This is a genomic window from Actinomadura sp. HBU206391 (assembly GCF_014323665.1).
Lineage (GTDB): Bacteria > Actinomycetota > Actinomycetes > Streptosporangiales > Streptosporangiaceae > Actinomadura_C.
On record NZ_JABVEB010000008.1, the window covers coordinates 57,338 to 101,797 of the forward strand.

The 44,460-nt window shown below is 68.7% G+C and carries 48 protein-coding genes (1 of these 48 running past the window's edge); 32 read left to right on the forward strand and 16 right to left on the reverse strand.

Going from position 1 to position 44,460, the window contains the following annotated elements:
* A protein-coding gene (locus HKK72_RS05970; protein WP_187233218.1) for a quinone-dependent dihydroorotate dehydrogenase crosses the window boundary here: on the reverse strand, nucleotides 1–53 show its beginning. The gene continues 1,030 nt to the left of window position 1, outside the view; the window shows 53 of its 1,083 coding nt (coding positions 1–53); it begins with the start codon at nucleotides 51–53; its stop codon lies beyond the left edge, outside the window.
* Nucleotides 54–400: 347 nt separating this feature from the next.
* Here HKK72_RS05970 and HKK72_RS05975 point away from each other — a divergent pair, with 347 nt between their 5' ends.
* Complete coding sequence (locus HKK72_RS05975) at nucleotides 401–1,297, forward strand: hypothetical protein (RefSeq protein WP_187233219.1); 897 nt, start codon at nucleotides 401–403, stop codon at nucleotides 1,295–1,297.
* Nucleotides 1,298–1,424: 127 nt separating this feature from the next.
* On the opposite strand, the gene glpK (HKK72_RS05980) is transcribed toward HKK72_RS05975, so the two are convergent.
* The gene (gene glpK, locus HKK72_RS05980) at nucleotides 1,425–2,936 is read right to left on the reverse strand and encodes a glycerol kinase GlpK (protein WP_187233220.1); all 1,512 of its coding nucleotides are present in this window, start codon (nucleotides 2,934–2,936) and stop codon (nucleotides 1,425–1,427) included.
* A gap of 39 nt (nucleotides 2,937–2,975) precedes the next feature.
* Entirely contained in the window at nucleotides 2,976–3,743 is a 768-nt protein-coding gene (locus HKK72_RS05985) for an IclR family transcriptional regulator (protein ID WP_187233221.1), read from the reverse strand.
* A gap of 330 nt (nucleotides 3,744–4,073) precedes the next feature.
* Between HKK72_RS05985 and HKK72_RS05990 the strand changes: the two genes are divergently transcribed.
* The 7 genes from HKK72_RS05990 (at nucleotide 4,074) to HKK72_RS06020 (ending at nucleotide 11,042) form a co-directional block, all read left to right on the forward strand.
* A complete protein-coding gene (locus HKK72_RS05990) occupies nucleotides 4,074–4,904 on the forward strand; it encodes an MIP/aquaporin family protein (protein ID WP_187233222.1) in 831 nt (276 codons plus the stop codon).
* Between the two features lie 94 nt (nucleotides 4,905–4,998).
* Nucleotides 4,999–6,516, forward strand: a complete 1,518-nt coding sequence (gene glpK, locus HKK72_RS05995) for a glycerol kinase GlpK (protein ID WP_187233223.1) — start codon at nucleotides 4,999–5,001, stop codon at nucleotides 6,514–6,516.
* Nucleotides 6,517–6,661: 145 nt separating this feature from the next.
* A complete protein-coding gene (locus HKK72_RS06000) occupies nucleotides 6,662–8,290 on the forward strand; it encodes a glycerol-3-phosphate dehydrogenase/oxidase (protein WP_187233277.1) in 1,629 nt (542 codons plus the stop codon).
* A gap of 339 nt (nucleotides 8,291–8,629) precedes the next feature.
* Nucleotides 8,630–9,109 (forward strand): hypothetical protein, encoded by a 480-nt coding sequence (locus HKK72_RS06005; RefSeq protein ID WP_187233224.1) that lies wholly within the window; start codon nucleotides 8,630–8,632, stop codon nucleotides 9,107–9,109.
* A 63-nt stretch (nucleotides 9,110–9,172) separates the two neighbouring features.
* On the forward strand, nucleotides 9,173–9,598 hold the full coding sequence (locus HKK72_RS06010) for a hypothetical protein (protein ID WP_187233225.1): 426 nt from the start codon (nucleotides 9,173–9,175) through the stop codon (nucleotides 9,596–9,598).
* Nucleotides 9,599–9,693: 95 nt separating this feature from the next.
* Entirely contained in the window at nucleotides 9,694–10,461 is a 768-nt protein-coding gene (locus HKK72_RS06015; RefSeq protein WP_187233226.1) for a DUF4239 domain-containing protein, read from the forward strand.
* Between the two features lie 2 nt (nucleotides 10,462–10,463).
* The gene (locus HKK72_RS06020; RefSeq protein WP_187233227.1) at nucleotides 10,464–11,042 is read left to right on the forward strand and encodes a hypothetical protein; all 579 of its coding nucleotides are present in this window, start codon (nucleotides 10,464–10,466) and stop codon (nucleotides 11,040–11,042) included.
* Nucleotides 11,043–11,149: 107 nt separating this feature from the next.
* Here HKK72_RS06020 and HKK72_RS06025 read toward each other — a convergent pair whose 3' ends face one another.
* The 3 genes from HKK72_RS06025 to HKK72_RS06035 all read right to left on the reverse strand — a co-directional run bounded on the left by HKK72_RS06025 (nucleotide 11,150) and on the right by HKK72_RS06035 (nucleotide 14,174).
* Entirely contained in the window at nucleotides 11,150–12,424 is a 1,275-nt protein-coding gene (locus tag HKK72_RS06025) for a cytochrome P450 (protein WP_222720384.1), read from the reverse strand.
* A gap of 25 nt (nucleotides 12,425–12,449) precedes the next feature.
* Nucleotides 12,450–13,214, reverse strand: coding sequence for an alpha/beta fold hydrolase (locus HKK72_RS06030; RefSeq protein WP_187233229.1), 765 nt, complete (start codon nucleotides 13,212–13,214; stop codon nucleotides 12,450–12,452).
* 204 nt (nucleotides 13,215–13,418) lie between these two features.
* Nucleotides 13,419–14,174 (reverse strand): GbsR/MarR family transcriptional regulator, encoded by a 756-nt coding sequence (locus HKK72_RS06035; protein ID WP_187233230.1) that lies wholly within the window; start codon nucleotides 14,172–14,174, stop codon nucleotides 13,419–13,421.
* A gap of 238 nt (nucleotides 14,175–14,412) precedes the next feature.
* Between HKK72_RS06035 and HKK72_RS06040 the strand changes: the two genes are divergently transcribed.
* From HKK72_RS06040 to HKK72_RS06050, 3 genes are read left to right on the forward strand one after another with little or no spacing between them, the layout of a single operon-like run.
* Nucleotides 14,413–15,078, forward strand: coding sequence for a DUF4097 family beta strand repeat-containing protein (locus tag HKK72_RS06040; protein WP_187233231.1), 666 nt, complete (start codon nucleotides 14,413–14,415; stop codon nucleotides 15,076–15,078).
* Between the two features lie 25 nt (nucleotides 15,079–15,103).
* Nucleotides 15,104–16,045, forward strand: a complete 942-nt coding sequence (locus HKK72_RS06045; protein ID WP_187233232.1) for an ATP-binding cassette domain-containing protein — start codon at nucleotides 15,104–15,106, stop codon at nucleotides 16,043–16,045.
* Complete coding sequence (locus tag HKK72_RS06050) at nucleotides 16,042–16,815, forward strand: ABC transporter permease (RefSeq protein WP_187233233.1); 774 nt, start codon at nucleotides 16,042–16,044, stop codon at nucleotides 16,813–16,815. The genes HKK72_RS06045 and HKK72_RS06050 overlap by 4 nt, the downstream gene beginning before the upstream one ends.
* 112 nt (nucleotides 16,816–16,927) lie before the next feature.
* Here HKK72_RS06050 and HKK72_RS06055 read toward each other — a convergent pair whose 3' ends face one another.
* Complete coding sequence (locus HKK72_RS06055) at nucleotides 16,928–17,527, reverse strand: tetratricopeptide repeat protein (RefSeq protein ID WP_187233234.1); 600 nt, start codon at nucleotides 17,525–17,527, stop codon at nucleotides 16,928–16,930.
* A gap of 85 nt (nucleotides 17,528–17,612) precedes the next feature.
* Between HKK72_RS06055 and HKK72_RS06060 the strand changes: the two genes are divergently transcribed.
* The 3 genes from HKK72_RS06060 (at nucleotide 17,613) to HKK72_RS06070 (ending at nucleotide 18,950) form a co-directional block, all read left to right on the forward strand.
* Nucleotides 17,613–17,954, forward strand: coding sequence for an ArsR/SmtB family transcription factor (locus HKK72_RS06060; protein WP_187233235.1), 342 nt, complete (start codon nucleotides 17,613–17,615; stop codon nucleotides 17,952–17,954).
* A gap of 19 nt (nucleotides 17,955–17,973) precedes the next feature.
* Nucleotides 17,974–18,453: an SRPBCC family protein gene (locus HKK72_RS06065; protein ID WP_187233236.1), complete on the forward strand. Its 480-nt coding sequence runs from the start codon at nucleotides 17,974–17,976 to the stop codon at nucleotides 18,451–18,453.
* A gap of 89 nt (nucleotides 18,454–18,542) precedes the next feature.
* Nucleotides 18,543–18,950, forward strand: coding sequence for a VOC family protein (locus HKK72_RS06070; RefSeq protein ID WP_187233237.1), 408 nt, complete (start codon nucleotides 18,543–18,545; stop codon nucleotides 18,948–18,950).
* 263 nt (nucleotides 18,951–19,213) lie between these two features.
* On the opposite strand, the gene HKK72_RS06075 is transcribed toward HKK72_RS06070, so the two are convergent.
* On the reverse strand, nucleotides 19,214–19,663 hold the full coding sequence (locus tag HKK72_RS06075; RefSeq protein ID WP_187233238.1) for a group II truncated hemoglobin: 450 nt from the start codon (nucleotides 19,661–19,663) through the stop codon (nucleotides 19,214–19,216).
* Nucleotides 19,664–19,889: 226 nt separating this feature from the next.
* Between HKK72_RS06075 and HKK72_RS06080 the strand changes: the two genes are divergently transcribed.
* A complete protein-coding gene (locus HKK72_RS06080) occupies nucleotides 19,890–20,636 on the forward strand; it encodes an ABC transporter ATP-binding protein (protein ID WP_315987103.1) in 747 nt (248 codons plus the stop codon).
* On the forward strand, nucleotides 20,633–22,624 hold the full coding sequence (locus HKK72_RS06085) for an ABC transporter permease (RefSeq protein WP_187233240.1): 1,992 nt from the start codon (nucleotides 20,633–20,635) through the stop codon (nucleotides 22,622–22,624). Before HKK72_RS06080 ends, HKK72_RS06085 begins: the two co-directional genes overlap by 4 nt.
* Nucleotides 22,625–22,679: 55 nt before the next feature.
* Here the strand turns inward: HKK72_RS06085 and HKK72_RS06090 are convergent, their stop codons facing one another.
* Both HKK72_RS06090 and HKK72_RS06095 read right to left on the reverse strand, forming a co-directional pair.
* Nucleotides 22,680–23,330, reverse strand: coding sequence for a response regulator transcription factor (locus tag HKK72_RS06090; RefSeq protein ID WP_187233241.1), 651 nt, complete (start codon nucleotides 23,328–23,330; stop codon nucleotides 22,680–22,682).
* Between the two features lie 28 nt (nucleotides 23,331–23,358).
* A complete protein-coding gene (locus HKK72_RS06095; protein ID WP_187233242.1) occupies nucleotides 23,359–24,732 on the reverse strand; it encodes a sensor histidine kinase in 1,374 nt (457 codons plus the stop codon).
* A 223-nt stretch (nucleotides 24,733–24,955) separates the two neighbouring features.
* On the opposite strand from HKK72_RS06095, the gene HKK72_RS06100 reads away from it, so the two are divergent.
* The 7 genes from HKK72_RS06100 (at nucleotide 24,956) to HKK72_RS06130 (ending at nucleotide 31,179) form a co-directional block, all read left to right on the forward strand.
* A complete protein-coding gene (locus HKK72_RS06100; RefSeq protein ID WP_315987104.1) occupies nucleotides 24,956–25,480 on the forward strand; it encodes a SigE family RNA polymerase sigma factor in 525 nt (174 codons plus the stop codon).
* Between the two features lie 232 nt (nucleotides 25,481–25,712).
* Complete coding sequence (locus HKK72_RS06105; RefSeq protein WP_187233244.1) at nucleotides 25,713–26,285, forward strand: hypothetical protein; 573 nt, start codon at nucleotides 25,713–25,715, stop codon at nucleotides 26,283–26,285.
* Between the two features lie 50 nt (nucleotides 26,286–26,335).
* A complete protein-coding gene (locus tag HKK72_RS06110; protein ID WP_187233245.1) occupies nucleotides 26,336–26,647 on the forward strand; it encodes a hypothetical protein in 312 nt (103 codons plus the stop codon).
* A gap of 160 nt (nucleotides 26,648–26,807) precedes the next feature.
* Nucleotides 26,808–27,296: a MarR family winged helix-turn-helix transcriptional regulator gene (locus HKK72_RS06115; RefSeq protein WP_187233246.1), complete on the forward strand. Its 489-nt coding sequence runs from the start codon at nucleotides 26,808–26,810 to the stop codon at nucleotides 27,294–27,296.
* Nucleotides 27,297–27,368: 72 nt separating this feature from the next.
* The gene (locus HKK72_RS06120) at nucleotides 27,369–28,856 is read left to right on the forward strand and encodes an MFS transporter (protein WP_187233247.1); all 1,488 of its coding nucleotides are present in this window, start codon (nucleotides 27,369–27,371) and stop codon (nucleotides 28,854–28,856) included.
* Between the two features lie 173 nt (nucleotides 28,857–29,029).
* A complete protein-coding gene (locus tag HKK72_RS06125; RefSeq protein ID WP_187233248.1) occupies nucleotides 29,030–29,803 on the forward strand; it encodes an FkbM family methyltransferase in 774 nt (257 codons plus the stop codon).
* Between the two features lie 134 nt (nucleotides 29,804–29,937).
* Nucleotides 29,938–31,179: an alpha/beta hydrolase family protein gene (locus HKK72_RS06130; protein WP_187233249.1), complete on the forward strand. Its 1,242-nt coding sequence runs from the start codon at nucleotides 29,938–29,940 to the stop codon at nucleotides 31,177–31,179.
* Nucleotides 31,180–31,184: 5 nt separating this feature from the next.
* Here HKK72_RS06130 and HKK72_RS06135 read toward each other — a convergent pair whose 3' ends face one another.
* Nucleotides 31,185–32,846: an ABC-F family ATP-binding cassette domain-containing protein gene (locus HKK72_RS06135; RefSeq protein WP_187233250.1), complete on the reverse strand. Its 1,662-nt coding sequence runs from the start codon at nucleotides 32,844–32,846 to the stop codon at nucleotides 31,185–31,187.
* Between HKK72_RS06135 and HKK72_RS06140 the strand changes: the two genes are divergently transcribed.
* The gene (locus tag HKK72_RS06140; RefSeq protein WP_187233251.1) at nucleotides 32,833–33,147 is read left to right on the forward strand and encodes a DUF2625 family protein; all 315 of its coding nucleotides are present in this window, start codon (nucleotides 32,833–32,835) and stop codon (nucleotides 33,145–33,147) included. The genes HKK72_RS06135 and HKK72_RS06140 overlap by 14 nt on opposite strands.
* A 31-nt stretch (nucleotides 33,148–33,178) precedes the next feature.
* Here HKK72_RS06140 and HKK72_RS06145 read toward each other — a convergent pair whose 3' ends face one another.
* Nucleotides 33,179–33,355 carry a hypothetical protein gene (locus HKK72_RS06145; protein WP_187233252.1) on the reverse strand — a complete coding sequence of 59 codons (177 nt, stop codon included), beginning with the start codon at nucleotides 33,353–33,355 and terminating at the stop codon, nucleotides 33,179–33,181.
* 42 nt (nucleotides 33,356–33,397) lie between these two features.
* Between HKK72_RS06145 and HKK72_RS06150 the strand changes: the two genes are divergently transcribed.
* Nucleotides 33,398–33,937 (forward strand): TetR/AcrR family transcriptional regulator, encoded by a 540-nt coding sequence (locus HKK72_RS06150; protein ID WP_187233253.1) that lies wholly within the window; start codon nucleotides 33,398–33,400, stop codon nucleotides 33,935–33,937.
* A gap of 262 nt (nucleotides 33,938–34,199) precedes the next feature.
* Here the strand turns inward: HKK72_RS06150 and HKK72_RS06155 are convergent, their stop codons facing one another.
* A complete protein-coding gene (locus tag HKK72_RS06155; protein ID WP_187233254.1) occupies nucleotides 34,200–34,538 on the reverse strand; it encodes a winged helix-turn-helix domain-containing protein in 339 nt (112 codons plus the stop codon).
* Nucleotides 34,535–34,987, reverse strand: coding sequence for a hypothetical protein (locus HKK72_RS06160; RefSeq protein WP_187233255.1), 453 nt, complete (start codon nucleotides 34,985–34,987; stop codon nucleotides 34,535–34,537). The genes HKK72_RS06155 and HKK72_RS06160 overlap by 4 nt, the downstream gene beginning before the upstream one ends.
* 342 nt (nucleotides 34,988–35,329) lie before the next feature.
* Between HKK72_RS06160 and HKK72_RS06165 the strand changes: the two genes are divergently transcribed.
* From HKK72_RS06165 to HKK72_RS06180, 4 genes are all read left to right on the forward strand, one after another.
* Nucleotides 35,330–35,863 (forward strand): PadR family transcriptional regulator, encoded by a 534-nt coding sequence (locus HKK72_RS06165; protein WP_187233256.1) that lies wholly within the window; start codon nucleotides 35,330–35,332, stop codon nucleotides 35,861–35,863.
* On the forward strand, nucleotides 35,860–36,600 hold the full coding sequence (locus HKK72_RS06170) for an ABC transporter ATP-binding protein (RefSeq protein ID WP_187233257.1): 741 nt from the start codon (nucleotides 35,860–35,862) through the stop codon (nucleotides 36,598–36,600). The genes HKK72_RS06165 and HKK72_RS06170 overlap by 4 nt, the downstream gene beginning before the upstream one ends.
* A gap of 5 nt (nucleotides 36,601–36,605) precedes the next feature.
* Nucleotides 36,606–38,399, forward strand: a complete 1,794-nt coding sequence (locus HKK72_RS06175) for an FtsX-like permease family protein (protein WP_187233258.1) — start codon at nucleotides 36,606–36,608, stop codon at nucleotides 38,397–38,399.
* Between the two features lie 946 nt (nucleotides 38,400–39,345).
* Nucleotides 39,346–39,489, forward strand: a complete 144-nt coding sequence (locus tag HKK72_RS06180; protein WP_187233259.1) for a hypothetical protein — start codon at nucleotides 39,346–39,348, stop codon at nucleotides 39,487–39,489.
* Here the strand turns inward: HKK72_RS06180 and HKK72_RS06185 are convergent.
* Nucleotides 39,476–39,775 carry a hypothetical protein gene (locus HKK72_RS06185; RefSeq protein WP_187233260.1) on the reverse strand — a complete coding sequence of 100 codons (300 nt, stop codon included), beginning with the start codon at nucleotides 39,773–39,775 and terminating at the stop codon, nucleotides 39,476–39,478. The two genes, HKK72_RS06180 and HKK72_RS06185, sit on opposite strands and share 14 nt — an antisense overlap.
* A 759-nt stretch (nucleotides 39,776–40,534) precedes the next feature.
* Between HKK72_RS06185 and HKK72_RS06195 the strand changes: the two genes are divergently transcribed.
* From HKK72_RS06195 to HKK72_RS06205, 3 genes are all read left to right on the forward strand, one after another.
* Nucleotides 40,535–41,515 carry a threonine/serine dehydratase gene (locus tag HKK72_RS06195; protein WP_187233261.1) on the forward strand — a complete coding sequence of 327 codons (981 nt, stop codon included), beginning with the start codon at nucleotides 40,535–40,537 and terminating at the stop codon, nucleotides 41,513–41,515.
* A 213-nt stretch (nucleotides 41,516–41,728) separates the two neighbouring features.
* Nucleotides 41,729–42,546, forward strand: a protein-coding gene (locus HKK72_RS06200; RefSeq protein ID WP_187233262.1) for an IS5 family transposase whose coding sequence is annotated in 2 segments (ribosomal slippage) — nucleotides 41,729–42,071 and nucleotides 42,071–42,546 — 819 coding nt in all. Because the reading frame shifts where the segments join, the coding sequence is not laid out codon by codon here.
* A gap of 88 nt (nucleotides 42,547–42,634) precedes the next feature.
* Nucleotides 42,635–43,372 (forward strand): VOC family protein, encoded by a 738-nt coding sequence (locus HKK72_RS06205; RefSeq protein ID WP_187233263.1) that lies wholly within the window; start codon nucleotides 42,635–42,637, stop codon nucleotides 43,370–43,372.
* Between the two features lie 313 nt (nucleotides 43,373–43,685).
* Here the strand turns inward: HKK72_RS06205 and HKK72_RS40670 are convergent.
* A partial coding sequence (locus tag HKK72_RS40670) for a DUF6928 family protein (RefSeq protein WP_261986583.1) occupies nucleotides 43,686–44,460 on the reverse strand: 775 nt, incomplete at its 5' end.

Below are 44,460 nucleotides of genomic sequence, written 5' to 3' on the forward strand. Positions count from 1 at the left end.
ACCGTCTCGGCGGGAATCCGCACGATGAGCAGTGAGTACAGAAGTCGATACATTGCCAACGATTCTGTCAGATACATCTCGGGCGATGGCACGGGCCGTCACCGCAGGCTCGCTCAATTCCCCACTATGTCGTCTGGAGTGCCCTTTTCGGCGTGGTCGAGTGCTTGCTCCTTATACCGGTGCCGACCATCCTTGTACGTGATGTCATCGGCACGTCACAAACATAAAGGGACGGTAATTATCTCCGCTTGTGTTATCGCCGTCGCTATCAACACTAGGCCGAGGGGTATGCCAGCCGACATCCTTGCTATCTGGCCTGGACGGAGTTTCATGCACCGAAATGGCCGGTAATGGCAGAGGCACCGAGGGGACGATTCTCAATATGAAAAGAGAGCCACTCATGAGCAAGATCAAATACACGCGCAGCCTTGCTCTCGCCGCAGTTTCGGCTGCATTGGCCGGAGGTGTCGTTTCGCTGTCGGTGAGCGCGAACGCGGAGCTCGCTCCGCAGGGCGCCATGGCGACGCGCGTGGCCACCGACGGCCCCCCAGACCCCATACCGAACGTGCGCGCCAACAGCGCCAGTAGCCGGAAGGCCGGCGGCGACAGGGCCGACGGGCGGAGCGTTCCGCTCGGCGCCGACGACGCTGAGGATTCGCGGGTGATCGGCAACGATCCCCTCGGGCAGAGGGCGTTGAAGGCCTCAGCACAACCAGAACCCGCGCCCACGCCGAGGCCGGCGCCCGCCAGTCCGAGTGGTCAGCAGCCCGCCGCGCAGAACCCCGCCTCGGCGCCTGCCGCGAGCTCCCAGCCTGCGACCAGCGCTCAGCAAGCCCCGAGCGGCGAGGTCGCACCGAGCGCAGGCCAGGCCGCACCGAGCGCTCAGCAGGCGCCCAGCGGTGTTCCCAGCGGCCGGCGGATCGCGCGGGAGATGCCACGCGACCAGGGCGATGACGACGAGGCTGCCCAGAGCGCCCAGAAGGCGCCCGCCCAGAGCGCCCAGAAGGCGCCCGCCCAGAGCGCCCAGAAGGCGCCCGGGCTGAACGCTCAGAAGGCGGCCGCCCAGAACGGGAGCCGGCAGAGAGCCGCCCAGGCCCCCGGCGTCAGCCGTCGCCACGCGAATGCCCAGCGGGGCCACGCGCGCCGCGGTCAGCAGGCCCAGAGCCGCAAGCACGCGGCCCAGCGAGGTGCGGCGCGCCGGCCGGGTGCCGCCGCCGTTCCGCAGGCCGAGAAGCACTGGCGGGATCTGCTTTCCGAATCGCCGGCTAACAGCGCCTCGATGTGGAACGAGCCGTGATGAAGGCCTGGTATCCGGCGAAATAGTTCCATTCAAATAGTGCGGGTGAAGCGCCCCGGGCGATGTCGCTCGGGGCGCTTCACATACGCTGGGTGTAACGCGAGAAGCCGCCCATGAGCGGATGGCTTCAGCGGCTGCCCGGTTTGATCCAGTCGAAGGTGCGCTCGACCGCCCGCTGCCAATTGTCGTACTCGCTCGCGCGCCGTTCCGGGTCCATGCTGGGCACCCAGCGGGCGGCCCGGTGCCAGTTGCGCCGGAGCCCTTCCAGATCCGCCCAGTAACCGACGGCGAGTCCCGCGGCGTAGGCCGCACCGAGCGAGACGGTCTCGACGACCATGGGCCGTACGGCGGGCACGTTGAGCACGTCGGCGATGAACTGCATGAGCAGGTGGTCGGCCGTCATGCCGCCGTCCACCTTGAGCTCCTTGAGGCTGAGGCCGGAGTCGCGGTTCATCGCGTCGACGACCTCGCGGGTCTGCCAGCCGGTCGCCTCCAGGACCGCACGCGCCAGGTGGCCCTTGGTGATGTAGGAGGTGAGACCGACGATGATGCCGCGCGCCTCGCTGCGCCAGTGCGGTGCGAACAGGCCGGAGAAGGCCGGGACGATGTAACACCCGCCGTTGTCGTCGACCGTGCGCGCCAGGGTCTCGATCTCCGGAGCGCTGCTGATCAGCCCCAGCCCGTCGCGGAACCACTGCACCAGGGCGCCGGTGATGGCGATCGAGCCCTCGAGGGCATAGACGGCGGGTTCGCCAGCGATCTTGTAACCGACGGTGGTCAGCAGCCCGTTCGAGGAGCGCACCGGCTCGTTGCCGGTGTTCATCAGCAGAAAGCCGCCGGTGCCGTACGTGCACTTGGCCTCGCCGGGCGAGAAGCAGGTCTGCCCGAACAACGCCGCCTGCTGGTCACCGAGCGCGGCGCCGATGTGCACGTTCGGGATCACGCGGCGGGCCACGCCGTAGGTCTCCGTGGAGGAGCGGATCTCCGGCATCATGGCGCGCGGGATCCCGAAGAACGCGAGGAGCTCGTCGTCCCACGCCAGCGAGTTGAGATCCATCAGCAGGGTCCGGCTGGCGTTGGTCACGTCGGTCACATGGATGCCGCCGTCGAGCCCGCCGGTGAGGTTCCAGATGAGCCAGCTCTCCATGGTGCCGAAGAGCACTTCGCCCCGCTCGGCGCGCTCGCGCAACCCGGGGTCGTGATCGAGCATCCAGCGGATCCGCGGCGCCGAGAAGTAGGTCGCCAGCGGCAGGCCGCTGCGCTCGGCGACGATGCCGGCGTTCCGCTCCTGCGCCAGCTCCTCGATCAGTGCATCGGTGCGGGTGTCCTGCCACACGACGGCCCGGCCGATCGGGGTCCCGGTGCGGCGGTCCCACAGGACCGTGGTCTCGCGCTGGTTGGCGATGCCGATGGCGGCCACCTGGGCGGGGGTGGCGCCCGCCTGGGCGAGGGCCTCGGGCGCGATCCGCTCCAGATTGCGCCAGATCTCGACGGCGTCGTGCTCCACCCAGCCCGGCTTGGGGAAATGCTGCTTGTGCTCGCGCTGAGCGACGGAGACGAGACGTCCCCCGTGATCGAACAGGATGCAGCGCGTCGAGGTCGTCCCCTGATCGATCGACATCACATAGCGCTCGGTCATGGCGTGCCCACCCGCTCGCGGCGCCGGCCTGGCCCGTTCCTACCAGCGGGAGGCACCGAGGTCCCTGGACACGGCACGCGCGGCGTCACGTACGTAACCGACGAGTTCGAGGTTGGGCGCGCCCTTGGTGTCGCAGAACCGCTCGACGGCTCCCGACACGCCGATGGCGCCGACGACCAGCCCGCCGTAGCCCCGGATCGGTGCGGCGATCGCGGCTTCACCAATGGACATCTCCTCGATCTCGGTGGCCCAGCCGAGATCGCGCACGCGGGCGAGCGCTCGTCCGAGCTCCCTCGGGTTGGTGATGGTGCGGCGGGAGAAGGGTTCCAGCTCCGCGCCTTGAAGGTACGCCGCCGCGTTGGCGTCGTGGGCCAGCAGGGCCTTCCCCAGCGCGGTGGCGTGCGGCGGTAGCAGGGAGCCGATGTCCATGGCCTGAAGGGTGTCGTCAGGGCGGAAGACGTGGTGCACCACGAGCACCTTGCCGTCGAGCAGCGTCCCGATGCGCACGGCCTCGCCGCTGCGCGCGGCCAGCGCGTCGGCCCAGTTGATCGCACGCGACCGGAGCTCGTTGACGTCGAGATAGCTGGTGCCGAGATGGAGGAGGGCGGCGCCGAGCTGGTACTTGCCCGTCGGTTCGTCCTGTTCGACGAAGCCGACCCGCTCGAGGGTGCGGAGGATGCCGTGGGCCGTGCCGCGCGCTAGGCCCAGCGAGCTGGCGACCTCCCCCACGCCGAGCCGACCGGAGCTGCGGGCGAGCAGGCGCAGGATCGCCGCCGCTCGCTCGATCGATTGAACTGGTCCTGGCACGGCTCAGATCGTACCGTGACGGAATAGCGATTGACCGACATGGCGTCGGCAATGTCGGCAGATGTTGACATGCCCGCCGTAGCTGCGAAGGACCAGCCAGCTCTCGTGGTCTGGATCACATTCCGGAGGGTACTGCCCGAGCGGGCTCGGGCAAAGTGTTCGACAATGTCGACACATGTCCGTTGACCCCTGTTCAGGGCCGACTTACCCTCCTCCCAGCCGTGAGACACCTCACGGCTCGTGATCTGCCTCCAACCCCACCCGGCCGCGTTCTGACCGTGAGGTCGGCGACCGCGTCCCCACCCCCCATCGCTTTGGCGAGGAGAGCACATGGCGGAACCGAGAAAGATTCCAGGGCTGGCCGGTGAGATGGCCGCCGAATTCGCCGGAACGATGATCCTCATCCTGTTCGGTGTCGGCGTCGTCGCGCAGGTCGTGGCCGGCGGCATCGGCGACCACGACAGCATCTCCTGGGCGTGGGGGATCGGCGTCACGCTCGGCGTCTACGTCGCCGCCCGCGTCAGCGGCGCGCATCTCAACCCCGCCGTGACGTTCGCTCTCGCGGTCTTCAAGGACTTCTCCTGGCGCAAAGTCGCTCCGTACATGCTGGCCCAGACGGCCGGGGCCTTCATCGCCGCCCTCATCGTCCGGTGGAACTACACCGAGGTCCTCGCCAAGGCCGATCCCGGCCACACCATCAAGACCCAGGGCGTCTTCTCGACCCTGCCCGGCAACGGCACGCTGCCGGTGCACACCATGGGCGCGTTCCGCGACCAGATCATCGGCACCGCGATCCTGCTCTTCGTCATCCTGGCCCTCACCGACCTGCGCAACTCGGCGCCCGCCGCCAACCTCGGCCCGTTCGTGATCGGCCTCCTCGTGGTGGCCATCGGCATGGCCTGGGGCACCGACGCCGGATACGCGATCAACCCGGCCCGTGACTTCGGCCCCCGGCTGGCGTCGTTCTTCACCGGTTACGGCGGGGCCTGGCGGGATCAGTACGGCGAAATCTACTTCTGGGTCCCCATCATCGGCCCGCTCATCGGCGGCGTGCTCGGAGCCGGCCTGTACAAGGTCCTGATCGGCCGGTTCCTGCCCTCGGCCGAGGAGCCGCCGGAGCCCGACCCGGCCCCCACGCGTACCGAGCTCGAGACCGCATGAGCACCAGGATGGACTGCGTACGAGACGGGCTGAACAGCGGCCTGGGCACGACACGGCCAAGCCCCCAAGCACACTCCCAAAGGAGACACTCTTAATGGCTGACTTCGTCGGAGCGGTCGACCAGGGAACGACGAGCTCCCGCTTCATGATCTTCGACCACGGTGGTAACGAGGTCGCCCGGCACCAGCTCGAGCACGAGCAGATCCTTCCGAGCCCCGGCTGGGTCGAGCACGACCCGACCGAGATCTGGGAGCGGACCCGATCGGTGATCACGACGGCTCTGAACAAGGCGAACCTGTCGGCCGCGGACCTCGCCGCGGTGGGCATCACCAACCAGCGCGAGACGGCGGTCGTCTGGAACCGGCGCACGGGCCGGCCGTACTACAACGCGATCGTCTGGCAGGACACCCGTACCGACCGCATCGCCTCGGCTCTCGAACGCGACGGCAAGGGCGACGTCATCCGGCGCAAGGCCGGTCTGCCTCCGGCGACCTACTTCTCCGGCGGCAAGATCCAGTGGATCCTGGAGAACGTCGACGGGGTCCGCGAGGCGGCCGAGGCCGGCGAGGCCGTGTTCGGCAACACCGACAGCTGGCTGCTGTGGAACCTCACCGGCGGCACCGACGGCGGCGTGCACGTCACCGACCCGACCAACGCCAGCCGCACCATGCTGATGGACCTGGAGACCCTCGACTGGGACGACGAACTGCTGTCGCTGTTCAACATCCCGCGCCAGATGCTGCCGCAGATCAGGCCGTCGTCGGACCCTCAGGGCTACGGTCTCACGCGTGCCGCCGGCCCGTTCGGCGGCGAGATCATCCTCGCCGCCGACCTGGGCGACCAGCAGGCCGCGACGGTCGGGCAGGTCTGTTTCGAGCCCGGGCAGGCAAAGAACACCTACGGCACCGGCAACTTCCTGCTCCTCAACACCGGCAACGAGCTGGTCCGATCCACCAACGGCCTGCTCACCACCGTCTGCTACCAGTTCGGTGACGCCAAGCCCGTGTACGCACTCGAAGGCTCGATCGCGGTCACCGGCTCGGCCGTACAGTGGCTGCGCGACCAGCTCGGCATCATCTCGGGAGCATCCGAGAGCGAGTCGCTCGCCCGCCAGGTCGAGGACAACGGCGGCGTCTACTTCGTGCCTGCCTTCTCGGGTCTGTTCGCACCGTACTGGCGGTCGGACGCGCGCGGGGCGATCGTCGGTCTCTCCCGCTTCAACACCAACGCCCATCTCGCCCGGGCGACCCTCGAATCCATCTGCTACCAGACGCGCGACGTCGTCGAGGCGATGCAGCAGGACTCCGGAGTCGTCCTCGACGTGCTCCGGGTGGACGGCGGCATCACCGCGAACGAGCTGTGCATGCAGATGCAGTCCGACATCCTCGGGGTCCCGGTGTCCAAGCCGGTCGTGGCCGAGACCACCGCGCTCGGGGCCGCGTACGGCGCCGGTCTCGCGGTCGGCTTCTGGAAGTCCACCGAGGAGCTGAAGCGCAACTGGAACGAGGACAAGCGCTGGCAGTCGGAATGGAACGACGAGCAGCGCGAGCACGGCTACGCCGGATGGAAGAAGGCGATCGAACGCACGCTCAACTGGGTCGACATCGACTGACCACCGCATAGCGCCAGGGCGGGGCCGGCCGGACTCGTTCTCCGGCCCCGCCCGGGCGCCTCCCGCAGACCTGCTCACCTTGAGGAGCCCGCGCGTGACATCGACACCACTGGACCCGCGGTACCGGGACGCCGCACTGCAGACCATGGCCGAGACCGAGTTCGACGTGCTGGTCATCGGCGGTGGCATCGTCGGAACCGGCGCGGCCCTCGACGCGGTCTCGCGTGGCCTGTCGGTCGCGCTCGTCGAGGCGCGGGACTGGGCCGCGGGGACGTCCAGCCGATCCAGCAAGCTCATCCACGGTGGGCTGCGCTACCTCGAACAGCTCGACTTTCGGCTCGTCCGCGAGGCCCTACGGGAGCGCGGCCTGCTCCTGACCAGGCTCGCCCCCCACCTGGTCCGGCCCGTCCCGTTCCTGATTCCGCTCAAGAAGCGGGTCTGGGAGCGCTTCTACATCGGTGCGGGCGTCGGCCTGTACGACACGATGGGCGGTGCGCGCGCACTCCCGAGGCAGCGCCAGCTGAGTCGGCGCGCCGCTCTTCGCGAGGCACCCGGCCTGCGCTCGGACGCGCTCGTGGGGGCGATCCAGTACTACGACGCGCAGACCGACGACGCCCGTTTCACGTTGGCGGTCGCGCGGACGGCCGCGCAGTACGGCGCGTGCGTGGCGACGCGCACCGAGGTGACCCGCTTCCTGCGGGAGGGTATCCGGGTGACCGGCGCGTGCGTACGCGATCTCGAGACCGGCCGCGAGATCGCGGTACGGGCGCAACAGGTGATCAACGCGACCGGGGTGTGGACCGACGGCAGCGGTGAGATGGCCGGCATTCGCAGCACGTTCACCGTGCAGGCGTCCAAGGGCGTTCACTTCCTGGTGCCCCGCGACCGGATCTTCCTCGACACCGGCCTGATCCTGCGCACCGAGAAGAGCGTGCTGTTCGTCATCCCGTGGGGACGGCACTGGATCGTCGGCACCACCGACACCGCGTGGGATTCGGGCGACGACCCGGTCGCCGACCGCGCCGACATCGACTACCTGCTCGAACGGGTCAACGCGGTGCTGCGCACACCGCTCGCCTACGAGGACATCGAGGGCGTCTACGCGGGTCTGCGCCCGCTGCTCGCCGGCGAGTCCGACGACACCGCCAGGCTCTCACGCGAGCACACCGTCGCGGAGCCCGTGCCCGGACTGGTCGTGGTGGCCGGTGGGAAGTACACCACCTATCGCGTGATGGCGCAGGACGCGGTCGACATGGCGGCACGCGGCATGAGCGGCCCCGTGCCCGAGTCGGTCACCGCCCGCCTGCCACTCCTCGGCGCCGAGGGGTTCGAGGTGCTCTGGAACGATCGCCGGCGGCTCGCGGCGAGATCCGGCATGCACATCGCCCGCATCGAGCATCTGCTGAACCGCTACGGATCGTGCGTCGGCGAGCTGTTGGAGCTCGTCGCGGCCGACCCGGACCTCGGCGAGCCCATCCCCGGCGCGCAGGACTACCTGAAGGTCGAAGCCGTCTACGCGGTTTCGCACGAGGGGGCGTTGCATCTCGGGGACGTGCTGTCCAGACGGATGCGGATCTCCATGGAGGAGCGCGACAACGGAGCGACCGCCGCGCGCCATGTCGCCGACCTGATCGCCCCGATCCTCGGGTGGGACGCCGGTGACGTCGCGGCCGAGACGGAGGAGTATCTGCGGCTGGTCCGCACCGAGCACGGCGGTCAGTTGCGCACGGATGCGGACCCGGATCCGGCCCAGGTCGCCCAAGTGCCCGCCTGACGACCCCGCGGGCGGGGGCTGGCGCCCCCGGCGTCCGGCCGGTCCCGTTTCGGTGAAGCGCCCATTGGCGAGTCACTGGCGCGGTCATGACCATTTTTTCTGGTGCGCTGCCGCAGAGGGGCACCATGCCACGTTTATCTTTTCGTGCGGCCTGAGAGCGCAAAGAAGTGGTAATTCTTTTTGCCCGTTTTGCCGGTACGGCGATCAGTCGAATGTCGGAGGGTATGAAATCTCATATCGCTGCTGTACGGTGCGGATGAAGCTGTGGAGGGTCGGGAACTCTTTGATGGGCCATAGCTGGGCATAGGTGCATGATCTTCTATGTGAAAGAGCGGGTTCATGAGTGAGATCAGCCTTATCGGCCGCTTCGGCTTCGTCGTCTGCGCGTCGGCCGCCGTAGCAGGCACCATGCCGCAGGGTACTGCGGAGGCGGCACCCGTCCCGGCGGCCGCGATCGGGCGGAGCGCCCTGTTCGACAGTGGGGACAACGACGTCGACGATAACGTTTCACGCGTCTCCGGCAAGAAGAATTCCGTCACCGCCAACAGTCCGACCAAGAACCAGGGCGCTCAGCACAACTCGTCCAATAACAACGGCCGGAACATTACTTTTCAATACGCCCTGTGCAGGCGTGTGAAGAACTGCAAGATCTCGCAGAGAGTGATCACCAGGCGACGCTTCGTAGGCTTCAGTGGGCCGCCTCTGACGAGCATGGAGAGATTTGCGAGCCGGAGCGGCTTTCGCTTTTTCTGGGACGACACCCGTGCCACCACGATCAAGAACCCGTCGATGATGAGCCTGAGCGTGGAGAACCCCTGAGTTCGGACGCACGTCGCCACGTCAGGGCGGCGCGACCGGCGGCTCGAGACCGGCGCCCGCCGGGTGATCGGCCAGGCCACGTCGCCGGTGATCGTCCCCACGCCGCATGCCGCAGCCGAGATAATTGTTTTGTGGCTGAAGCAGACCATTTCTGGTGCTTTTCGGGTGGGGCGGATCTGGGGAAATCTCCCCATGCATACGCCTGAGACGCCCATCAAACGCGGTCGTGCGCATCTGCCGGAACGCGGGTCGGCAGCCGAACTCGGGCGGCGAATCGCGGAAACGGTCACTACCGTGCAGGCCTTTCTCGCGATCTTCTGGTTAACTCCCATGACCAGCGGATCTCGCCGGCATACCCAGTGCGCCGACAGATCCGCCATGACGGTCGTGTTCGGCCGGGCGACCATTTATGATCGCGCGGGCCGATCGCGACCGACCGGCACTGTCGACCCACAATCGGATCTTCAACCATCGGCTCGCGGCCACTAACGGCCACTTATGGCCCGGCTGTTTCTGATACTCCTGTAACGGCGTTCAGGCGGACGGAACACTGGCCTTTTGTTGACGAAGTTGTGGAGTCGGTAATGCTGATCTGCATCCTCGCCGCGGCCTCGGCGGTCGCTGTGGTCATCGTGGCGTCGTTCCTCTTCCGGAAGCTGAGTGGAGATCCCAAAGATGACGAGCGGGACGGCGAAACGCCACGCCACGCCGGGGCGATGCTCTCCGCGCTGTTCCTGCTGGCGTTCGCCATGGCCATCGTGGTGCCGTGGACGACGGCCGACTCGGCCCGCCAGAACACCTACGCCGAGAGCCAGGCCGTCGTCGAGGCGTACTGGTCCGCGGCGGCCCTTCCCGCTCCGGCGTCCGGACAGGTCCAGGCGGAACTGCGGGGTTACGTCCAGCACGTACTCGGCCGGGAGTGGCCCCTCATGGCGAAGCAACGGCTCAGCCCGGAGGGCTGGTCGCGCCTGGACAGGTTGCGCGCGAACGTCACGGGGCTGCGCGTGACGGGTGACGACGCTCGAGACGCCCGCGCCGACGTACTGGCCGAGATCCAGAACCTGTCCACGGCCCGTCACCAGCGAGCGGCGGACGCCAAGGCGACGCCCCCTGCGGGTCTGCTCATCCTGACCATCCTGGCGGGGCTCGCGGTCATCATCTTCCCGTTCCTCACGGGCGCGCGGCCGCGTGGCATGGACATCGCGCCGCTGATGGTCATGGCGGCGCTGCTGGGGGTCGGAATCTATCTGGCCTTCAACATCTCTCACGTGTTCAGCGGTGGCCTGGCGATCGAGCCCGACGCCTTCACGGCGGCACAACAGGAGTTCCAGCGGATCTCTGGAGGCGGCTGATCGTGCGTGCCGCTCGGATGGCCGGGTTGCTGACCGCGTTGATCGCGGGACTCGGTGTCGCCGCACCCGCGTCGGCCGCCGCGACCGCGCGTCCGGCTCGGTCCGTGGCGGCGGCGTACGGCCCGGCCGCCGGCCCGGTGCTCGCTCTCTGCGTCGACCTCGACGTGGAGTTGCTTCTGCGCCTTCGGCTGGTCATCGGGAGGTGTCGCGGCGCTGATCACCCCCCGGAACCCGGGCCTCCGGCGCCTGTCCCGCCGCCGACTCCGACCCGGCCGCCGGCGACTGCCGGCCCGCGCCCGCCGGCGCCGCCCACGCCACGCCCCGCACCGCCGATCTCGGCGGCGTCGGAGCCTGCGCCACGGCCCCTGGCCATGCGGCGCGCTCCAGAACCCACGCCGTCCGCGGTGACCCGCCGGCCCACGCCTTCATCGGCGACGACGAGCCACCGGGCACGACCGTCGTCTCGGGCGGTCGCACCCTCGCGCCGCAACCGGAATCCGCTGGGCACGGTGATGGTGTTCGTCGTCCTCTCGACCGTGATCGCCTCCGGTGCGGGCCTGGCCTTCGCCGCTCGCCGATGAGCCGCAGGATCTCCAGGAGCCGCAGGCCGGTGTCGATGGTCTTGGACCCGGCGGCGGCCGCCGCGACGTCCGTGCCGCCGGACGCCTCGGATCGGGCGGCCGGCCGGTCACCGGGCGCCCAGGCGGGGAACCGGGGTGTACCGCACCGGCAGGTGCTTGACCCCGGCGATGAAGTTGGACACCAGCCGGTCGGGCGGCCCGGCGAGTTCGATGTCGGGCAGCCGCCAGAGGATCTCCCGGTAGAACGCTCGCAGCTGCAGGCGGGCGTAATGCGCACCCAGGCAGACGTGCGGGCCGTCACCGAACGAGACGTGGTCGTTGGGGTTCCGGGTGATGTCGAAGCGCAGCGGGTCGGGGAACCGGCGCTCGTCGTAGTTGGCGGAGCCGTGGAACACCACGACCTTGTCTCCCGCGGCGATCGGCTGCCCGGCGAGGACCGTGTCGACCACGGCGGTGCGCCGGAAGCTGAGCACCGGCGGGTGCCAGCGCAGCATCTCCTCGATCGCCGAGTCGAGCCGGTGCGGATGCGCGAGCAGGCGGTGATGCTCGTCCGGGTGGCCGAGCAGGGCGATCATGCCACCGGGCAGGGCCGAGCGTACGGTGTCGTTGCCCGCGATCACGAGCAGGAAGAAGAACATCGACAGCTCGGGATCGGTGAGGCGCCGCCCGTCCACCTCGGCCGTCGCCAGCGCAGTCATCACGTCGCCGGTGGGACTGCGGCGCTTGTCCGCCGCGAGCCGGCGGGCGTAGTCGAACATGTCGGCCAGCATGGCCGGAGACCGCGGGTTGACCGGCCCGCCGCCTGCGCCCTCCACGACGGTGGCGTGATCGGGGTCCTGATAGCCGACGACACGGTTGGTCCAGGCCAGGATGTGGGCGCGATCGCCAGCGGGTATGCCCAGGAGGTCGCCGAGGTTCTGGATCGGGAACTCGTCCGTCACGTCCACGGGCAGGTCGCACTCGCCCCGCTCGGCGATCTCGTCGACGAGGAGCCGGGCCCGGGCCGCCACGTCGGCGGTGAATCGCTCCACGCGTCGTGGCGTGAAGACCCGGGAGACGATCCGCCGAAGCCGGCCGTGGGCCGGCGGGTCGAGGTTGAGCATCATCTGCCGGATGAACGGCAGGTCCTCGGGCGCGGGGTCACGGATCTGCGTGGCTCCGAGCCAGGAGCTGTACTCCGTCGGCGTCCGCAGGACCCGCACGACGTCCGCGTAGCGCGTCACCGCCCAGAATCCGGGCCCGGCCGGCCAGCCGTCCACCTCGTGCTCATCCTGCCAGTGCACGGGGTGCTCGCCGCGCAGCCGGCGGTAGGTCTCGTGGGGAATGCCCCGGGAGTACACCTTCGGGTCGAACACGTCGAACGGTGGGCGTACCCCGCTCATGAGCATCCCCCTTTCTCCGGTGGTGTCAGACGGCCAGGAAACGTTCGATCGTGGACACCAGCGCCAGCGGCGTCTCGTCGGTCGCGTAGTGGCCGGCGTCGGCGAACCTCACCAGTTCGGCGTTCGGGTACCACTTCAGCCAGTTGGTCCGCACGTAGTCGGCGGTTATCGCGGCGTCCTGATCGCCGACGATGACCAGCACGGGCGTGGGGTCGTCGACGACCTCGGTGTGGAAATCGGTGCGGGCCCAGGCGTCGAGGTAGGCCCGGAAGGCGGTGACCGTGGAGTTCCGCAGCGAGTTCTCCACCATCTCGTCGAGCCAGGCGCTCGGGAGCCGGCCGCCGGTGTTGACGTCGATGATCGTTCGTCTGCCGGCGGGGTCGTCCGCCGCGCCGACGAACAGTGCCCATCCCGCGTCGTCGAACGGGACGCCCGACGCGGGCACCGGCGAGATCCCGACGAGCTTGCGGACCCGGCCCGGTGCGTCCACGAGCACTCGTTGCATCACCGTCCCGCCCATCGAGTGACCGATCAGCGAGAAGCGGTCCCAGCCGAGCTTGTCCGCGAGCGCGATCACGTCCCCGGCGATCTCGGCGAGACTGAACTCGCCCGAGACGTCACGGGCCTCGCCATAGCCTCGGTAGTCCGGAAACGCGTAGGTGAACGTGTCACCGTCGAGGTAAGGCCGCATCTTCTGGAAGGCGTTACGGTCGCCGAACCAGCCATGCAGCGCTATCACCCGGTGGGCGCCGGAACCGTGGATGTCGTGGGGGAGTGCGATGGCGGGCATGCCGGATTCTCCGGTTGATGCCCAAATATTGGGCGTGACGGACGGGATATGGGCACCTGATGTCGAGAGCCTTGAACGTCACCGTGAGCGTGTCAATGGAAACGGGCGAAATGCCGGGCCGGCCCGCGAGGAGGATCGAACCGGGTTCTCGCGGTAGCCCCCCAGCCGGCTTCGTCCCATGGCCGTGACCATCGGGAGGGTTGACTATCCGTGATCTGGACTTGGTCGGGCGGTGTCGTTCGAGGTCGTCTCGGGTTTGGTGTGGAGGACCTCGCGGCCCTGCTCTGCGGCGCGGGTGATGCTCTCGCCGACGAAGTCGAGGAAGCGGGCGATGTTCTCGAGGCGGGCGGCGGCCGGGGTGCCGGGGCCGAGGACGCCGACGCCCTGCCGTGCGGTCTCGATGACCTGGACGAGGGACCGGGCACTGGCCATCATCGCCTGGTACCAGATGTCGTCGTCGACGATGTAGCGGTCGCGGCGGCGTTCGTCGCGTTCCCGGCGGACGAGGCCCTGGCTCTCGAGGAACGTGATCGCTTTGGAGATGGACGCAGGGCTGACCTGGAGGCGCTGGACGAGTTCGGACGCGGTGAGGCTGCCCGCGTCGGTGGTGTAGAGGCAGGCCTGCACCCGGGCCATCATCTTGGGCGTGCCCGCTTGCATGAGGACGGTGGTGAACGTCTCCTCGTACTCGCGTACGGCCTCGGGGTCGCGTCCGTGGGCCTGCGGGGGCGCCTGCGGCCCCCGGGGCGTGGCCTTCCTGCGCCGGTGGGTGCGGCGTTCGGTGGCGCGGTGGGCCAACTCGGCGCGGTAGACGGTGGGGCCGCCGTTGCGCATCACCTCACGCGTGATCGTCGAGGTCGGACGGTCGAGGCGTCGGGCGATCTCGGCGTAGGGGAGGCCGTCGGCCAGCCCCAGCGCGATCTGCTGGCGTTCCTGCTGGGTGAGCCTGCCTCCCGGCATCGCGATCTCCTTGGTGATCCTTCGTGGCGGTCCCTGATCCCCCCACTATAGCGTTCACTTCTCATCCATTGCAATGATCAGAACAGTCATCGTTGCGTTACTTTCGAGACCGTTGCAACGATTTCTCGGCTTCTACCTGCGTACATGTCAATCCTGTGCAACAGATGTGTTGCTGGATTCTAGAAAGCAACGTAGCGTTTCCATCATCAGAAACAACGAACGAGCGCAGGAGAGCACGATGCAGAAGTTCGACACCCCCGCCCCGATCTCCGCCGTCCTGGACATCCCCGCCGGACGCATCCAGTTCATCGCCGCGGACCGCGCCGACACCACCGTGCAGGTACTGCCCGCCAACCCCTCCAAGAGCCGCGACACCAAGACCGCCGAGCAGACCACCGTCGCCTACGCCGACGGCGTCCTGCGGATCATGACCGCATCCCCCAACAACCAGCTCTTCGGTCCCTCCGGATCCATCGAGGTCACCGTCCGGCTGCCCGCCGGCTCCCGCATCGAGGCCAAGGCCGCCAGTGCCGAGCTCCGCGGCGTCGGACGCCTCGGCGACGTCGCCTTCGAAGGCGCCTACCGCCAGATCAAGATCGACGAGGCCGCGAGCGTCCGCCTCACCGCGATCGACGGCGACGTCGAGGTCGGCCGGCTGGGCGGCCCCGCGGAGATCAGCACCGCAAGGGGCGACATCCGGATCGCCGAGGCCGTGCGCGGCACGGTCGTGCTCCACACCCAATCCGGCGACGTCTCGGTCACCGCCGCCGCTGGCGTCTCAGCCGCCCTGGACGCCGGCACCGGCTACGGCCGCGTCAGCAACGCCCTCAAGAACGATGGCACCGCCGAACTCGACATCCGCGCCACCACCTCCCACGGCGACATCACCGCCCGCAGCCTCTGACCCGCAGCCTCTGAGGAGCACCATCATGACGAACCTGGCCATCGCGGCGAACGGGCTGCGCAAGTCCTACGGCGACAAGGTCGTGCTCGACGGCGTCGACCTGGCCGTACCCGAAGCAACGATCTTCGCGCTGCTGGGGCCGAACGGCGCCGGTAAGACCACGACGGTCCAGATCCTGTCCACCCTGATCAGGGCCGACGCCGGTGAGGTGCGGGTGGCCGGTCATGACCTGGCGACCGAGCCGGACGAGGTGCGGGGCGCGATCGGTGTGACCGGTCAGTACTCGGCCGTGGACAAGTTGCTGACCGGTGAGGAGAACCTGCTTCTCATGGCCGATCTCAAGCATCTGCCGCGCAGGGACGGTAAGCGTAAGGCCGCTGAACTGCTTGAGCGTTTCGACCTGGTCGACGCGGCGAAGAAGACGGCCGGCACCTATTCCGGTGGTATGCAACGCCGGCTGGACCTGGCGATGACTCTGGTCGGCGACCCTCGCCTGATCTTCCTGGATGAGCCCACCACCGGCCTGGACCCGCGCAGCCGCCGTTCCATGTGGGGCATCGTGCGTGAACTCGTCGCGAGTGGCGTCACGATCTTCCTGACCACGCAGTACCTGGAGGAGGCCGACGAGCTCGCCGACCGCATCGCCCTCCTCGACCACGGGCGGCTGATCGCCGAAGGCACCGCCGAAGAGCTCAAGCGGCGTATCCCCGGCGGCCACATCAAGCTCACCTTCGCCGACACTCGCCTGCTCGACGCCGCCCGCGACCTCCTCGGGGCAGGGACCGCCGCTGACCCTGAGGCGCTCACCCTGCAGGTGCCCAGTGACGGCGGCGTCCGCGCGATCCGCGAACTGCTCACCCTCCTGGACGAACGCTCGATCGACATCGACGACATGAGCGTCCACACCCCCGACCTCGACGACGTCTTCCTCACCCTCACCGGCCAGCGCAAGGAGACCACCCGATGAGCACCCTCACCCTCGCCGCGCGCGATTCCTCCACCATGGTCCGGCGCCAGCTCAAGCGCCTGCTCCGCTACCCCTCCATGACCGTGCAACTCATCGTCACGCCCGTCATCATCCTGTTCCTGTTCGTCTACGTCCTCGGCGGCACCCTCGGCGGCGGACTCGGCGGCGGCCGCGGCACCTACGTCAACTACGTCGTCCCCGGCATCCTGCTCATGGCAGCCGCCACCGCCGCGACCGGTACCGCCGTCATGGTCGCCACCGACATGACCGAAGGCATCATCGCCCGCTTCCGCACCATGCGGATCTCCCGGGCATCGGTCCTCACCGGCCACGTCGTCGGCAGCGTCATCCAGCAGCTCCTCGGCATGGCCGTCCTCATCGGCATCGCCCTGGCGATCGGCTTCCGCCCGAACGCCACCGCCGCCGAATGGCTGGCCGCCACCGGAACGCTCACCCTGTTCGTCGTGGCCATCACCTGGCTGTCGGTCGCCCTCGGCCTGAAGTCTCCGACCCCCGAGGCCGCCAGCAACGCCCCGATGCCCCTGATCCTGCTGCCCTTCCTCGGCAGCGGCTTCGTCCCCACCGACTCCATGCCCACCGTCCTCCGCTGGTTCGCCGAATACCAGCCCTTCACCCCGATCATGGAAACCGTCCGCGGCCTCCTCCTCGGCACCCCGATCGGCAACAGCGCCGCCATCGCCACCGCCTGGTGCGCCGGTATCGCCGCCGTCTCCTACCTCTGGGCCAAGAACACCTTCAACAAGGCCTGACCATGAACCGGCCGAACAGGGCCGCCCGTCGCACCCGTGATCATGCAGTTGTTCGCGCCGCGCCGCGCGAACAACTGCATGATCACGGTGGAGAGGACCTCTTGGCGGCCGCTCAGTGCAGGACCGAGCCCGGCCCAACGGGCGGTGTCCGCGCGGCCCGGGCCTCCCACGCCCGCGCGCCGGCCTCGTCGCCGCGCCGGCGCAGCAGCTCGGCCAACTTCTCCATGGCCAGACCCACCTCTGCCTCCGCGGCCCGTAGCCACCACCGCTCGGCCTCGGCGTCATCGCCGGCCTGCTCGAAGAGCACACCGAGATTGAAGATCGCCGGCCTCAGACCGGTCTCGGCCGCGCGCCGCATCCACGTGATGGCGCCGGCGAGGTCGCCGTGTTCCTCCCAGATGAGCGCACTCAGGCCGACCATCCCGCCGGTGTCACCGGCCTCCGCCGCCCGGCGATACCAGGGCTCCGCCGCCGCGGCGTCATTTCGCTGCTGCATGAGGTGGCCGGCGAAGTCCACCATCGCCTGCACGTCACCGTTCTCGGCGGCCCGCTGGATCCAGTGCACGCACTCCGCGTCTCCGCGTTCCTCCAGCAAGGCCGAGAGCCGTCTCATGGCGGACGGGTCGCCGGCCTCGGCCAGCACGCGCAGTTCCTTCTCCGGATCCGCGTTCCGGCCGAAACGCCGCCACAGCGCCACCATGACGGTCATCATGCCGTAGTCCCGGCGTGCGATGTTCTTGACAGCCCGCGCGGGGACCTGTAGAAAACCTGAAGGTTATTGAACTAAGAGGTTATTGATGAGCCCAGATCTGCTCGACGCGACGTTCGCCGCGCTGGCCGATCCGACGCGGCGGGCGATCCTCGCGCGGCTGACGTCGGGCGAGGCCACGGTGACGGAGTTGGCCGCGCCGTTCGACATGAGCCAGCCGGCCATCTCCAAGCACCTCAAGGTGCTGGAGCGTGCCGGCCTGGTCTCGCGCGGTCGCGACGCGCAGCGGCGGCCGTGCCGGCTCGAAGCGCGCCCGCTCAAGGTCGCCACCGACTGGCTCGAGACCTATCGGGGCTACTGGGAGGAGAGCTACCAGCGCCTCGACACGCTGCTCGACGAGCTCAAGGCCACCGGTGGGGCCGGCGAGTGAGAGGCGATCGGGGTCGTTCATGAGCGACAGTGGATCCCTGACGGTGATGACGCCCACGGACCGCGAAATCGTGCTGACCCGGGCGTTCGCCGCACCCCGCCGCATGGTGTTCGACGCGTTCACCAAGCCGGAGCTGCTCGAGCGCTGGTTCGGTGCGCGCGGCTGGAACCTCGTCGTCTGCGAGGTCGACCTGCGTACCGGCGGCACTTGGCGCTTCGTGTCCCGCGGCCCGGGCGGCGCGGAGATGGGCCACGGCGGTGTCTACCGCGTGGTCCTGCCGCCGGGCCGCCTGGTCTACACCGAGCTGTACGACGACCAGTCGTACCCGGGCGAATCGCTGATCACCCACGAGTTCGTCGAGCGGAACGGCGTGACCACGCTGACCAGCACGGTGCTGTACGCGTCGAAGGAGGGCCGCGACACCGTGCTCAGGTATCCCATGGAGCGCGGCGTTACCGAGGGCTACGACCGCCTCTCCGAGCTGCTTCGGACGCGCTGAAGGCGAATCAGAAGGACGCTCGAGCCGATGGTCTGACCGGCTGTCGGTGGTCTGGCCGACTAGAAATTGAACAGGGACGGAGACGCATCATGAACTGGACGCTGGAAGTGGTCGTGGTTCCCGTATCGGACGTGGACCGCGCCAAGGCGTTCTACGCCGAGCAACTCGGCTTCAATGTGGACCACGACACCAGGGTCAACGATGAGACCCGCTTCGTTCAGCTGACCCCTCCGGGGTCCGGCTGCTCGATCGTCGTCGGAGAAGGGATCGGGCGGGACATGCCGCCGGGCTCGCTCCAGGGTCTGCAGTTGGTGGTGCCGGACATCAACGAAGCGCGTGCCCAGCTCGTCGAGCGAGGAGTGGAGGCCGGCGAGGTACAGGTCATCGGCGAGAACCCGAGGCCGGTGGAGAACCCTCTCGACAACGTCGGGTTCTTCTTCTTCAGCGATCCGGACGGCAACGGCTGGGCCGTACAGCAGATATCCGACCGCGCCTAGGCGGCTGTCCGCGCTGTCGCGGCATGACAGGGCCTTCGCGCTCTGGTGAGGAACGCCGGACGGGCCGTCCGGAGCGGCATGCTCCGTACGGCCCGTGCTTCGGGTGCCCGTGCTTCGGGTGGCCCGTGCTTCGGGTAGAACGTTCAGTGCCGGCCGGGGAGGTGCCGGAAGGCCAGCACTGCGGTGGCCAGGACGATGGTGGCCGTGATCAGCACGCCGAGGTCGGCGCCGTCCGGACCTGGGTCCCGGCGTCGGGCCGTGGCCTACTCGGATGAAGCGGGCCAGTCCCAGTGCGGGACTTCGCGTAGCGGGTGCAGTTGGTCGTCGGTTTCGGCGTGAGAATTCTGCATGGCGACCTGTGAGCCGAACTCGACGTGAGAGAGCAGCGCCTCCCGGAACGGCCGGTCGGCCGGCAACTCGGCTCGATCGGCGGCCGCCATGTACAACTCGACGAACCGCTGACGCTGCGCTTCGGTGATCTGCAAACCCCGGTGCACTTTGATCAGCAGCGGAAATCCGCCCATGTCCTGGGAGAACGTATCGGGGCCGCCGAAGGTCTCGGCGGTGAAGGCCGTCAGGTGCGCGACGTGATCGGGGCGGCCGGCACCGAACAGCGGCTGCAGTAGCGGGTCTGACAGCACGCTGCCGTAGAAGATGTCGATGAATCGGTGAAGGCCGTCGTATCCACCGGCATGCTCGAAAAGACTCGCCATGATTACAGCATTACATATATGCAGGTGCGCTCGCCAGATCTTGCTCATCACAGCGACGGATCAGGGCGAGCGGAGGTGGCCTACGCCTGCCTCTGCTCGGAGGGCCTCCTCCTGACGGCCGCGCCGCCGGATGCTCGCCGGCGGCGGGGGCGAGGTGGAAAACCCTACTAAAAAAACGGTGGATACCTCCGTGGCCCTGCCATGAATGGGTCGATTCAATGACGGAGTGAGCTTTAAAGAAAGCGTTCTTGACGACGTTGTCCGGGTCGAATCGCTGGTGAAGAGTTACTCGTCCGCGGTCGGCGCGGTTCCCGTGCTACGGGGCCTGACCCTCGGATTTCCCCGTCACCGGCTCACCGCGGTGATGGGTCCCTCCGGCTCGGGCAAATCCACCCTCTTGCACTGCGCGGCGGGACTGGACCGGCCGACCTCGGGCCGCGTCACGCTGGGCGGCACCGACCTGGGCACGGCGAGCCGGCGGACGCTCAGCCGGATCCATCGGCGGCGAATCGGCTTTGTCTTCCAGTCCTTCAACCTGCTGCCCATGCTGACCGCCGCAGAGAACATCGCGCTGCCGCTGCGCCTGGCCGGTCAACGGCCACGGCACGAGCACATCGCGGGCCTCCTGGACCAGATCGGGCTGGCAGGCCTCGCCGGTCGCCGGCCGGCCGGGCTTTCCGGTGGCCAGCAACAGCGCGTGGCGATCGCGCGAGCGCTCGCGGTCAAACCCGATGTGGTCTTCGCCGACGAGCCGACCGGTGCTCTGGACGGAGTGTCGAGCCGTCAGGTACTGGACCTGCTGCGGGCCGCGGTCGACCGGTACGCGCAGAGCGTGGTGATGGTGACCCACGATCCGGTGGCCGCCTCCCGTGCCGACTCGGTGATCTTCCTCGTCGACGGGCAGGTCCGCGACACCCTGGATCACCCGACCGTCGAGGACGTGTCGGCACGGGTCGGCAGGTGGGACCGATGATGGCGGCGCTGGGCGTGAAGTCCATGCGGCACTACAAGCCCTTGTTCGCCGGCGCCATCGCGGCGATGGTGCTGGGAGTCACGCTCATCGGAGTGACCGCGACCATTCTGTCCTCCGCGTGGAGCCTGTCGTCGTCGACGGCCGGCGCCGCCGTGACGCTCGGCGGGCACACCTACCACCGCGACGCCTCGGACATGCAGGGCATCACCACGGTCCTGGCGCTGAGCGCGGTCGTGTCCGGCTTCATGACGATCATGGTCGTCGCGGGCACCTTCGCCTTCTCCATCGCGCTGCGCAGGCGGGACCTCGGATTGCTGCGCCTGGTCGGTGCGTCCGGAATGCAGATCCGGTGCATGGTGCTCGGTGAGGCCGTGGCCGTGGCGGTGCCGACCGCGGCGATCGGTTGCGTGATCGCCGCGGTGGTGACGCCGCCGACGGTGCACGCGCTGAACCGGCGCGGGCTCAGCCCGGTGCCGTTGCCGGAGCGTGCGGCCGTGGGCCCGCTGCTCTTCGCGTACGGCGCCGGTCTGCTTCTGGCGGTGCTCGCCGCCCTCGTGGCGTCACAGAGGGCCGCCCGGGTCCGCCCCGTCGAGGCGCTGCGGGACGCCGCCCTCGACGCGAACATCATGACCAGGGGCCGGTGCGCCGTCGGAGTGCTGACGCTGGCCGCCGGAATCACGATGATGAGCACGGCGCCCGGGGCCGGCGCGGCGAACGTGACCCCATTGGTCATCTTCGGGACGTTCGCGCTGACCATCTCTGCGATCACGCTGGGGCCGGTCTACCTGCCCTGGCTCACCCGGCTGTTCGGCCTGCCCGGCCACCTGCCGGCCGGCCTCGCAGGCCGGCTCGCGGTCGCCGTCGTGACGACCTCACGCCGGCGCACCAGTTCGCTCGTGGCCCCGATGCTCAGCATCACCGCGGTGGTCGGAATCATGCTGGGCGTCATGATGACCAGCGACGCCACCGGCAGAGCGGACCGGCTCGCGCGCAGCCAGGGCCAGGTCGTGGTCGAGCCAGCGGACGGGACGGGGTTGGACGAGGAGACGCTGCGCCGCGTCGCCACCGCGCCGGGCGTGCGGGCCGTGTCGGCGCCGGCTCCGCTGAAGGTCGCCTTCGCCACCGCGAGCGGCGAGGGAGGGCCCGGCCGGCCGCCGGGCTCGGGTGTCGCGACGGCCGCCGCACTCGACCTGCCGGCCCTGGCCGCGGTCCAACGGATAACAGCGGTGGAGGGCCGCATATCGGCGCTGACCGGCGATCAGATCGCGATACGCCAGGGCTATGTGGACCTGTTCGGAGTGCATGCCGGTGACAGGCTGCGTCTCGGGTTCTTCGACGGGCGCACTGTCACCGCGACCGTCGCCACCGTCCTGCACGGCGACACGTCGATGCCGTGGGTCATGATCTCCCCCGCCCTGGCCGGTGACCAGGCCGCAGCCCCGGCGCACGCGATCGTCAGGCTGGACGGCTCGTCCGGCGACCTCGCCACCACGGCGCAGATCACCCGCGCCGCGGGACCAGACACGGTGCGCGTGGTGCCGATCTCGCACTGGCGCCAGAGCGACGCGAGCGTTCAGGACCGCCTTCAGCACGTCGTCGTCTTCATCCTGGCCGGCCCCGCCTCGATCTTCGCATTGATCGCGGTCGCCGGAACCCTGGTGATGGCGTTCAGCGGACGCAGGCGGGAGATCGCCGGCCTGGTCCTGCTCGGCGTGTCCACCGGCGCCATACGACGGATGGTCGCCCTGGAGGCACTCCTCGTGACGATCACCGGCATCGGGCTGGCAGGGCTGTTCGTCGGCCTAGGCCTGACCGGCTACCACACGGCGCTGAAGGGCGATTTCCTCGCCACCGCGATCCAGGTGCCGTGGCTCGAACTGGGCGGCCTCGCCGGCGGGTGCCTGATCGTCTCGACCGTGACCAGCGTGGCCTCGGTGGGCCGTACGCTGCGCCGCCCGGCGATCGCCCTGGTGGGTCTGCGTGAGTAGGAGTCGACCGCGAGACCGGATCACGCGGTGACGATCCGTCTCGGGCGGAACCGCGTCACGTGTCGCCCTCCAAGTATCGCAGCACCGCCAGTACCCGCCGGTTGTCGGCGCAGGACTTCTCCAGGCCGAGCTTGGCGAAGATGTTGCCGACATGCTTCTCGACGGCGCCGTCGGAGACGCTGAGCCTCTGTGCGACGGCGCTGTTGGTACGCCCTTCGGCCATGAGCGCCAGCACCGCGTACTCGCGCGGGCTCAGGGCCGCGAGGCTGTCGGTGCGCCGGCCGGCTCCGAGCCACTGCCGTACGACCTCGGGATCCAGCGCGGTGCCGCCCACCGCGATCCGTTCGAGCGCGTCGATGAACTCGTCGACGTCGGCGACCCGCTCCTTCAGCAGGTAGCCGATGCCACCCGTCCGCCCGGCCAGCAACTGGTCGGTGTACCGGGTCTCGATGTACTGGGAGAAGACCAGCACGCCCACCTCGGGCATCTCTGAGCGGAGCCGTACGGCGGCGCGCAGTCCTTCGTCGGTGTACGTGGGGGGCATCCGGATGTCGATCACGGTGACGTCGGGCCGGTGCTCGGCCACCGCGGCCAGCAGCGTCTCGGCGTCGCCGACGGCCGACACGACCTCATGGTCGCGGTCGACCAGCACCTCGACGAGACCGGCCCGGAGCACGGCCGAGTCCTCAGCGATCACGACGCGCATTCGGGAACCTCCTGGTCGGTCGTATCCATCATGCTCTCGTGGGCAACTCGACGATCACTGTCGTCGGGCCGCCGGCCGGGCTGTCGAGCGTCACCCGGCCGTCGACCGACCGCACGCGCTCGGCGAGCCCGGCGAGGCCGGACCCGGAGCGGAAGGCGGCGCCGCCCCGACCGTCGTCGGTGACGCGCAGGCGGAGCAGCCCCGTACCGGTGACCGCGACATCGACATCGACGGAGGCCTGGCGGGCGCCGCTGTGCTTGCCGACGTTCGTCAGCAACTCGGCGGCGCAGAAGTAGGCGATCGTCTCGATCGACGGCGACGGCCGGACCGGGATCTCCGCCGAGAGCGTCGTAGGGACGGCGCCGCGGGCGGTCAGAGTGGCCAGCGCCGCCGCCAGGCCGTTGTCGAGGATCGGAGGGTGGATGCCACGGGCGAGGTCGCGCAGTTCGACGATGGCCTCCATCGCCGTGGCGTGCGCCGACATGACAAGGTCACGGGCCCGGTCGATGTCGCCGCGGTCGGTGTCGGGGGACAGCTTCTGCGTCGCCAGGCTCAGCTTCATCGCGACGGCGACCATCCGGGCCTGCGCCCCGTCGTGCAGGTCGCGCTCGATGCGGCGCAGCCTGGCGGCCGCGTCGTCCACCACGGCGGCCCGGCTCTGCTCCAGGTCGCGAACCCGCTCGGTCAGGGAGATGGGCCCGAGCAGTCGGCGGATCAGCACTCTCTCCACCATCAGCACCCCGTGCACCGCCCATGGGGCGAGCAACAACAGAAGGACGCCGAGGACGGACAGCAGCAGCGTCCGGGGCCAGGTGTCGAAGCGGAAATCGTCGTACTCGAGCACCGGCTGGTGCACAAGGCCGTTCAGGCCGCCGTCCGGGGAGTCCCCCCAGAGCCGCCAGAACACCGGGGCGAGCAGGAACTGCAGTCCGGCGAGCCGGAGCCCCGCCGCGAGAACGAAGCAGGCGACCGCCACGGGGAACTGCAGGAGGAGGAAGATCCGGGCCCGCCATCCCGCCGCGTCGCGCAGGCCGGATCTGAGCCACCCGAGGAGGCCGGGACCGTCGGCATGGAACCGGGCGGGCCCTTCGACGTTCAGCCGGAGCAGCCATCGGGCCGTCGCACGATGCAGGGCGCCCAGCCTGCGGGCGGTCAACGAGCCCGCGACGATCAGTGGCAGGCCGAGGAGGGTGGGCGACAGGACGATGCCGAGGACCAGCGACACGACGGTGAGCACGAACCCGAAGACGCCGAGCGGCAGCCGAAGCACGGCGTAGAGGAACTCGGCCCAGGTCCACAGGCTGAACGGCGAACGCAGAATACGCCCGGCCGTACGCGCGGCCACGGCACCCATCGGGAGACGGCCACGCGACCCTTCGAGCTCGATATTCGGTGTCCTCAATGCTTTTACCGTGCTAATCATCCGTCATCCCAGCCGCCGACGTCACCGAACCATCGAAGCGGGCGTTCAGCCGGCACCGGCGTCGCAGCGCCTTCACGGCGACACCGGCACCTACCTTGAACCAGGAGCGACCGCCGAGCGGGACCCGCGTCCGCGGAAAGTCGGTTCGCGACGCATAGCGATGGCCGCCCAGAAGCGTCTGAGGGGTGACGGCACTTCGGAGGTGACGAAGGATTCCACGGCGGAGCGACAGTTCCGTGAGTTCGTGGTGACGAGGTCCCCCGCGCTGATGCGCCTGGCCTATCTGCTCGCCGGCGGTGATCAGCACGCGGCCGAGGACCTTCTGCAGATCGCGCTCGCCAAGACGGCCGCACGCTGGGCCGGAGTGGGGAACCCGGAGATGTACGTGCGGCGCGTGATGTACCGCCAGCAGGTCAACTCGTGGCGGCTCAGGTGGAGGCGGCGCGAGACCCAGGTCGCGGTGCTTCCCGATGAGGCGCGCGGCGATGACACGCCGGCCCTGGACCTGAAGGTCACAGTCCGCGGAGCTCTGGCCCGGATCACGCCGAGGCAACGTGCCGTACTGGTCCTGCGGTTCTTCGAGGACCTGCCCGAAGCGGAGGTCGCGCGCATGCTCGGCTGCAGCGTCGGCACGGTGCGCAGCACGACCCACCGCTCGCTCGCACGGTTGCGCGAGCTGGCTCCCGAACTCGACGAACAGAGGCCCGCCCGGGAGGTCCTGCAGTGAAACTGGACATGCTCATCAAGAGCGCCTGCGATGACTGGTCCGCGGAGGCGCGGGTGCCCGCCGGCCTGGCCGACCGGGCGCTGCGGGGGCGCACCCGGCGGCGCTCCCTCAAGATCGTACTGGCCGCGGGTTCGGCGGCACTTCTCGTAGGGGCGGGAGTGGCGGTCGTCTCCGCGACCGGGCCGGAACGTCGGCCGCGATCCAGCCCGCGCCCCTGTCTTCGGACACGACGTTGCGCACCGATGTCGGCAATCCGTTTCCGCGCCGCCTCGTCGCCGCCGGGCACACCGCGGTGGCCGCCTACTCCACGGCCCGTACGCGGTCGTCGGGCGACGGTCCGAAGACGATCGAGTACACCTGGCATCTTTACGACCCGGCGTCGGGCATGTACGAGAGGACCCCCTGGGCGCATCTCGACGTCGCGCCCGGCATGCGCCAGGCGGCCGTGCTCGAAGGTCCGCTGCCGGCCTCCCGGGTCGGCGTTCTCGACATGAAGACGCAGAGGGTGACCCACTGGATTCCGGTCGGACACCCGGTCGGTGGTGTGTCCTGGTCACCGGACGGGCGCCGGCTGGTCCTGACCGCCTACGACAAGAACCCCGATGTGATCGGCCCCGGCGATCCCGGTTCGTGCTCGAGGACCGGCTACTACGTCGTGGACGCCGCGTCCGGGCGCGGCAGCTTCCACACCCTGGCGCCGGACCCTGACAACTTCAACTCCCGGCAGGATCTCGGCTGGAGCAGGAGCGGGACGCTGATCTGGGCCCGACCGCGACCGTGCCCACGAAGGGCTTCTACGACCTGAACGGAAAAACGCGACCCGCGCCGCCGTACGAGGCCGAATACGACGGATACATGAGGGAAGCCGGACTTTCCCCGAATGGCACCCTCCTGCCCAAGTTCGGGCCGAGACCCGGTCCCGCCGTCACCGTCACGAACGTGAAGACCGGCAAGGCCGTCGCGGTTCTGCCGATCCAACAGGCCTGGGCGTGGGCCGATGACAACCAACTGTTCGCGATCGGCTGCGACCCGAAGAAGTGCAGGGGCAAGGGGGAATTCCGCAACAGGCTCCTCCTGGTGAGCCTCGACGGCAAGATCACACCTCTCACCGGCTACCAGCGATCCGACCGGCTCGGCTCGTGGGACCCGCTGTTCACCCACCGCTGAGCCACGGAACCGCGGGTGCCGTTCCTCCGAGCCGGCACCCGCGGTTCGCGTTGACACCGAGGTAGGTGCCGTTGGGACGGGCGACTCCGAGGCTCACGAGGGAACCTGATGGGGGGCTCATAGATAATCCAGAACGGAACTACTTTGCTAGGCTAGGGGCATGACCGCCATGGCACCCGCCCGTACCGAGCCGGATCTGTCGTTCCTGCTGGACCACGCCGGCCATGTCCTGAGAACCCAGATGTCGGCGGCGCTCGCCGAGATCGGGCTTACGGCGCGCATGCACTGCGTACTGGTCCACGCTCTGGAGGAGGAGCGCACACAGATCCAGCTCGCCGAGATCGGCGACATGGACAAGACCACGATGGTGGTCACGGTCGACGCCCTGGAGGAGGCGGGCCTCGCCGAGCGCCGCCCGTCCAGCACGGACCGGCGGGCCCGGATCATCGCGGTCACCGAGAAGGGCGCCGAGATCGCGAGACAGAGCCAGGAGATCGTGGACGGCGTGCACGAGGCCGCCCTGGGCGCATTGCCCGAAGACGAGCGCGAGGTGCTCCTGCGAGCCATGAACCGCCTGGTGACGGGACATCTGGCCACCCCCGTCGAGGCGCCGCAAGCGGTGCGGCGGGCACGGCAGCGTACAAAATAGAACCGTGAAAGATAGTCTGTAACCGAACCATCTGCTACGGTCTCTCTTGTTGCTTTTGAACAGGAGACGGCCATGTCGCAGACCACACCTTCCTTCCCACCGGCCGGCACCGGCGCGTCTCGATCGCGCTGGCTGGCGCTCGCCGTGCTGTCCTCCGCGATGCTGATGACGATCCTGGACGGCAGCATCGTCACCGTGGCGATGCCGGCCATCCAGCGAGATCTCGGCTTCTCGCCCGCCGGGCTCAGCTGGACCGTCAACGCGTACCTGATCGCTTTCGGCGGGCTGCTGCTCCTGGCCGGCCGGCTGGGCGACCTCATCGGCCGTAAGACCATGTTCCTGGCGGGGAACGCGGTCTTCACCGCCGCGTCGCTGCTCGCCGGAGTGGCGACCGGCCCCGGCATGCTGATCGCCGCCCGGTTCGGTCAGGGCGTCGGCAGCGCCATGGCGTCCGCGGTCGTGTTGGGCATCCTGGTGACGCTGTTCACCGAGACCAAGGAGCGCGCGAAGGCCATCGGCGTCTTCAGCTTCACCGGCGCCGCCGGAGCCTCGATCGGTCAGGTCCTCGGCGGGGTCCTCACCGACGGGTTCAGCTGGAACTGGATCTTCTTCGTCAACCTGCCGATCGGGCTGGCCACGATCGCGCTGGCGATTCGGGCACTGCCGGACGAGCGTGGGGCCGGACTCGCCGCCGGGGCCGACGTCATCGGCGCCGTGCTGGTCACCGGTGGGCTGATGCTGGGCATCTACACCGTGGTCAAGATCGAGCAGTACGGCTGGACCGCGGCGCACACGCTGGGGCTCGGCGCGGTGTCGCTCGCTCTGCTGGCCGGCTTCGTCGCACGTCAGGCAACCGCCAAGACCCCGCTGATGCCACTGCGGATCTTCCGCTCGCGTAACGTGTCCGGCGCCAACCTGGTCCAGATGCTGACGCTGTCGGCCATGTTCGCCTTCCAGATCATCGTCGCGCTCTACATGCAGAAGGTCCTCGGTTACGGCGCGCTCGACACGGGTCTGGCGATGCTTCCCGCGGCCGTGGCCATCGGCGGCGTGTCCCTGTTCGTCTCCGCCCGGCTCAACACCCGCTTCGGTGAGCGAGCGGTCCTGCTGGCCGGTCTGGCGCTCCTGTTCGCGGCGATGGGCTGGCTCACCCGCGTCCCGGTGAACGCGGACTACGTCACCGACCTGCTCCCGGTGATGCTGCTCATCGCGGGAGGCGGACTGGTGCTCCCGGCGCTGACCACGCTCGGCATGTCCGGCGCCCGGGCCGACGACGCGGGCCTGGCCTCCGGGCTGTTCAACACGACCCAGCAGATCGGCATGGCCATAGGCGTCGCGGTACTGTCGACGCTGGCCGCCTCCCGTACCGAGGGGCTGCTGTCGGCCGGCGAAGACGAGGCGACCGCGCTGACCGGCGGCTACCACCTGGCCTTCGGCATCGCCGCTGCTCTGCTGGTGGCGGCCTTCACCGTCGCGCTCCTCGTGCTGCGCCAGCCCAAACGGGGCAAGGCTCCCCGGGAGGCGGCCGTTGCCGAGCCGGCGGCCCACCAGGCCGTCTGACCACCCGGGACCGACGCACACGGCAACCCCCGGCCGATGAGAACGCCCCGAGCCGCCTTCGGCTCGGGGCGTTACTTCATGCATTGCGAATGGACGCACGCCGAGCACCGGAGCACACCGGGGCGTCGATGAACTGCCGTTACGGGTCCGGTTCCGCACGGTAGGGTCGGCGAATGTTGATCCGGGCATGGGGAATCGCGCGATCCATGGTCATGTACCACGGCGTGCCGGGTAAGCACCGGCGAGCGCTCCGCCACTACGGCGAATTCCTCGGGCCGGGAGATGTCGCCTTCGACATCGGCGCTCACGTGGGGAGCCGGGTGCGAGCTTGGCGCCGCTTGGGGGTACGGGTGATCGCGGTCGAGCCGCAGCCCGACTGTCTGCGCATCCTGCGCCTTCTCTTCGGCCGCGACGAGGGAGTCGTCATCGTGCCGGGGGCCGTCGGGGCCCAGGCCGGGCGGGCGCGGCTGGAGCTCTCCAGCGCGACGCCGACGGTTTCGTCGATGTCGCGCGACTGGATCCAGTCGGTCACGACGGACCGCAGCTTCGCCCGCGTACGGTGGGACCGCTCCGTCGAGGTCGAGGTGGCGACGCTCGATGACCTCATCGCGGTGCATGGCGCGCCTGCCTTCTGCAAGATCGACGTTGAAGGGTTCGAGGCCGACGTGCTGGCCGGCCTCACCCGACCCGTCCGTGCTCTGTCGTTCGAGTACGTGCCGTCGGCGCACGATGCCACCGTGGAGGCGCTGGGCATCGTGGAGCGGCTCGGCGCGGCGGCAGGCGGCTATCTGTACAACTACTCGCCCGTCGAGACGATGCGGTTCGCCGAGGAGCGCTGGCTCGACGCGGCCGACCTGGTGCGGCTGCTCGAAGGCATCCGCCCCTTGGGCCGCTCGGGCGACATCTACGCACGCCTGCAGCAGGTCGACGATGAGCCGAAGTCATGAGGCTTCATCGAGGCTTTTGAATTCAGGACACGGATTCCGCCCGCACGTCGAACCGGCCGAAAGTACGGCTCGACAGGGCGCGCGCCGTACTTTGGGCCGATGTAGGCGCCGTCCCGAACGCACAGGATGCGCCTATGCGCCTTCAAGATTCTCCGATCCTGCGCGGCGGTCCGGCCGCATTCTCCGGACTGCTCGCGCTCGCGGCGTCCGCCTTCTGCGCTTCGGCGCCCGCCGCCTCAGCGTCCGAGACCGCCTCCGCCGTGCCCGCGTCCGCCGTGCCCGCGTCCGCCGGCGCGTCGGCCACGCCGAGCACCACACCGTTTCTGCCCAAGCCGACCGGCCCCCACCCGGTCGGTACGACGTCCCTGCACCTGAAAGACGTCTCTCGCGCCGACCCCTGGGTTCCTGCGGCCAAGGCGCGGGAGCTCATGGTCTCGCTGTGGTACCCGGCGAAGTCACGGGGCGGGCGGCGGGCGCACTACGTGACGCCGAAGGAGTCGGAGCTCATCCTGCAGGGCACGGGGATCACCGGCGTGCCCTCCGATGCGCTGAGCAGGACGCGGACCAACGCGTTCAGCGACGCGAAACCGGCGGGACGCGAACACACCCTGCCTCTTGTGGTGCTCTCGCCCGGCTTCACGTGGCCTCGTACCTCCCTCACGGCCCTGGCCGAGGACCTCGCGAGCAGGGGTTATGCGGTAGCCGGAATCGATCATACGTATGAGACCTTCGCCACAACCTTTCCGGACGGGCGGGTCACCACCTGCGCCGCATGTGAGATCGAATCCGGTGACGACTTCGGCGACAGGGCGGTGAAGAGCCGGGCGGCCGACGTCTCCTTCGTACTCGACGAGCTGACCGGATCGCACCCGAAGTGGAAGGGCGGCACCCTGATCGACCCGTCCAGGATCGCCATGGCGGGCAGCTCCCTCGGCGGCGCGAGCGCCCCCGGGACCATGCTGGCGGACGCCCGGGTGCGCGCCGGAATCAACATGGACGGCACCATGTTCACCCCGATCCCCGCGAGCGGCCTGTCACGACCGTTCCTGCTCCTGGGCCAGGAGGCTCACGGCCCGGGACAACAGGACAGCACGTGGGACCGTGACTGGAACCGGATGACCGGGTGGAAGCGCTGGCTCGTGGTGGCCGGATCGGTGCACGCGTCCTTCACCGACTACGACATGTTGGCCGGGCAGATTGGCGTCGACCTCGGCAGCGACCTCACCGGAACCCGCTCCGTGGAGATCACTCGAAGGTACGTCAGAGCCTTCCTCGACCTGCACCTTCGCAACAAGCCGCAACCCCTGCTGAAAAAGGCGTCGCCGCGCTACCCCGAGGTCAGGTTCTGCACCCCGGAAACGAAGATCTGCGAGTAGCGCAATCAGCCGGGGGCTGTCTCTGTGACGCGGCCGTCTGTGAGGTGCAGACGGCGAGTGGTGTGCACCGCGTCGATCATCCGGCGATCGTGGGTCACCAACAGCAGGGTGCCGGGATAGGAGTCGAGCGCGGACTCCAGCTGTTCGATCGCCGCCAGGTCGAGATGGTTGGTCGGCTCGTCCAGAACGAGCAGGTTCACGCCCCGCGCCTGCAGCAATGCGAGGGCCGCCCGGGTGCGCTCACCAGGGGACAGCGTCGCTGCGGGGCGGGTCACGTGCGCGGCGCGCAGGCCGAACTTCGCCAGCAGGGTACGGATCTCGGCCGGCGGCAGCTCGGGAACCTCCGCGCCGAAGGCATCCAGCAGGGCGCCCTCGCCGAGGAACAGGGCCCGCGCCTGGTCGACCTCACCGATGACCACGCCCGGGCCGAGCGCGGCGTGGCCTTCGGTGAGAGCGGCCCGGCCCAGCAGCGCCGACAGAAGTGTCGACTTGCCCGCTCCGTTGGCTCCGGTGATCGCGACCCGTTCGGCCCAGCCGATCTGCAGGTCGACAGGGCCCAGAGTGAAGTCTCCGAGCCGCAGCACCGCGGAGCGCAGGGTCGCCACCACGGCGCCGGCGCGTGGCGCGACGGCGATCTCCATCCGCAGGTCCCACTCCTTGCGGGGCTCCTCGATCACGTCGAGGCGTTCGAGCGCGCGCTCGGTCTGGCGGACCTTGGAGGCCTGCTTCTCGCTCGCGTCGGCGCGGAAGTTCCGTCCGACCTTGTCGTTGTCTCCCCCGTTGGCGCCCCGGGCCTTCTTCCTGGCGTTCCTGACGCCCTTGGCGGCCCAGTCCCGTTGTGTCCGGCCGCGATCCTCCAGCGTGGCGACCTTGCCCGCGTACTCCTCGTAGTCGGCGCGGGCGTGCCTGCGGGCGACCTCACGCTCGGCCAGGTACGCGGCATGACCGCCGCCGTAGATGTTCACCTGCTGCTGGGCCAGGTCCAGCTCCACCACCCGGGTGACCGTCCGGTCCAGGAACTCCCGGTCATGGCTGACCAGCACCGTGCCGGCCCGCAGGCTCGTGACGAACCGCTCCAGCCGCTCCAGCCCGTCTAGATCCAGATCGTTGGTGGGCTCGTCAAGGAGAAAGATGTCATAGCGGCTGAGCAGCAGCGACGCCATCCCCGCGCGGGCGGCCTGCCCGCCGGACAACGAGGTCATCTGCTGATCGAGGCCGGCCGCCAGCCCCAGCTCGGCGGCCACGTCCCCGGCCCGGTCCTCGAGATCGGCGCCGCCAAGTGCCAGCCATCGCTCCAGGGCGGAGGAGTATTCGTCATCGGCCCCCTCACGCCCGCTGACCAGGCCCTCGGTCGCGGTGTCCAGCTCCCGCTGAGCCTGTGCGACCCCGGTGCGCCGGGAAAGGAAGCCGATCACCGTCTCGCCGCCGCGCCGCTCCGGCTCCTGTGGCAGGTAGCCGACGGCCGCCGATGACGGGCTGAGCGTCACGGAGCCGCCCTCGGGGGTGAGCAGACCCCCGAGAGTCCGCAGCAGAGTGGACTTCCCCGCGCCATTGACCCCGACCAGCCCGATCACGTCCCCAGTGGAGACGACCAGGTCGAGCCCAGAGAACAGGGCACGGTCACCGTGCCCGGCGGCGAGTTCCTTCGCGACGATGGTTGCGGTCATAGAACGCCAACGCTATCCCGCCACAGATGGATTCTGTCCCGCTCGAAGATCCGCTTTCCTGCTGGGGTACACCGACTGGTTGTACGCCGTGCTCGCCGGTTCACTGACGCAGTTCTACGACACCCTGCGCTGGCCCGGCTGGGAGACCGAAGCGGCCGCACTGAAGTTGAACGAAGGCATTCACACCTGGCCGCCACCGTCGACCGTAGAGGGCAAGGACCTGTCCACGGCCTCCCGGAAGGCCGTTCCCATGGCGCAGCTGGTCTCCTTCCACCACGAGATGGCACGGCAACTGGGTTAGGCCGGCACCGCCTCGGTCGCCGCCATACGGGTCAGATGCTGCGGTGCGCGCTGACGGCGGCTCGGAGTTCGGCGAGATTCGGCGCGAGGGCGGCATCGAGGGCCAGCGGATCCCGTGCGTTGAGGTCTTCCATCGCGCGGCGCTCGGGCGTTTGGGTGTTGATGTCGATCTGGCGGCCCTCGAGACCGGCCACGATCTCGGCGGCCACCTCGTCGACGGGACGGAGCCCGTAGCCCAGGTCCGGGCCGGCTTGGGTCGTCGCCATCATGGGCGTGTCGACCGGGCCAGGGTAGACCGTGGCGACGCGACGGCCACCGGCGTCCTGCGCGGGTCGCTCTACAACGCCTACCGCGACAAGGAGACCCTGTTCCTGCGCGTCTACGAGGACTACGCGAAGCACTTCCTGGTCGAAGCGGCCCAAGCGCTCGCCCATCCGATCATCGACCAAGCCCTCCGCGACTTCTTCGACTTCACCATCACCTCCATGATCAAGGGGCTCCCCACCCGCGGATGCCTGACGACCAAGACGGCGATCGACATCAAAGCCGACGGGAACCGTATCCGCGCCGCGCTTCGCGACCTGCTCGACAACATGGAGCGGCTGTTGCACGAGCGGCTCTCCACTGACGATGCCCGGCCTCGACTTGTCATCCCCCCGGCGGAGGCGGCGCGGGTGCTGATCACCATGACGCGGGGGATCGTCGTCATGGAACGCGTCTACCAGGACCCCGAGCGCCTCAGAGCCACAGCGGCCTCACTGATCGATGCCGTGCTGACACCCACGGCCTGAACAGGCGACCTTCTCCCCGAACCGCAGGGAAGACTCGAGTGGTGACGGAGCGGACATGGCAGGCCATCCGGTCGGACGGCCGTGTCCTTGATGCGTCCACGTCAGCGCCTGGACGATGTCGGAGACCAGGTTCGGGTAAGACGTCCGCCAGACGAGGGCGCCGTCGCTCGTCCTAAGCTCACGCGTCGCTGGAGGGCAAGCGAGCTCGTCGATCCCAGAGAGCCGAATTCGGCAGATTGATCAACGTCCCTGGGCAGTGCACCTAGGGCATCTCGCGCGGATGGGCGGCGCTGGTTGTGGAAGTCGACGGTGCGCGGATGACGAGTTGCCGTAGGGCTTCGACGTGGCCGTTGAAGGCCGTCCGGCCTCGCGGGGTCAGGGTGACCAGGGTGCGGCGCCGGCGGCCTGCGCCTTCCTTGCGGACCTCGGCGTACCCGGCCTCGGAGAGGGTCGAGATCTGTTTGGAGAGTGCGGAGTCGGTGAGTTCGAGGCTCTCCTTGAGGAAGCTGAACTCGGCCCACTCGGTCGCCGCGAGGAGCGCCATCAGGCCCAGCCGGGTCGGCGGATGGATCAGTTCGTCGAAGCCGGCTGGGGTGGTCATGCGGTCGGTCGGCGCAGCAACGCCCGGTACAGCGGTTCGGTGACCGCGCTGAGGACGGCGAGTAGCACGCCGATGAGGGTATAACCCAGCGGGATGTCGATGCGGTCGAGCAGCCACATCCCAGCGAGGGTGAGGACGCAGGCGGCGAGGGCGAAGCCGCCGAGGACCGCCCAGAATCGGCCGGTCAGCTGAGGCTGGTGCATGACCGCCTTGCTGCGCTGGCCGGCGCGCGTGAAGCAGGTCAGGGCGGCGGCCAGGGCGACGCCGAAGAGGGCCAGCTGCAGGGCTGGGGACGCGGGCAGATCCAGTGCCGCGAAGCCGGCGATCATCGTGAGCATGCCGGTGGCGTCCCAGCCGCGGTGCCGGCCGCGGGATGCGCCGTCCGCGGCCTGGTTGCGGCGCTTGGCGATCTCGGCAAGATCGGCCTGGGCGTCCTCGATGTGGTCCATCCTGAATCCTCCATGGTTTGACTTGCCTGGTGGGAAAGTTAACGCGCTACTTTCCTGCCAGGCAAGTCAAACTGCGCGCGTCAGCGAGCGCAGCGGTTGCCCGAAGAGCGGCACGGAAGGCCGGTGGAGTCACTTCGGGGGAAACTTGTACGCGGCCTCTATGTCCGGCGTGCCGGCCTGCTTGGGATCGCCGGGCGCGGTCGATGAGGATCGGCCGTCAGTGCTCTTGACCTGCGATTGCGTGCGCTTGTGGGGTGCGGGGGGCGTCCTCTGGTTTAACGGTAGTGCTTGACGCCTGTATCAGCTAACCGATATCTATCAGCTAACCGTTAGGGATGGTGCATGCAAGACGCGGTGCTGGCGATGCTTGCGAAAGAACCGTCACATGGCTACCACCTGCGTGCGCGGCTGCGGCGGGCCCTAGGCCCGCTAGGCGAGTCGATGAACGCGGGTCAGGTCTATGTGACGCTGGCCCGGCTGGAGAGAGCGGGGCTGGTTGTCTGCGAACGGGTGGATGGGCTGCCGGACCGGCCGGACCGCAAGGTGTATGCCCTGACTCCGGCCGGACAGCAGCGGGTGGCCGCCTGGCTGGCCGAGGTGAGCTGGCCGAAACCGGATCTGGCGGAGTTCCATCTCAAACTCGCTGCGGCCGCCGCGGGCCGGCTCGCCGATCCGGTGGAGATGGTCGCCGTGCAGCGCCGCGCGTTGCTGCGCCGCTTGCGTGATGCCCAGCGCGCGGTGATGGCCGAGTCGGATGACTCGACCGCTGCCGTGCTGCTGGAAGGGGTCGTGTTGCGGCTGCAGGCGGATCTGCGCTGGTTGGAAGCCTGCGAGCGAGTCTGGTCGAGGGTCGAGATCGAATCTGAGGATGCATGAACGAATTCGGCGATGTGCTGCAGGTCCGCGACCTGTTCAAGGAGCATGGCCACGGGCAGGGCGTGGTCCGCGCGGTCGATGGAGTCGACCTGGACGTACCGGCTGGACAGATGCTGGCGGTGATGGGGCCCAGCGGCTGCGGTAAGTCCACACTGTTGCACCTGCTGGGCGGCCTGGAGCGACCCACCGATGGGGAGGTGTGGCTGGCCGGCCGGCGCATCGACACGTTGAGCGAGCGGGCTTTGGCCCGGCTGCGGCGCGGCTCGATGGGATTCGTCTTCCAGGCCTTCCATCTGGTGGAGGAGCTGTCCGCAGCGGAGAACGTGGAGTTGCCCGCGCTGCTGGCCGGGTGCTCACCGCGTGCGGCCAGGCAGCGCGCGGCCGTGCTGCTGGAGCGGGTCGGGCTCGCCGACCGCGCCCGGCACTTGCCATGGGAGCTGTCGGGGGGACAGCGTCAGCGCGTCGCCATCGCTCGCGCTTTGGCCAACGAACCGCTGGTCCTGTTGGCCGACGAGCCGAGCGGGAACCTCGACACCGCGGCGACACTCGATGTCCTGAGGCTATTCGAGGAGTTGCGTTCCACGGGTCAGACCCTGGTCATCGTGACGCACGACGAGCGGATCGCGGCGACCGCGGACCGGCTGATCTCGATGCGCGACGGAATGTTCGTCGACGACACCTGGCTGGCCGACAGCACCACCGAGCGGCTCGAGGATCTGATCGGGCTGGAGGGCTGAACGCCGTGGGACGCATCCTGCTCATCTTCCGCCTCGTTTCGGCCGACATGCGCCGACATCCCGCCCAGGTCGCGATGCTCCTGGTCGCGATAACCGCCGCCACCGCCACGTTGGCCCTCGGCCTGTCGATGCACGGGGCGACCGACGCGCTGTACCGGCAGACCCGGGAAGCCACGGCCGGGCCGGACATGATCGCACTTTCCCCCGGCACTGCCCGGACCACGATCGCGGCCCTGAAGTCGTTGGAGTACGCCCCCGGGGTGGTCGCCCACAGCGGACCGTACCGCCAGTTCTATACGCCGGTCACGGCGCGCGGCTCCACGGCGGCCGCGGTGGTGCAGGTCGCCGATATGACACCGGGCCCGGTCGACCGTCCGTTGGTGACCTCGGGCGGCTGGGTCCGACCCGGAGGCGCCGTGGTCGAACGCGGCTTCGCCACCGCTCTGGACGTCGGCGTCGGCGACCACGTCACCGTCGCCGGCCGCTCGTTCCCCATCGTCGGGATCGCCGTGACCGCAGCGCACGAGGTCTACCCGTGGGCGCCGGGGATCGGCCCGGGCGGCGGGCCGAGCGACGGCGGCGGCCTGGTCTGGCTGGCCGAACGGGATACCCGGGCACTGGCATCGGCGGATCTCCCGGTGACCTCCTTCATCTACCTGAAGCTGCGGGATCCCGCCACAGCCGGGGCGATAAACATGCGTAATCCCGCCATAGCCCAGGCGTTCGAGTACACCTGGGTGAACTTCAAACGCTGGCAGCTCGTAGCCGAGCAGGACTCCGTCATACTCCGGGGCAGCCAGCCGATCCTGGTCGTCGGCAGTTGGCTGCTCAGCTTCCTGGCCATCGCCGGTGTGGCCGCATTGGCGGCAGGACGAGCCGCCAAGCAGACCCGCCGGGTGGGACTGCTCAAGGCGGTCGGCGCCACACCCGGCCTCATCGCCGCCGTCCTGCTCGCCGAATACCTGACCCTGGCGCTGCTCGCCGACGCGCTGGGCCTGACGATCGCACGGCTGGTCGAGCCCGCCGTCATCAATCCCAGCGCCAGCCTGATCACCACCGCCACCGGCCCCACCGGCGGTACCATCGCCGTCACGACCGTCGTCGCCCTGGCGGTGGCCGCCCTCACCACCCTCGGCCCGACCCTACGTGCGCTGCGCTCCGGCACCATCTCCGCGCTGGCCGACACCGCCCACCGGCCCCAGCACCGGCCCCTGCTGACCAGATTGTCCGCGCTGCTGCCGACCCCACTCCTGCTCGGACTGCGTCTGATCGCCCGCCGACCCGGCCGCGCCGTCCTGCACGGGTGCAACATCGCGACCACGCTGATCGCGCTCACAGCTCTGCTGATGATCTACGCCCAGCCCGTGAAAGGCTATCCGGGCTCTTTCATGGCGAACGTCCAGCGAGCCGCTCAAGAACGCCATCTGCTGCTGGCCGTCACCGCCGTGGTGATCGCACTCGCCATCGTGAACACCATCACGATCACCTGGACCACCGCACTGGAAGCCCGGCCGACCATGGCCATCGCACGCACGCTCGGCGCCACCCCCGGACAGATCACAGCCGGACTGTCCACCGCCCAACTAGTGCCCACGCTGCCCGGTGCCATCACCGGCATCCCCTTGGGCGTCATCCTGTGCTTGCTCTTCACCCCCGGAAAGGTGACCATGCCCTCCGCGTGGTGGCTGCTCACCGCCGCACTCGCGACCGTGCTGGCGACAGCAGTACTCACCGCCATCCCCGCCCGCCTCGCAGTCCGCCGATCCGTGGCACAAACCCTCAGCGCCGAGTCGGCGTGAGCGACTCAGATCGCATTACTCATCAGTTCAGGTCGGGAGGTATGTCCCGGCTTGGGAAGCGACCGCAGAGGTCAACAAGCCACCGCGTCTCGGTGACAGCCGGGCACGGCCGGACGGTACAGCAGTAGCGCCCAATGCTTTCAGAAGTAACGGACTGGCTTCGGTGCAAACCATGCCCCGAAGCCAGTCCTATGCTCCGCTGGTCGCACCGGCCATTTCTAAAGGGATCGCCGCAGCGGATACAGATTCCAGGATTGCCCGTTACCGGGGGATGAGCATGACGCCGGAATCGTAGGGATTGTCATCGCCTCGGCAGAATGCGTCGCTATATGCCGTCGACCGAACCTGGGGTCCGGTCACGGTGTAGTCCAATTGGTACCAGGGGGCATCGCATCTGAAGACAACCCTGATGTCCCAGCTTGAGTTGCCGTTCGTGCAGTAGCCCCGATACCCGAGATGCGTTCCAGCGTAGAACCATGTGCCACACCCTGTCGGCTGCGCAGCTGCCTGCGCAGGTACCGCACCGCCCATGAAGGTGGCCCCGAGTACGAGTAGCCCTACGCCGAGTTTGCTCAGTAGCCCGGCACGTCTTCTCATAATCCCTCCGATAGATCGGCCCATCCCGGCGACCTCTTGTCGCGATCGTAAGAATACATGCGGATAGGCGGTAAAAACAGGGGGCCTATGCGGCTAACGGTGTCTTCGACCAGAAAAGCGGGTTCGTCTGTTTCATGACCTTTAAGCTACGCCTCTCGTACGGAAGGCTCGCCTCGACCCTTTGCGGAACTTTGGCACGTATTTTGTCACAGCCGCCCAGGACAAGGCGGGGGCATCCGGACAGAGTCGGACAAATAAGAAATGCGTCATCAACCCGTCCGCCGACGAACCACGCGCCCTCGCCGAAGCATTCCGCGTTCTACGCCCCGGCGGCCGGTTTGGCATCGGCGTGGCGTCCGACCTCTTCGGTGGCTGCTGGATGTGCGAGGAGGTCGGCTCCGTCGGCCAGCCCCACCTGCTGCTTGCCGCGGCGGTCGCCCCGCTCGCCACCGCCGCCGTCGTGCACGCCTGGCGGCGCCTTACGAAGGTGTGATCCCCGCCTGCCGCTGCTGCCGCACACGCCGCGTCATGACCGCACCGGGGATGGCGACCGCGAGTAGGACTGGGATCGCGGCGGCGATCCCGAACCAGAGAAAGATGGCGAGGTAACCGCTGGCAGCGTTCCCCACGTCCGCGTCCGCCTGTGCAAGGAGGACGAGGCTCACCACGAACGCAACCACCATGAGGACCGCGATGATGATTGCGAGCCAGATGAGAATGCCGGCCCATCGCCGGTAGCCGGCGCTGACACCCCGGGCTTGCGGTGGCGCGTACGCCATGGGCGCACCGGGCATTTGGGCCCGGTGAGGGGCTGGCTGCTGGTAAGACATGAGCCCTGTTCTACTGTGCGCGGCCCCGAAACACCACCTTCACCGCCGGAGCGCGCCCCGCGCCGGGGCGTTTCCCAGCCAGTAGGCGCTTGTTGTAGCCGGGCTGCTTGGGCAAGCCGCGGGTGCGGGAGTCGGCCGGGCTGGGTGTGTACCGGTTCCATGACCTGCGGTACACGGCGGTGTCGCTGCTCCTTGATCGGGGCGTGCCTCCGCACGTGGTTCGCGAGATCGTGGGTCATAGCGCCATCGAGGTGACCAGGACGATCTACGCGCATGCGTCACTGGAGGAGAAAAGAGGGCGCTCGGGAAGCTCGGGGCAGAGATCGCTTAGCCCGGTTGATGTACCCGTTGATGTGGATGCACGACAAAGACCCCGGCTGGATGCGGCTTCCGGGGCCTTTTCGCTGGTCAAAGAGGTGGGCAGGGGCGGGGTCGAACCGCCGACCTTCCGCTTTTCAGCTATAGCAACACCCCCTGCCGGGGAGACATCGACCGAGGTTGACCGGCCGTTGGCGTGCGCCCGTGGCTGGGCTGGTGGCTGCTGTTGCTGTCACCGTTGCTGTCAAGGGCTGCGGTCACCACGGTGGCAGGTCGGACAGATCGCACAGATTCGCTCTCCGTCGGTGCTGACTCACCTCCCAGGACGGGCACAGGTCGCCGGGCGGTCACCCATATGGAACAGCGTCGGCGGCGCTACGCTGCTGTGTCGTGCAAGAGACTCGCCTCGACACCGCTCGGATCCGGGCGGCTCGCCGGATAATCGACCCGATTTTTCTCGACACTCCGCTGTACCGCTGCGAGGCGCTGGAGCCCGACCTCGGGTGCACGGTGAGCATCAAGCTCGAAACGGCGAACCCGGTCCGCAGCTTCAAGGCCCGCGGCACCGAGGTAGTCGCGAGCCTGCTCGCCGACAATGGCTCGCGAGCCGTGGTGTGCGCCAGCGCGGGCAACCTTGGCCAAGCCCTGGCTTGGTCTGGTCGCGGCAGGGGGCTCGACGTCACCGTCGTGGCATCCCGCTCTGCGCCTGCGGCCAAGCTTGATCGCATCCGCGCATTGGACGCCAGGTTGGAGCTGGTGGACGGCGACTTCGACATGGCTCGCGAGCGGGCGGCGGCCGTCGCGCGGTACGACGGCATCCGGCTCGTCGAAGACAGCCTGGACATCGAGACCTGCGAGGGCGCGGCGACCATCGGCCTGGAACTGGTGGACACCGTGCCGTCATTCGACGCCGTCCTGATCGCTCTCGGCGGCGGGGCGCTGGCGACCGGTGTGGGTCATGTCGTGAAGGCCTGGGCGCCCGAAGTCGAGGTGATCTGCATCCAGCCGCTGGGCGCACCGGCGATGACACACTCGTGGCGCCAACGACGCGTCGTCACCACCGACTCGACCAACACCATCGCTGACGGCGTCGCCGGCCGACGTCCCATCCCGGCCGTCCTGGACGACCTCCTCCTGGTCGCTGACGACGCCGTCCTGGTGCAGGAGGCGTCGATCATCGCCGGTATGCGGATGCTCCTCGACCACGCCGGCCTCGTCGTCGAACCGTCGGCCGCGCTCGGCATCGCGGCGATCCTCGAAGACCGTGACCGCTTCGCCGGCCGACACGTAGTCACCATCGTGTGCGGCAGCAACGTAGACGTAGACGCCTATCACCGCTGGGTCGGTGCCGCTCCCATCGACAGGTCCTGACAATTGCTTCCCCTCCGCCACCACCCGCTTTCGCGCCACCTGTGCCGCCTCCGGGTGTTCATCGACCCTGCCCCCGGCACACTGCCGCGGCACTGAAGGTGCTTGGTGAGGGGACTCGGCGGGGGCCGAGGCGACGGCCTGGAGTGGTCGCCGGTGAACGGCCACCTCCCGCTTACACCGTGTCCTATGTGGTGGTAGATCGTTGATCTTGGCATGGGTAGTGAGCGATGGAGCTGGATCGTCCCTGAGGGGCTGTGGGAGCTCGTGCAGCCGTTGCTGCCGCCGGTCAGAGCACGTCCGCAGGGTGGTGGGACGGCGAACATCGATGACGAAGCGGTGTTCGCGGCAATCGTTTATGTACTGGTCAGCGGGTGCGCGTGGAGGCATCTGCCGCCGTGTTTCGGCGCCTCCAAGTCCACGGTGCATCGCCGGTTTGTGATCTGGTCGCGGGCCGGTGTGTGGGGTCGGTTGCATCAGGTACTGCTGGACCGGCTGGCCGACGGCGGGCTGCTGGATCTGTCGCGGGTCATCCTCGACTCGGCGCACGTGCGGGCGAAAAAGGGGGCGAACAAACAGGCCCGAGCCCCGTGGACCGGGGCAAGCCGGGTTCGAAGATGCACATCCTGTCCGACGCAGCAGGGCTGCCCGTCGTCGTTGGCGTCTCCGCCGGCAACACCCACGACCTGCATGGGCTGAGGCCTATGGTCGCCGGGCTCCAAATGAAACACGACCCCGAGCGAGGCCGATATCGGCAGGCCGGCAAGCTGCACGCCGACAAAGCCTACGACCGGCCCGACCTGCGCCGATGGCTCCGCAGCGTGGGTGTCATCCCGCGCATCGCCCGCAAAGGTATCGAATCCAGCCAAAGGCTAGGACGACGCCGATGGCTGATCGAGCGCACCATCTCGTGGCTGACCGGCTACCGACGCCTGTCCCCACGATACGAACGCCATCCCTCTAACTACCTGGCCTTTCTCGGCCTCGCCGCCGCCCTCACCTGCTACAAGCGACTGATCAAACTCACCACATAGGACACTGTCTTAGCCCGGGTGACGAACCAGTTTGGGTCGGGCGAATGCGGGCGATTCCCCCCATCCACTCGGGCATAGGATCGGCGGCATGGCGACACGGCTTGTTCAGATTGCGATGAATGCTCGGGATGACTCCGCGCTCGGCCGGTTCTGGGCGGAGGTGCTCGGCTGGACCATTTCCAGCGAGGAACCCGGCGTGACCAACCTCGAGCCTGAGGGCTTCGTCTATCCCGACCCTGTCGCCGTCTGCATCGACATCATCGCCGTCCCGGAACCCAAGACGGTGAAGAACCGCGTGCACGTCGACCTCGCCACCACCTCTGCGGCCCATCAGGCGGACCTGGTCGCGCGTCTCCAGACTCTTGGTGCGACGCCCGCCGACGTGGGCCAGGGCGACGTCCCGTGGACGGTCCTGGCCGACCCGGAGGGCAACGAGTTCTGCGTGCTGGAGCCCCGATCGATCTACCGGGACACCGGGCCGATTGCCGCGGTGGTGGCCGACTGCGCGGATCCGCGGGTTATGGCCCGGTTCTGGGGCGAGGCGATGGACTGGACCCTGCACGAGGTGACCGATGATCATGCGGTGCTGCGCTCCGCCAAGGACGTCGGCCCGTATCTGGAGTTCCTCCGCACACCCGACGCCAAGACCGTGAAGAACCGCGTCCATCTTGACCTCCGGCCGTACCCTGGTGACGATCAAGCGGCGGAGGTGGCCCGGCTGCGGGCTCTGGGCGCCACCGACATCGACCTCGGCCAGGGCGACGTGCCGTGGACGTGCCTCGCCGACCCGGAGGGCAACGAATTCGATGTCCTCACACCGCTCTGACGCGGAGCCGATCCTCGCCCTGGTCGGCCCTGGGCCGATGCGAGCCCAAAGGCGACGCGCGGCCGCCAGCGACCGCGAAGCGGACGCCCTTGAAACCGTAGGGGGATCCTCATCCGGCAGGGTGCAGGCGAGTTTGTGCGGCCGCATCTGACGATGGAGCAGCGGCAACTGGCGCTGCGGCTAAAAGCTCGCGGCTTGTCGCTACGCAAGATCGGCCCGCAGGTGGGCTGTTCACATCAAGGCGTGCTGGTGGAGCTGAGGTGGTCGAGAAGCAATATCCCGCGGTGCGGGAGGTTGTGGCTTGTGCTGGCGATCAGAGATCCTCGAAGGCGGTCTCTTGCATCGTCCCGTCCGGTCCCATCTGGAACAAGCGCGGTGCCCCCATGCTCCGTCGCGCCTCCGCGTAAGCGGCTTCGCGTGCAGCCTGGTCCTCGCCGGATGGGTCGGTCACCCGGAAGCCGTGCAGGTGAACACCAGCCGGGTCGATGTCATCCGGGTCGGGGTAGCCTTCCACGACGAAGCCGAACAGTGCACGCAATGCTTCCTCGCCCAACTCAAGGGGATGAAACGGCAACGGATACGGTCCCTCGTCGGGCCATCCCGGTACGGGTTCGACGGGATGGTTCCCCGCCCAGTACGGCAGCTCGAAGTCGTAGGGCTTGCCGATGTTCTCTTGAATGCCCCCTTCAGGTGACAGGCTCAGCGACCGGATCAGCACACCGTCCTCCCAGACCGCGAAACTGAGCCAGTCCACGACCGAGTGCATCCCGTGCATGATGATCCGCCTGCCCTCGCCGGCCTTGCGCAGGTGTTCCGGCAGCTCGGACGGACGGTCGAGCGCAAGCCGTAGGTCACAGAACACCTCCGCCCCGGCCAGCTTCGTGGCGTACGTGATGTCGTCCGGTGGGTAGGTGTTCCACAACGTGCTGTCATCCACTGGCTCGACGTCGTAACCCGGGTGGACCTGACGAACCAGCATCTCGGTCTCCGCCCGCTCCGAGCGCGTTGCGCCCAGCAACGCGGGACGGATGTCCCTCTCCGTGAACGCCAGCAGCGCTGTTTTTGCGCCCATATCGCTTCTCCAGATC

What these genes read in the sequence shown, in the direction of transcription:
- HKK72_RS06115 (WP_187233246.1), top strand. Translation starts at nt 26,808, where the DNA reads ATGACCGCCATGGCACCCGCCCGTACCGAGCCGGATCTGTCGTTCCTG.
- glpK (WP_187233220.1), bottom strand. Translation starts at nt 2,936, where the DNA reads ATGACCGAGCGCTATGTGATGTCGATCGATCAGGGGACGACCTCGACG.
- HKK72_RS06025 (WP_222720384.1), bottom strand. Translation starts at nt 12,424, where the DNA reads ATGAGCGGGGTACGCCCACCGTTCGACGTGTTCGACCCGAAGGTGTAC.
- HKK72_RS06060 (WP_187233235.1), top strand. Translation starts at nt 17,613, where the DNA reads ATGAGCCCAGATCTGCTCGACGCGACGTTCGCCGCGCTGGCCGATCCG.
- HKK72_RS06135 (WP_187233250.1), bottom strand. Translation starts at nt 32,846, where the DNA reads ATGACCGCAACCATCGTCGCGAAGGAACTCGCCGCCGGGCACGGTGAC.
- HKK72_RS06055 (WP_187233234.1), bottom strand. Translation starts at nt 17,527, where the DNA reads ATGATGACCGTCATGGTGGCGCTGTGGCGGCGTTTCGGCCGGAACGCG.
- HKK72_RS06185 (WP_187233260.1), bottom strand. Translation starts at nt 39,775, where the DNA reads ATGGCGTACGCGCCACCGCAAGCCCGGGGTGTCAGCGCCGGCTACCGG.
- HKK72_RS06085 (WP_187233240.1), top strand. Translation starts at nt 20,633, where the DNA reads ATGATGGCGGCGCTGGGCGTGAAGTCCATGCGGCACTACAAGCCCTTG.
- HKK72_RS06120 (WP_187233247.1), top strand. Translation starts at nt 27,369, where the DNA reads ATGTCGCAGACCACACCTTCCTTCCCACCGGCCGGCACCGGCGCGTCT.
- HKK72_RS06170 (WP_187233257.1), top strand. Translation starts at nt 35,860, where the DNA reads ATGAACGAATTCGGCGATGTGCTGCAGGTCCGCGACCTGTTCAAGGAG.
- HKK72_RS06035 (WP_187233230.1), bottom strand. Translation starts at nt 14,174, where the DNA reads ATGCCGGGAGGCAGGCTCACCCAGCAGGAACGCCAGCAGATCGCGCTG.
- HKK72_RS06165 (WP_187233256.1), top strand. Translation starts at nt 35,330, where the DNA reads ATGCAAGACGCGGTGCTGGCGATGCTTGCGAAAGAACCGTCACATGGC.
- HKK72_RS06205 (WP_187233263.1), top strand. Translation starts at nt 42,635, where the DNA reads ATGGCGACACGGCTTGTTCAGATTGCGATGAATGCTCGGGATGACTCC.
- HKK72_RS06125 (WP_187233248.1), top strand. Translation starts at nt 29,030, where the DNA reads ATGTTGATCCGGGCATGGGGAATCGCGCGATCCATGGTCATGTACCAC.
- HKK72_RS06110 (WP_187233245.1), top strand. Translation starts at nt 26,336, where the DNA reads ATGAGGGAAGCCGGACTTTCCCCGAATGGCACCCTCCTGCCCAAGTTC.
- HKK72_RS06130 (WP_187233249.1), top strand. Translation starts at nt 29,938, where the DNA reads ATGCGCCTTCAAGATTCTCCGATCCTGCGCGGCGGTCCGGCCGCATTC.
- HKK72_RS06160 (WP_187233255.1), bottom strand. Translation starts at nt 34,987, where the DNA reads ATGGACCACATCGAGGACGCCCAGGCCGATCTTGCCGAGATCGCCAAG.
- HKK72_RS06015 (WP_187233226.1), top strand. Translation starts at nt 9,694, where the DNA reads ATGCTGATCTGCATCCTCGCCGCGGCCTCGGCGGTCGCTGTGGTCATC.
- HKK72_RS06000 (WP_187233277.1), top strand. Translation starts at nt 6,662, where the DNA reads ATGGCCGAGACCGAGTTCGACGTGCTGGTCATCGGCGGTGGCATCGTC.
- glpK (WP_187233223.1), top strand. Translation starts at nt 4,999, where the DNA reads ATGGCTGACTTCGTCGGAGCGGTCGACCAGGGAACGACGAGCTCCCGC.
- HKK72_RS06030 (WP_187233229.1), bottom strand. Translation starts at nt 13,214, where the DNA reads ATGCCCGCCATCGCACTCCCCCACGACATCCACGGTTCCGGCGCCCAC.
- HKK72_RS06040 (WP_187233231.1), top strand. Translation starts at nt 14,413, where the DNA reads ATGCAGAAGTTCGACACCCCCGCCCCGATCTCCGCCGTCCTGGACATC.
- HKK72_RS05990 (WP_187233222.1), top strand. Translation starts at nt 4,074, where the DNA reads ATGGCGGAACCGAGAAAGATTCCAGGGCTGGCCGGTGAGATGGCCGCC.
- HKK72_RS06070 (WP_187233237.1), top strand. Translation starts at nt 18,543, where the DNA reads ATGAACTGGACGCTGGAAGTGGTCGTGGTTCCCGTATCGGACGTGGAC.
- HKK72_RS06065 (WP_187233236.1), top strand. Translation starts at nt 17,974, where the DNA reads ATGAGCGACAGTGGATCCCTGACGGTGATGACGCCCACGGACCGCGAA.
- HKK72_RS06045 (WP_187233232.1), top strand. Translation starts at nt 15,104, where the DNA reads ATGACGAACCTGGCCATCGCGGCGAACGGGCTGCGCAAGTCCTACGGC.
- HKK72_RS05975 (WP_187233219.1), top strand. Translation starts at nt 401, where the DNA reads ATGAGCAAGATCAAATACACGCGCAGCCTTGCTCTCGCCGCAGTTTCG.
- HKK72_RS06155 (WP_187233254.1), bottom strand. Translation starts at nt 34,538, where the DNA reads ATGACCACCCCAGCCGGCTTCGACGAACTGATCCATCCGCCGACCCGG.
- HKK72_RS06075 (WP_187233238.1), bottom strand. Translation starts at nt 19,663, where the DNA reads ATGGCGAGTCTTTTCGAGCATGCCGGTGGATACGACGGCCTTCACCGA.
- HKK72_RS06140 (WP_187233251.1), top strand. Translation starts at nt 32,833, where the DNA reads ATGGTTGCGGTCATAGAACGCCAACGCTATCCCGCCACAGATGGATTC.
- HKK72_RS06090 (WP_187233241.1), bottom strand. Translation starts at nt 23,330, where the DNA reads ATGCGCGTCGTGATCGCTGAGGACTCGGCCGTGCTCCGGGCCGGTCTC.
- HKK72_RS06005 (WP_187233224.1), top strand. Translation starts at nt 8,630, where the DNA reads ATGAGTGAGATCAGCCTTATCGGCCGCTTCGGCTTCGTCGTCTGCGCG.
- HKK72_RS06050 (WP_187233233.1), top strand. Translation starts at nt 16,042, where the DNA reads ATGAGCACCCTCACCCTCGCCGCGCGCGATTCCTCCACCATGGTCCGG.